The 45,118-nt window shown below is 73.4% G+C and carries 40 protein-coding genes (1 of these 40 cut by a window edge); 13 read left to right on the top strand and 27 right to left on the bottom strand.

All coding sequences use genetic code 11. The features are described from left to right. Positions 1–121 precede the first annotated feature (121 nt). The 4 genes from AC07AL_RS24510 to AC07AL_RS24495 form a co-directional block, all read right to left on the bottom strand. A complete protein-coding gene (locus AC07AL_RS24510) occupies positions 122–1,318 on the bottom strand; it encodes a DUF2510 domain-containing protein (RefSeq protein ID WP_363583824.1) in 1,197 nt (398 codons plus the stop codon). 128 nt (positions 1,319–1,446) lie between these two features. After that, positions 1,447–2,235: a 3-oxoacyl-ACP reductase gene (locus AC07AL_RS24505; RefSeq protein WP_363583826.1), complete on the bottom strand. Its 789-nt coding sequence runs from the start codon at positions 2,233–2,235 to the stop codon at positions 1,447–1,449. A gap of 6 nt (positions 2,236–2,241) precedes the next feature. After that, positions 2,242–3,609 carry an aldehyde dehydrogenase family protein gene (locus AC07AL_RS24500; RefSeq protein ID WP_363583828.1) on the bottom strand — a complete coding sequence of 456 codons (1,368 nt, stop codon included), beginning with the start codon at positions 3,607–3,609 and terminating at the stop codon, positions 2,242–2,244. A 5-nt stretch (positions 3,610–3,614) separates the two neighbouring features. Then, positions 3,615–5,000, bottom strand: coding sequence for a glutamine synthetase family protein (locus AC07AL_RS24495; RefSeq protein WP_363583830.1), 1,386 nt, complete (start codon positions 4,998–5,000; stop codon positions 3,615–3,617). Between the two features lie 152 nt (positions 5,001–5,152). Between AC07AL_RS24495 and AC07AL_RS24490 the strand changes: the two genes are divergently transcribed. From AC07AL_RS24490 to AC07AL_RS24475, 4 genes are all read left to right on the top strand, one after another. Beyond that, entirely contained in the window at positions 5,153–5,881 is a 729-nt protein-coding gene (locus tag AC07AL_RS24490) for a gamma-glutamyl-gamma-aminobutyrate hydrolase family protein (protein WP_363583832.1), read from the top strand. 154 nt (positions 5,882–6,035) lie between these two features. Then, positions 6,036–7,103 (top strand): cation diffusion facilitator family transporter, encoded by a 1,068-nt coding sequence (locus tag AC07AL_RS24485; RefSeq protein ID WP_363583834.1) that lies wholly within the window; start codon positions 6,036–6,038, stop codon positions 7,101–7,103. A gap of 58 nt (positions 7,104–7,161) precedes the next feature. After that, on the top strand, positions 7,162–8,064 hold the full coding sequence (locus tag AC07AL_RS24480; protein ID WP_400986446.1) for a 5'-3' exonuclease: 903 nt from the start codon (positions 7,162–7,164) through the stop codon (positions 8,062–8,064). A gap of 590 nt (positions 8,065–8,654) precedes the next feature. After that, positions 8,655–8,957 (top strand): NsdA family TPR-like regulatory protein, encoded by a 303-nt coding sequence (locus AC07AL_RS24475; RefSeq protein ID WP_363583836.1) that lies wholly within the window; start codon positions 8,655–8,657, stop codon positions 8,955–8,957. Positions 8,958–9,380: 423 nt separating this feature from the next. Here AC07AL_RS24475 and AC07AL_RS24470 read toward each other — a convergent pair whose 3' ends face one another. Continuing rightward, complete coding sequence (locus AC07AL_RS24470) at positions 9,381–12,233, bottom strand: DEAD/DEAH box helicase (RefSeq protein ID WP_350878048.1); 2,853 nt, start codon at positions 12,231–12,233, stop codon at positions 9,381–9,383. Between the two features lie 344 nt (positions 12,234–12,577). Here AC07AL_RS24470 and AC07AL_RS24465 point away from each other — a divergent pair, with 344 nt between their 5' ends. Next, positions 12,578–12,952, top strand: coding sequence for a hypothetical protein (locus tag AC07AL_RS24465; protein WP_350877952.1), 375 nt, complete (start codon positions 12,578–12,580; stop codon positions 12,950–12,952). Between the two features lie 29 nt (positions 12,953–12,981). Beyond that, positions 12,982–13,389 carry an ArsR/SmtB family transcription factor gene (locus tag AC07AL_RS24460; RefSeq protein WP_478318169.1) on the top strand — a complete coding sequence of 136 codons (408 nt, stop codon included), beginning with the start codon at positions 12,982–12,984 and terminating at the stop codon, positions 13,387–13,389. 56 nt (positions 13,390–13,445) lie between these two features. On the opposite strand, the gene AC07AL_RS24455 is transcribed toward AC07AL_RS24460, so the two are convergent. Beyond that, positions 13,446–14,618, bottom strand: coding sequence for an aminotransferase class V-fold PLP-dependent enzyme (locus AC07AL_RS24455; RefSeq protein ID WP_478318168.1), 1,173 nt, complete (start codon positions 14,616–14,618; stop codon positions 13,446–13,448). Positions 14,619–14,700: 82 nt separating this feature from the next. On the opposite strand from AC07AL_RS24455, the gene AC07AL_RS24450 reads away from it, so the two are divergent. The 3 genes from AC07AL_RS24450 to soxR all read left to right on the top strand — a co-directional run bounded on the left by AC07AL_RS24450 (position 14,701) and on the right by soxR (position 20,090). Beyond that, the gene (locus AC07AL_RS24450) at positions 14,701–16,791 is read left to right on the top strand and encodes a S9 family peptidase (RefSeq protein ID WP_478318167.1); all 2,091 of its coding nucleotides are present in this window, start codon (positions 14,701–14,703) and stop codon (positions 16,789–16,791) included. Between the two features lie 203 nt (positions 16,792–16,994). Continuing rightward, the gene (locus tag AC07AL_RS24445; RefSeq protein WP_478318166.1) at positions 16,995–19,367 is read left to right on the top strand and encodes an immune inhibitor A domain-containing protein; all 2,373 of its coding nucleotides are present in this window, start codon (positions 16,995–16,997) and stop codon (positions 19,365–19,367) included. A 240-nt stretch (positions 19,368–19,607) separates the two neighbouring features. Then, on the top strand, positions 19,608–20,090 hold the full coding sequence (gene soxR / locus AC07AL_RS24440) for a redox-sensitive transcriptional activator SoxR (RefSeq protein WP_478318164.1): 483 nt from the start codon (positions 19,608–19,610) through the stop codon (positions 20,088–20,090). A gap of 200 nt (positions 20,091–20,290) precedes the next feature. Here soxR and AC07AL_RS24435 read toward each other — a convergent pair whose 3' ends face one another. The 5 genes from AC07AL_RS24435 to AC07AL_RS24415 are packed head-to-tail and all read right to left on the bottom strand — an operon-like array spanning position 20,291 to position 25,970. Beyond that, positions 20,291–21,268, bottom strand: coding sequence for an ABC transporter ATP-binding protein (locus tag AC07AL_RS24435; protein WP_363583847.1), 978 nt, complete (start codon positions 21,266–21,268; stop codon positions 20,291–20,293). Further along, the gene (locus AC07AL_RS24430; protein WP_363583849.1) at positions 21,265–22,263 is read right to left on the bottom strand and encodes an ABC transporter ATP-binding protein; all 999 of its coding nucleotides are present in this window, start codon (positions 22,261–22,263) and stop codon (positions 21,265–21,267) included. The genes AC07AL_RS24435 and AC07AL_RS24430 overlap by 4 nt, the downstream gene beginning before the upstream one ends. After that, a complete protein-coding gene (locus AC07AL_RS24425) occupies positions 22,263–23,249 on the bottom strand; it encodes an ABC transporter permease (protein ID WP_363583851.1) in 987 nt (328 codons plus the stop codon). Before AC07AL_RS24425 ends, AC07AL_RS24430 begins: the two co-directional genes overlap by 1 nt. Beyond that, positions 23,246–24,205, bottom strand: a complete 960-nt coding sequence (locus AC07AL_RS24420; RefSeq protein WP_363627453.1) for an ABC transporter permease — start codon at positions 24,203–24,205, stop codon at positions 23,246–23,248. The genes AC07AL_RS24425 and AC07AL_RS24420 overlap by 4 nt, the downstream gene beginning before the upstream one ends. A gap of 13 nt (positions 24,206–24,218) precedes the next feature. Beyond that, the gene (locus AC07AL_RS24415) at positions 24,219–25,970 is read right to left on the bottom strand and encodes an ABC transporter substrate-binding protein (protein WP_363583855.1); all 1,752 of its coding nucleotides are present in this window, start codon (positions 25,968–25,970) and stop codon (positions 24,219–24,221) included. A gap of 213 nt (positions 25,971–26,183) precedes the next feature. Here AC07AL_RS24415 and AC07AL_RS24410 point away from each other — a divergent pair, with 213 nt between their 5' ends. After that, complete coding sequence (locus AC07AL_RS24410; RefSeq protein ID WP_478318162.1) at positions 26,184–27,653, top strand: aminopeptidase P family protein; 1,470 nt, start codon at positions 26,184–26,186, stop codon at positions 27,651–27,653. A 17-nt stretch (positions 27,654–27,670) separates the two neighbouring features. Here AC07AL_RS24410 and AC07AL_RS24405 read toward each other — a convergent pair whose 3' ends face one another. From AC07AL_RS24405 to AC07AL_RS24395, 3 genes are read right to left on the bottom strand one after another with little or no spacing between them, the layout of a single operon-like run. Beyond that, the gene (locus AC07AL_RS24405) at positions 27,671–28,696 is read right to left on the bottom strand and encodes a nitronate monooxygenase (RefSeq protein ID WP_478318160.1); all 1,026 of its coding nucleotides are present in this window, start codon (positions 28,694–28,696) and stop codon (positions 27,671–27,673) included. A gap of 48 nt (positions 28,697–28,744) precedes the next feature. Then, on the bottom strand, positions 28,745–29,410 hold the full coding sequence (locus tag AC07AL_RS24400) for a response regulator transcription factor (RefSeq protein ID WP_363618140.1): 666 nt from the start codon (positions 29,408–29,410) through the stop codon (positions 28,745–28,747). A gap of 56 nt (positions 29,411–29,466) precedes the next feature. Further along, complete coding sequence (locus AC07AL_RS24395; RefSeq protein ID WP_478318159.1) at positions 29,467–30,666, bottom strand: sensor histidine kinase; 1,200 nt, start codon at positions 30,664–30,666, stop codon at positions 29,467–29,469. Positions 30,667–30,830: 164 nt separating this feature from the next. Between AC07AL_RS24395 and AC07AL_RS24390 the strand changes: the two genes are divergently transcribed. Next, positions 30,831–31,907 carry an ABC transporter permease gene (locus AC07AL_RS24390; protein ID WP_478318157.1) on the top strand — a complete coding sequence of 359 codons (1,077 nt, stop codon included), beginning with the start codon at positions 30,831–30,833 and terminating at the stop codon, positions 31,905–31,907. Further along, positions 31,904–32,584 (top strand): ABC transporter ATP-binding protein, encoded by a 681-nt coding sequence (locus AC07AL_RS24385; protein WP_363627449.1) that lies wholly within the window; start codon positions 31,904–31,906, stop codon positions 32,582–32,584. Before AC07AL_RS24390 ends, AC07AL_RS24385 begins: the two co-directional genes overlap by 4 nt. Before the next feature lies 1 nt (position 32,585). On the opposite strand, the gene AC07AL_RS24380 is transcribed toward AC07AL_RS24385, so the two are convergent. Both AC07AL_RS24380 and AC07AL_RS24375 read right to left on the bottom strand, forming a co-directional pair. Then, the gene (locus AC07AL_RS24380) at positions 32,586–33,182 is read right to left on the bottom strand and encodes a Uma2 family endonuclease (RefSeq protein ID WP_363583869.1); all 597 of its coding nucleotides are present in this window, start codon (positions 33,180–33,182) and stop codon (positions 32,586–32,588) included. Positions 33,183–33,291: 109 nt separating this feature from the next. Further along, a complete protein-coding gene (locus AC07AL_RS24375; RefSeq protein ID WP_063346897.1) occupies positions 33,292–34,002 on the bottom strand; it encodes a GntR family transcriptional regulator in 711 nt (236 codons plus the stop codon). A gap of 263 nt (positions 34,003–34,265) precedes the next feature. On the opposite strand from AC07AL_RS24375, the gene AC07AL_RS24370 reads away from it, so the two are divergent. Then, positions 34,266–34,607, top strand: a complete 342-nt coding sequence (locus tag AC07AL_RS24370) for a hypothetical protein (protein WP_400329720.1) — start codon at positions 34,266–34,268, stop codon at positions 34,605–34,607. Positions 34,608–34,610: 3 nt separating this feature from the next. Here AC07AL_RS24370 and AC07AL_RS24365 read toward each other — a convergent pair whose 3' ends face one another. From AC07AL_RS24365 to AC07AL_RS24315, 11 genes are all read right to left on the bottom strand, one after another. Further along, complete coding sequence (locus tag AC07AL_RS24365; protein WP_478318153.1) at positions 34,611–35,540, bottom strand: ornithine cyclodeaminase family protein; 930 nt, start codon at positions 35,538–35,540, stop codon at positions 34,611–34,613. A gap of 68 nt (positions 35,541–35,608) precedes the next feature. Beyond that, positions 35,609–36,637 carry a proline racemase family protein gene (locus tag AC07AL_RS24360; protein WP_363583874.1) on the bottom strand — a complete coding sequence of 343 codons (1,029 nt, stop codon included), beginning with the start codon at positions 36,635–36,637 and terminating at the stop codon, positions 35,609–35,611. Next, on the bottom strand, positions 36,637–38,007 hold the full coding sequence (locus tag AC07AL_RS24355) for an aldehyde dehydrogenase family protein (protein ID WP_363583966.1): 1,371 nt from the start codon (positions 38,005–38,007) through the stop codon (positions 36,637–36,639). The genes AC07AL_RS24360 and AC07AL_RS24355 overlap by 1 nt, the downstream gene beginning before the upstream one ends. A 75-nt stretch (positions 38,008–38,082) precedes the next feature. Further along, positions 38,083–39,087, bottom strand: coding sequence for a proline racemase family protein (locus AC07AL_RS24350; RefSeq protein ID WP_363627445.1), 1,005 nt, complete (start codon positions 39,085–39,087; stop codon positions 38,083–38,085). A gap of 115 nt (positions 39,088–39,202) precedes the next feature. After that, the gene (locus AC07AL_RS24345) at positions 39,203–40,066 is read right to left on the bottom strand and encodes a dihydrodipicolinate synthase family protein (RefSeq protein ID WP_363627538.1); all 864 of its coding nucleotides are present in this window, start codon (positions 40,064–40,066) and stop codon (positions 39,203–39,205) included. Positions 40,067–40,195: 129 nt separating this feature from the next. Next, positions 40,196–41,650: an FAD/NAD(P)-dependent oxidoreductase gene (locus tag AC07AL_RS24340; RefSeq protein WP_478318151.1), complete on the bottom strand. Its 1,455-nt coding sequence runs from the start codon at positions 41,648–41,650 to the stop codon at positions 40,196–40,198. Further along, entirely contained in the window at positions 41,631–41,945 is a 315-nt protein-coding gene (locus AC07AL_RS24335; protein WP_363583882.1) for a (2Fe-2S)-binding protein, read from the bottom strand. Before AC07AL_RS24335 ends, AC07AL_RS24340 begins: the two co-directional genes overlap by 20 nt. 132 nt (positions 41,946–42,077) lie before the next feature. Continuing rightward, positions 42,078–43,247, bottom strand: coding sequence for an NAD(P)/FAD-dependent oxidoreductase (locus AC07AL_RS24330; protein ID WP_478318150.1), 1,170 nt, complete (start codon positions 43,245–43,247; stop codon positions 42,078–42,080). A 163-nt stretch (positions 43,248–43,410) separates the two neighbouring features. Next, positions 43,411–44,352, bottom strand: coding sequence for a twin-arginine translocase subunit TatC (gene tatC / locus AC07AL_RS24325; RefSeq protein WP_363618122.1), 942 nt, complete (start codon positions 44,350–44,352; stop codon positions 43,411–43,413). A gap of 76 nt (positions 44,353–44,428) precedes the next feature. Next, on the bottom strand, positions 44,429–44,746 hold the full coding sequence (tatA, locus tag AC07AL_RS24320) for a Sec-independent protein translocase subunit TatA (protein WP_363583888.1): 318 nt from the start codon (positions 44,744–44,746) through the stop codon (positions 44,429–44,431). Positions 44,747–45,031: 285 nt separating this feature from the next. Further along, positions 45,032–45,118 carry the final stretch of a hypothetical protein gene (locus AC07AL_RS24315; protein ID WP_360230298.1) on the bottom strand. The gene runs 90 nt beyond the window's last position, so the window shows 87 of its 177 coding nt (coding positions 91–177); the start codon falls outside the window, past its right edge — the gene reads right to left on this strand; its stop codon occupies positions 45,032–45,034.

Here is a 45,118-nt window from a genome sequence, read left to right as displayed (position 1 = left end):
CCTCCCCCCCCCCCCCCCCCCCCCACCACCGCCCCCCCCCACCCCCCCCCCCCCCCCCCCCCCCCCCCCCCCCCCCCCCCCCCGCCGTGTGAGGAGCGGGTGGCCCAGGTGCTGGTGCCGCTCAGGTGCTGGTGCCGCCGGTGCCACCGGTGGCGCCGCCGGGAAGCCCGCCGCCCGGGATGGACGGCAGCTTGCCCTTGAAGTCGGCGATGCCGTTGACGATGGTGTCCATCAGGCCGAGGTCCGGCGCCTTGTCGGCGATGTCGAAGCCGAAGTGCACGGAGATCAGCGTCTTGCCGTCGGTGGACGGGAAGACCACCGTCTGCACGTAGCCGTTGTTGCCCTTGGGAGCGTCGACCTTCCAGCGGACCAGGTAGCCGTCCTGGCCGTTGACCTTGACCGCCTCGGACTTCAGCTCCTGGTGCCCGGTGATGGCGCCGTACGAGTCCTTGGCCGCCTTCTCGATGTCGGCCTTGGCGGCGGCCTGGGCGTCGGTGCCGCCGCCGTCGATCCGGCCGGTGGTCACCCCGCCGAGGGTGCACGATTCGCTGCCGTCCGGGCAGGTGTAGGCGCCGACCGTGAGCGCGGCGTAGCCGTCGCTGGTGTAGCCGCCCTGCCAGCCGGAGGGGACGGGCAGGGTGAGCCCGTTCACCAGGTCGATCGCGTTCCCGCCGCCGGGCCTGGTCTTGCCGCTGCCGCCGTTCCCGCCGTTCCCACCAGGCCCGCCGTTGCCACCGGGCCCGCCGTTGCCACCGGTTCCGTTGCTGCCGTCGCCGCTGCCGCCGTTGTTGCCACCGTTCCCGTTGTTGCCGTTCCCGTTCCCGTTCCCGCCGTTCCCGTTGCCGCCGAGGCCCGGGAAGCCGTTCCAGGGGCCGTTCTCGCCGTTCGGCACGGCCTGCCGGGCACTGCGCTGCGGGCGGTTGTCGCTGTGGCCGTCCATCGCCAGGTAGGTGATCCCGGAGCCGGTGCCCAGGCCGAGCAGCGCCGCGACGGTGGCGGCGATCACCATCGGGGACGGCCGGCGCCGGGGCTTGCGCGGCGGCGGTGCCTCGGAGCCGTAGGCGGTGCCGAAGGGCGGCGGCTCCGGGTAGCGGACGGTCGGCCCGCTGTCCAGCACCTCGCCCTGCAGCACCGTGGGCTCGTCGGCCGGCCCCGGCCCCGGAGCCCCGGCCGCCGGGGGTACCGGCTCCGGGGCGTCCGAGGGTGCGGGCCGGGTGCTGGCCGTCCAACCCCTGCCGTCCCACCAGCGCTGCGGCCTCGGGTCGCCGCCGGTGTCCTTCGGGTCCGGGTACCACCCGGCGGGAATCTGCTCGCTCACAACAGAGAATCTAAAGGCACGCGGATAAACGCGAAATCAGCGCGGCCTCGAATTCCGGTGGTTTTCGATGAGATTACGGTGAGAAGGGGTGCGTCGGGCACGCTCAGGACCGTCGCGCCCGCCCGGGGCTACAGCGGGGTCACGTAGGCGCCCGAGATGCCGCCGTCCACCAGGAACTCGCTCGCCGTGATGAAGGACGAGTCGTCGCTCGCCAGGAAGGCCACCGCGGCGGCGATCTCCTCGGCCCGGGCGAACCGGCCCAGCGGGATGTGCACCAGCCGGCGGGCCGCCCGCTCCGGGTCCGTGGCGAACAGCTCCCGCAGCAGCGGGGTGTCCACCGGCCCCGGTGACAGCGCGTTCACCCGGATCCCCTCCCGGGCGAACTGCACGCCCAGTTCCCGGGACATCGCCAGCACCCCGCCCTTGGAGGCGGTGTACGAGATCTGCGAGGTGGCCGCGCCCATCCGGGCCACGAAGCTGGCCGTGTTGATGATCGAGCCCCGCCCGTGCCGCCGCATGTAGGGCAGCGCGGCCTTGCAGCACAGGAACACCGAGGTCAGGTTGACCTCCTGGACCTTGCGCCAGGCGTCCAGGCCGGTGGTCAGGATCGAGTCGTCCTCCGGCGGCGAGATGCCCGCGTTGTTGAACGCGACGTCCACGCTCCCGTACGTCTCGTACGCCTCGTCGAACAGCGCCTCGACCATGTACGGGTCGGTGACGTCGGTGTGCACGAACAGGCCGCCGACCTCCTTCGCGGCCGCCCGCCCGGACTGCTCGTCCACGTCCGCGCAGACCACCTTCGCGCCCTCCGAGGCGAGCCGGCGGGCCGCCGCCAGGCCGATCCCGCTGCCGGCGCCGGTGATCACGGCGGTGCGGCCGACCAGGCGGCGGCACACCGGTGCGTCGTTCTCCGTCATCGGCTGCTACTCCTCGCTGTGGATGAAGACGTTCTTGGTCTCGGTGAAGTGGCGCAGCGCGTCCGGCCCCAGCTCCCGGCCGACCCCGGACTCGCCGTAACCGCCGAACGGCGTCCAGTACCGCACCGAGGAGTGCGAGTTGACCGACAGGTTGCCCGCCGCGACGCCGCGGGCCAACCGCAGCGCCCGGCCGAGGTCCCTGGTCCAGATCGAGCCGGACAGGCCGTAGCGGGTGGCGTTGGCCAGCCGCAGCGCGTCCGCCTCGTCGGTGAACGGCAGCACGGCGGCGACCGGGCCGAAGATCTCCTCGGTGACCGCCGGCACCTCCGGGTCGGTCGGCGCGATCACCGTCGGCGGGTACCAGTAGCCGGGCCCGTCCGGCACCGCGCCGCGGGCCAGCACCGGCAGGTCCGGGGTGACGTAGGAGGCGACCCGGCGCACCTGGGCGGCCGAGATCAGCGGGCCCAGCCGGGTCTCCGGGTCCGCCGGGTCACCGGTGCGCAGCGCCTCGACGGCGGGCAGCAGCAGCGCCAGGAAGTCGTCGTACGCCTCCCGCTGGACCAGGATCCGGCTGCGGGCGCAGCAGTCCTGGCCGCTGTTGTCGGCGAAGGACATCGGGTCCGCGGCGCGGGCCAGGTCGGCGTCGGCGAAGACGATGCTGGGGCTCTTGCCGCCCAGCTCCAGGGTGACCCGCTTGGCCCGGGCCGCGCAGCGGGCGGCCACCTCCTTGCCGACCACGGTCGAGCCGGTGAAGACGATCTTGCGGACCGCCGGGTGGTCCACCAGGGCCCGGCCGGTCGTCCCGCCCGGGCCCGGCAGCACCTGGAACAGGCCCTCCGGCAGCCCTGCCGCCAGGGCGAGTTCGGCCAGCCGCAGTGCGGTGAGCGGGGTCGCCTCGGCGGGCTTGAGCAGGACGGCGTTGCCCGCCGCCAGGGCCGGCGCGAAGCCCCAGGCGGCGATCGGCATCGGGAAGTTCCACGGCGCGATCACCCCGACCACGCCGACCGGCTCGTGGAAGGTCACGTCCAGGCCGCCGGCCACCGGGATCTGGCGGCCGGTCAGGCGTTCCACTCCCCCGGCCGCGTACTCCAGCAGGTCCCGGACGTTGCCGGCCTCCCAGCGGGCGTTGCCCACGGTGTGGCCGGCCTCGCGCACCTCCAGTGCGGCCAGTTCCGGCACGTGCACCTCGACCTGGTCGGCGAACCGGCGCAGCAGCCGGGCCCGTTCGCCCGGTGCCAGCGCCGCCCAGGCCGGCTGGGCCTTGGACGCGCGCTGGACCGCCGCGTCCACCTGCCCTGCGGTGGTGTCCGGGACGGTGGCGAGCACCTCGCCGGTGGCGGGATTGCGGACGGTGCTGACGGTGGGGTCGGTCATCGGCCTCACATCCGTTCGAAGGATCGGTAGCGCTCCCAGTCGGTGACGGTGCCGTCGAAGGCGCACTGCTCCACCCGGGCCATGTTGAGGTAGTGCTCGACCACGTCGTCGCCGAAGGCCACCCGGGCCAGCTCGCTGTCGGCCCACAACTCCGCGGCCTCGCGCAGCGAACCGGGCACCCGGGCGTACTCCTCGACGGCGTAGGCGTTGCCCAGGCACGGCGCCGGCAGCTCCAGCTTCCGTTGCAGCCCGTGCAGGCCGGCCGCGATCATCCCGGCCACCGCCAGGTACGGGTTGACGTCCCCGCCCGGCACCCGGTTCTCCATCCGCAGGCCCGGGCCGTGGCCGACCACCCGGTAGGCGCAGGTCCGGTTGTCCCGGCCCCAGGCCACCGCCGTCGGGGCGAACGAGCCCTGGCGGTAACGCTTGTAGGAGTTGATGTTCGGCGCGTACAGCAGGCTGAACTCGCGCAGCGCCGTCAGCTGGCCGGCCAGGAAGTGCCGCATGGTGTCGGTCATCCGGCCGTCCCGGTCGGCGAAGGCCGGCGCGCCCACCGCGTCGCGCAGCGACAGGTGGATGTGGCAGCTGTTGCCCTCGCGCTCGTTGTACTTGGCCATGAAGGTCAGCGCGCACCCCTGCTGCGCGGCGATCTCCTTCGCGCCCGTCTTGTAGACGCTGTGCTGGTCGCAGGTGGTCAGCGCGTCCGCGTAGCGGAAGGCGATCTCGTGCTGGCCGAGGTTGCACTCGCCCTTGGCCGACTCCACCACGAGCCCGGCGCCCGCCATCTCGTTGCGGATCCGGGACAGCAGCGGCTCGACCCGGGCGGTGCCCAGCATCGAGTAGTCCACGTTGTACAGGTTCGCCGGCGTCAGGCCGCGGTAACCGCCCAGCCAGGCCTGCTCGTAGGTGTCCCGGAACACCAGGAACTCCAGCTCGGTCCCGATGTCGGCGGCCAGCCCGTACTCCGCCAGGCGCGCGATCTGGCGGCGCAGCAGCTGGCGGGGGGCCGCGTCCACCGGGTGGCCGCCGTGCCGGGCCAGGTCCGCGGTCACCTGCGCGGTGCCCGGCTGCCAGGGGGTCAGCCGCAGGGTGCCGAGGTCGGGGCGCATCGCGAAGTCGCCGTAGCCGGTGGCCCAGGAGGAGAAGGCGTAGCCGTCGACGGTGTTCAGGTCGACGTCCACGGCGAGCAGGTAGTCGCAGGCCTCGGCGCCGTGCTCGACCACCTCGTCCAGGAAGAAGCGGGCGGCGAAGCGCTTGCCCTGCAAGCGCCCCTGCATGTCCGTGAACGCCAGCGCCACGGTGTGGACCTCGCCGGTGTCCACCAGCATGCGCAGTTCGTCCAGGGTCAGCGGCGCCCGGGGCGGCACGCCCGCGGCGGCGTTCTCGGGCATGACGGAACCCTCCACGATCACTCTTCGAGTTCAAGCGGTCACAGCGAACCGTACGGCCTGCGGCGGACGGCGCGGAAGAGGGCGGGCAGGTGTGGCGCGCCGACATGCGTGGTTGACGGGGGATCAGGCGGTGCGGGTGGAGAATGCCCTCCATGGATCGCAGGCCTTTCATCGGCGTCAGCACCTACCTGGTCGACGCGAGTTGGAGCAACTGGCAGGGCCGCCGGGTGGCCCTGGTGCCCGAGCGGTACACCGCGTACGTCCAGGAGTCCGGCGGGATCGCGGTGCTGCTCCCGCCCGACTCCCCCGACCGCGCACCCGAGGTGCTCGCCCGGCTCGACGCCCTCGTCATCGCGGGCGGGCCCGACATCGACCCCGCCTACTACGGCCAGCCCGCCCACCCCCGCACCGAGGTCGACTCCCCCGAACGGGACCGGTGGGAGTCGGCCCTGCTGCGGGCGGCCCTGGCGGCCGGGATGCCGCTGCTGGGGATCTGCCGGGGCATGCAGGTGCTCAACGTCGTCTGCGGCGGGACCCTCGTCCAGCACCTGCCGGACGTCGTGCCGGTGGACGTCCACGGCGGCGCGGACGGCGGCTACGGAACGCACCTGGTGCGGCCGGTGCCGGGGACGCTGCTCGGCGGGCTGCTGCCGGAGAGCGAGGTGGAGGTGCCGACCTTCCACCACCAGGCCGTCGACCGGATCGGGGCGGGCCTGCGGGTCTCGGCCCACTCGCCGGACGGGACGGTCGAGGCGGTCGAGGGCCCGGGATTCACCCTGGGCGTGCAGTGGCACCCGGAACAGGGGGACGACCTGCGGGTGATGCGGGCCCTGGTGCGGGCGGCCACCGCGGCGCAGTTGGACACCGCGCTGATCGGGTAGCCGAGGCGCGCCCGCCCCCTCGGAACGACCGCTCAACGGCAACGACAACGGTCACCAGTACAGCCTTTGGATCTTTGTCCGTTCTGCGGTTCACTTCGGGTGCAGGGCGATCGCGCCCCTCCCCTCCCCACCCGTGCGTCCAGAGAGGACTTCGATGGCCGGGCACGAGCATTCCCACACTGATCATGCGCATGACCACAAGCACGCGCACGACCACGGCGGACACCGGCACGGCGGACACGGCGGGCACAGCGGCCACTCGCACGGTGTCGCCGCCGACGCCGACCGCCGCTGGCTGCTCGGCGCCCTCACGCTCATCGTCGTCTTCATGGCCGGCGAGGTCGTGGTCGGCTTCGCCGCGAAGTCCCTGGCCCTGATCTCCGACGCGGCGCACATGCTCACCGACGCCGCCTCGATCGTCCTCGCGCTGGTCGCGATGCGCCTCGCCGCCCGCCCGGCCCGCGGCGGCTACACGTACGGCCTCAAGCGCGCCGAGATCCTGTCCGCCCAGGCCAACGGCGTCACCCTGCTGGTGCTGTCCGCCTGGCTGGGCTACGAGGCCGTCACCCGGCTGTTCGAGCCGCCGGAGGTCGCCGGCTCGCTGGTGCTGGTCACCGCGCTGATCGGGATCGTGGTCAACCTGGCCGCCGCCTGGTGCATGTCGAAGGCCAACCGCAGCTCGCTGAACGTCGAGGGCGCCTTCCAGCACGTGCTCACCGACCTGTACGCGTTCATCGCCACCGCCGTCGCCGGCGCCGTCATGCTGACCACCGGCTTCGTCCGGGCCGACGCGATCGCCTCGCTGATCGTGGTCGCGCTGATGCTCAAGGCCGGCATCGGCCTGGTCCGCGACTCCGGGCGGATCTTCCTGGAGGCCGCCCCGGCCGGCATCGACCCGGACGCGGTGGCCGACCGGATGGTCGCCCAGCCGCTGGTCGAGGAGATCCACGACCTGCACATCTGGGAGATCACCTCCAACCAGCCGGCCCTGTCCGCGCACATCCTGGTCACCCCCGGCGGCGACTGCCACGCCGTCCGGCGCGAGCTCCAGCGCGGACTGGCCGACGAGTACGGCATCACCCACAGCACGCTCCAGGTCGACCACGTCGGCGAGGACGCGGCCGGCGCCCTGCTCCAGATCGCCGCCCCGGGCGAACAACCCGCCGAACACTGCGCCGACGCGCACGGCCCGGTCCACCGCGCCGGCCCGCACGAACACTGAAGCCGCCCTCCTGTCGTCGCGGTGCGGCATGATCTGACACGTGACCGCACCGCGACTGATGCTCCTCGACTCCGCCAGCCTGTACTTCCGGGCCTACTACGGCGTGCCGGACACCCTGCGCTCCCCGCAGGGCGAACCGGTCAACGCCGTCCGCGGCCTGCTGGACTTCATCGCCCGGCTGGTCCACGACCACCGCCCCGACCAGCTCGTCGCCTGCATGGACGCCGACTGGCGCCCGCAGTGGCGGGTGGACCTCCTCCCCTCGTACAAGACCCACCGCGTCGCCGAGGCCGCCGAGGACGGCGAGGAGGAGGTGCCGGACACGCTCGCCCCGCAGGTCCCGGTGATCGAACAGGTGCTGGACGCGCTCGGCATCGCCCGGGTCGGCTCCCCCGGCTACGAGGCCGACGACGTCATCGGCACCCTGACCGCCCACGCCAAGGGCCCGGTGCAGATCGTCACCGGCGACCGCGACCTGTTCCAACTGGTCGACGACGCCCGCGGGATCACCGTGCTCTACCCGGTCAAGGGCATGGGCAACCTCCAGGTCACCGACGACGCGCTGCTCCTGGAGAAGTACGGCGTGCGCGGCGCCCAGTACGCCGACATGGCCGCCCTGCGCGGGGACCCGAGCGACGGCCTGCCCGGCGTCAAGGGCATCGGCGAGAAGACCGCCGCCCAGCTCATCAACGAGTACGGCGACCTCACCACCATCCGCGCCGCCGCCCTCGACCTCTCCTCCAAGCTCACCCCCGCCCGCCGCCGCAACCTCGTCGAAGGCGCCGCCTACCTCGACGTCGCCCCCACCGTCGTCCGCGTCGCCCCCGACGCCCCGCTCCCCGCCTTCGACCCGGCCCTCCCCCACGAACCGCTCGACCCGATGACCCTGGAGGAACTCTCCACCCGCTGGGGCCTCGGCAGTTCCCTCGACCGCCTCCTGGAGTCCCTCGCCACCCGCTGAGCCCCCGGCAGAGGGGCCTCTTTCCGCCGCCCCAGGCGAAACAACGCCGTCGGCGAGGACACCCGGTACCTCTGTCGGGCCGACGCCGAACGCCTGGACCTTCCGCAGGAGGAGGCCGGACGCCCACCGCATCATCACGCGGTGCCGCAGGGCACTCGGTTCTGCCTGAGAATTCCCACGAACCCCAGCCGCCCGAGCCGGAATATTCGAAAATCACGATCCCGCCGGCGAATCTCGACCGCTTAACGTCCTGCCGATGGCTTCGTTAACGTCCTGCCGATGGCTTCGATCGGCAGGGGAGTTGAGTGATGATCACGAGCTCGCAGTGGTTGACGGATGGCGTCCCGCCGAGTGGTGTAGCAGGGATCTTGGTGTAACCCCTGGCCATAAGGGAGCCATCGCGCAACTCTCCGATTAGGCATGCTCGTTGAGTGAGAGGTGCGCGATGGCCGCGGCTGGGCCAGCTCATCCGGGAAACAGGCCGACCGAACGAAGCCCTCGCCCGGGCCTTGTGCGCCGTTGCGGCCAGTCACAACGATCCGGCACGACCGAGCCGGGCATCCGTCACTCAGTGGGTCCGCCAAGGCGTCATGCTCTCCGGGAACATCCCCCAGCACTACTACACCGTCGCCGTGAAGCTGGCGGCCGAGGCTGACGACCCCGCGATGGCCGGCCACGTCCTGCGCGCCATGGCCCACCAGGCGGTCGACCTCCGGAAGCCGCACCATGCTGTCAGGGTCGCCGAGGCGTCGATGGTCGGCGACCGATTCCGGCTCGCCAGCCCTCGCGAACGGTCTCTGCTCGGCGTCGTCCACGCACGCGCTCTCGCCGCTGCGGGGCGCGCCGCCGAGGCGAACGCCGCACTCCTTCGGGCACGCCGGTCATCGAAGTGAAGCCCTGGTGCGAGGAGTTCGGCGCGCGCGGAGAAGTGCGCCAACCCGCATGGACCACGGAGATGCTCCGCGACTACTTCGCCCCGGTGCTTCCCACACCCTGGCCATCGGAGCCCCCCCTCCCTTTTTTCCTCCCTCTCCCCCACGGAAGTTCACCCCAATCAACCCCCAACCAACCCCCCCGCACTCCCGGTGCCGCTTCGGCCCCGCCGAAGCGGCACCGGCTTGGAATCTCGCTTCTGTCATCAGAATGCCTCTGCCCCTGTCATCGGCGGGGGCAGAGGCATTTCCTCTGCGCAGGAAGCCCCAGCGGCGAGGCGAAGCCGAAGCCGCACGGGGGCGGGGGGTGGGGGATGGAAGCCGCCGGGCACGCCAGGGGCCCGCACGTTCGGGGTGAACGGGCGGGCCCCTTGCGTTCGGCGGTCAGCCCACCGAGGAGTAGGCGATGATGCCGCGGCGCAGGCCGTCGACGGCCTTGCGGGCCGTCCGGCGCAGTTCGGCGTCCTCGCCGGCCGCGTCCTGGATCTGGCCGAGGACGTCGATCAGTTGCTTGGTCCAGCGGACGAAGTCGCCGGCCGGCATGTCGGCGTCGCGCAGCACCTGGTCCAGGCTGTGGCCGAGGGCCCAGCGGTGGGCGGCCCAGGCGAAGCCGAGGTCGGGCTCGCGCTGGCCGACGCCCTCGGCGGTGTTGATCCGGTGCTGCTCCTCCAGGGCGTCCAGGTGGCCCCAGATCCGGACCATCTGGCCGAGCGCCTCCTTGGCCGCGCCCTCCGGCACCCGGGGGGCGGTGGCGTCGTCGGACTGGCGCGCCTCGTAGACCAACGCCGAGGCGCAGGCGGCGAGTTCGGCGGCGTCCAGGCCGCTCCAGACGCCTTCGCGGATGCACTCGGAGGCGAGCAGGTCGAGTTCGCCGTAGAGCCGGCCGAGGCGCTTGCCGTCGTCGGTGACGGTGTCGCCGCTCAGGTAGCCGAGGTCGGTGAGCAGCCCGCAGACCCGGTCGAAGGTGCGGGCGATGGTGTGGGTGCGGGAGCGCATCCGGCGTTCCAGCACCTCGGTGTCGCGGTGCAGGCGGTGGTAGCGCTCGGCCCAGCGGGCGTGGTCCTCGCGCTCGTCGCAGCCGTGGCAGGGGTGCTGGCGCAGTTCGGTGCGCAGCCGGGTGATCTCCTGGTCGTCGGCGGCGGCCGCGCGGCCCCGGCGGAACCGCTCGGGTTCGAGGTGACCGGCCTTGGTGCGCAGCGCGGAGGCGAGGTCCCGGCGGGACTGCGGGCTGCGCGGGTTGAAGGACTTGGGGATGCGCACCCGCTCGACGGCGGCGACCGGGTACGGGAAGTCGATCATGGCGAGCCGTTTGACCTGCCGCTCGGCGGTGAGCACCACCGGGCGGGGCCCGTCCTGGAAGTCGGGGTGGCGGCCGACCCGGCCGTTGCGGCTGACCGGCGGCAGGCCCGGGTCGAGGACGAGGGCGAGGCCGGCGAACTTGCCGGTGGGGACGTGGATGACGTCGCCCGGCTTGAGGTGCTCGATCGACTCGACGGCGGCCGCGCGGCGCTGGCTGCTGCCCTCGCGGGCGAGCTCGTTCTCCCGGTCCTTGAGCCGGCGACGCAGGTCCATGTACGCGTCGAAGTCGCCGAGGTGGCAGGTCATCGACTCGCGGTAGCCCTCCAGCCCCTCTTCGTTGCGCTGGACCTGGCGGGCGATGCCGACCACCGAGCGGTCGGCCTGGAACTGGGCGAAGGAGGTTTCCAGCAGTTCGCGCGAGCGGTGCCGGCCGAACTGGGAGACCAGGTTGACGGCCATGTTGTAGGACGGCCGGAACGAGGACTTGAGCGGGTAGGTGCGGGTGCCGGCCAGGCCGGCCAGCGCCTCCGGGTCGAGGCCGCGCTGCCAGAGCACCACGGCGTGGCCCTCGACGTCGATGCCTCGGCGCCCGGCCCGGCCGGTGAGCTGGGTGTACTCGCCGGGGGTGATGTCGGCGTGGGTCTCGCCGTTCCACTTGACCAGCTTCTCCATGACCACCGAGCGGGCGGGCATGTTGATGCCGAGCGCCAGGGTCTCGGTGGCGAAGACGGCCTTGACCAGGCCCTTCACGAACAGCTCCTCGACCACCTCCTTGAACCGCGGCAGCATCCCGGCGTGGTGGGCGGCGATGCCGCGCTCCAGCCCGTCCAGCCACTCGAAGTAGCCGAGGACGTGCAGGTCCTCGTCGGGGATGTCGGCGCAGCGCTCCTCGACGAAGGCCCGGACGAGGGCGCGGTCGGCGTCCTTGTTGAGCCGCAGGCCGGAGCTGAGGCACTGCTGGACGGCGGCCTCGCAGCCGGCCCGGCTGAAGATGAAGGTGATCGCGGGCAGCAGCCCCTCGGCGTCGAGCCGGTCGATGACGTCCACCCGGCCCGGCGTCCAGACCCGGCCGGGGCGCCCGTTGGGCATGCTGCGGCCCCGGCCGCGGCCGAACCGGTCGCGCGGGTTGCGGTCCAGCTCGGAGCGGGCGAGCCGGACCAGCTCGGGGTTGACGGCCTTGCCGGGGTTGCGCGGGCCGTCCTTGGGGCGGCCGTCCCGGTCGGGGTTGGCGAACAGGTCGTACATCCGGTTGCCGGCCATCACGTGCTGCCACAGCGGCACGGGCCTGGTCTCGGAGACGATCACCCGGGTGCCGCCGCGCACGGTGTCCAGCCAGTCGCCGAACTCCTCGGCGTTGGAGACGGTCGCGGAGAGCGAGACGAGGGTGACCGACTCGGGGAGGTGGATGATGACCTCCTCCCAGACGGCGCCGCGGAAGCGGTCGGCGAGGTAGTGCACCTCGTCCATGACGACGTAGCCGAGGCCGTCGAGGGTGCTGGAGCCCGCGTAGAGCATGTTGCGCAGCACCTCGGTGGTCATGACCACCACGGGGGCGTCGCCGTTGACGGTGTTGTCACCGGTGAGCAGGCCGACCTTGGCGGCGCCGTAGCGCTTGACCAGGTCGCCGTACTTCTGGTTGGACAGCGCCTTGATGGGCGTGGTGTAGAAGCACTTGCGGCCGCCCAGGAGGGCCAGGTGCACGGCGAACTCGCCGACGATGGTCTTGCCCGAGCCGGTGGGCGCGGCGACCAGGACGCCCGAGCCGGCCTCCAGCGCCTCGCAGGCCTCCAGCTGGAAGTCGTCCAGCGGGAAGTCGTACAGCTGCTGGAAGCCGTGGAGCGCGGTCGCCTGTTCCTTGGCCCGGCGGCGGCTGGCCGCGTACGCCTCGGCGGGGCTGAGCTCCTGGTCGTCGTGGGGCTGGGGCTCAGGGGTGTTCATCGCCGTCCGGGTGTGGTTGGTGTGATCTCGCATCTCAGCGAGAGGTTACCCGGCGGCACTGACATCGATAGCACCGTTTTTCCGTGCGACTTTCCGTGCGGCTTCCGTACGGCTTTCCCCGCGGCTTCCGTGCGGCTTCCGTAGGGCTTCCGCACGGCGGGATCGGCCGCGGGATCATTCCGGGATCGCTTCCCTCTCACATCCATAGTTGCAAACATCTTCAAGTGATCGGAGTCCGACCAGCTTCGGACGTCTCCGGTCATCCCCGGTGGACCGCCGCCGGTCTCCCTACCGTCGTTGCCACGGCGGAGCGACCGCCACCAACTCACGGGAGGACACCGACGATGGCGAACCTGGAGACGTCCCTCAAAGAGGCCATGGGGATCGACGGCGCGATCGGCGTCGCCCTGGTCGACTACGGCAGCGGCATGGCGCTCGGCAGCCTCGGCGACGGCGGCGAACTGGACCTCAACGTCGCCGCCGCCGGGAACACCGACGTGGTCCGCGCCAAGATGCGGGCGATGGAGATGCTCAACCTGCACGACAACGAGATCGAGGACATCCTGATCAGCCTCACCAACCAGTACCACATGGTCCGACCGATCACCACGCCCACCGGACGCGGCCTCTTCCTCTTCCTGGCGCTCAACCGCGGCCGCTCCAACCTCGCGATGGCCCGCCACCAGCTCAAGCGGATCGAACTCTCGCTGGAGATCTGAGCGGACCGACACCAGGGAAGGGGGGACTCGTGGCGGTAGCGCTCTACCAGGCCAAGGCCGAGTTCTTCCGGATGCTCGGCCATCCCGTCCGGATCCGGGTGCTGGAACTGCTCCAGGCCGGACCGACGCCCGTCCGCGGGCTGCTCGCCGAGCTGGAGGTCGAACCCTCCAGCCTCTCCCAGCAGCTCGCGGTGCTGCGCCGGTCCGGCATCGTCACCGCCACCCGGGAGGGCAGCACGGTGGTGTACGCGCTGGCCGGCGGCGACGTCGCCGACCTGCTGCGAGCGGCCCGGCGGATCCTCACCGGGCTGCTCGCCGACCAGAACCTGCTGCTCGCCGAGCTGCGGGCCAGCTCCGAGCGGGCCGGCTCCGAACGAACCAGCTCCGACCGGGCCGGCTCCGAACGAGGCAGCTCCGAGCGGGCCAGCCCGGACTAGCCGCGTGCGGACCGGCCCGGACCAGCCGCGCGCGGAGGCCGGCCCCCGCGAGCCGGTCAGCCCTTCAGCAGGTCGGCCAGCCCGTCCGCCAGCCGCTCGTACTCCCGCGGCCGGTTGTACAGCTGCGCGCTGACCCGCAGCACCCCGCCGCCGGCCCACGGGCGGATCGCGATCCGGGTGCCGAGCCGCTGCCACACCTCGTCCCGCAGCGGTCTCACGTCCTGCTCCGCCTCGACGCACCCGGCCGGCAGCCGGACCGAGCGCATCCCGACCCCGGGCGTCGCGGGCAGCGGCGACAGGCCGGCCCGCTCGGCGAGCACCCGCTGGCCGTACCCGGCGAGCGCGGCGTTGTGCGCGGCCACCGCCCCGGGGCCGAGCTCGCGCAGCAGCTCGAACCCGGCCGGGGCGGCCAGCCAGCCCGTGTAGTCGCAGGTGCCGCGCCACTCGACGTTCCACGGGAAGCCTCGGTCGTGCTCCCAGGAGAAGGTGAGCGGGCGCACCCGGTCCACCCACTCCGGGCGGACGGCGAGCACGCCGGTGCCGCGCGGGGCGAAGGCCCACTTGTGCAGGTTGCCGAACCAGAAGTCGGCGTTCGGGTCGACCGGGGCGGGCAGCATGCCGGGGGCGTGGGCGCCGTCCACGACGGTGGTCACACCGCGCTCGCGCAGGTCGGCGAGCAGGCCCGCTCCGGCGATCAGGCGGGCGGTGGGCGAGGTGATCTGGTCCAGCACCGCGACGGTGACGCGCTCGTCGACGGCGGCGAGCACCGCCTCCCGGACGGCCTGCTCGTCGGGGGTGTCCAGCGGCAGTTCGACCTCGACCACCTCGGCGCCGGTCTCGGCGGCCCGGCGGGCGGCGGCCCGGGTGACCACGCCGTAGCCGTGGTCGGTGACCAGGATCCGGTCGCCGGGCGCGAACGGGATGGTGTCCAGGGCTATCGCGACCGCCTCGGTGACGTTGGAGACCAGGGCGAGCCGGCCCGGGTCGACGGCCAGGTCGGCGGCGATCCTGGTCCGCGCCGCGCCGACCCGGGCCGGCAGGTCGGCGAAGAAGCCGTCCGGGTCCAGCTCGTGTTCGGCGCGCAGCCGCTGCTGCGCCCGCTGCACGGGGACGGGCACCGCGCCGAACGAACCGTGGTTCAGGTGCGCCGCGTCCGGTGAGACGCCGAACAGCCCGTCGGCCGCGGGCAGCGGGGCCGGGGGTTCGGCGGTCCACAGGTCCTCGATCACGGCATCCTCCGCATTGTGATGTGTGACATTTCACATGACAGGGTACTGGTCGGGTGGCGTGTCCCGAGACGACGATCGGGCCGTGACCATCACCGACCCCTTCCTGTCGCTCAGCGCCCGCACCGGCCGGTTCACCTTCGGTGCGCCGCGCGCGTTCACCCTCGCCGAGGACGGTACCCGGCTGCTGCTGCTCCGCTCGACCGGTTCCGAGGATCCGGTCGACCGCCTGCACCTGCTCGACACCGCCACCGGCGAGGAACGACTGGTCGCCGACCCGGCCGTCCTCGCCCCCGGGCGCGCCGGCCGCCGCGACGACCTGCCCGCCGTCGAACGACGGCTGCGCGAACGCACCCGCCTGGTCGCCGCCGGCATCGGCACGTACGCGGCCACCGCCGACCTCGCGACCGCCGTCCTCGTCCTCGACGGCCGGCTGTTCCGGATCGACACCGCCACCGGCACCGGCACCGAACTGCCCGTCGCCGGGCCCGCGTTCGACCCCCGGCCGGACGCCGCCGGCGAACGCGTCGCCTACGTCGCCGACGACGCCCTGTACGTCACCCCCGGCCTCGAACCGCTCTCCCCCGCCGACGGCGCCCGCTGGGGCGTCGCCGAGTTCGCCGCCGCCGAGGAGCTCGGCCGCTCCCGCGGCCACTGGTGGCGCCCCGACGGCGGCGCGCTGCTGGCCGCCCGGGTGGACGAATCCGCCCTCCCCCGGCGCTACTTCGCCGACCCCGCCCACCCCGGCGAGCCCGCCGAGGACTTCGCCTACCCGCAGGCCGGCGGCCCCAACGCGGACGTCCAACTCTGGGTGCTCGGCCTCGACCGCAGCCGGGTACGGCTCCGCTGGGACGCCGCCGCGTTCCCGTACCTCTGCGCCGCCACCTGGGCCTCCGACCAGGAGCTGCTGCTCACCGTCGCCGACCGGCTCCAGCAGCACGTCCTGCTGCTGACCGCCGACCCGACCACCGGCGAGACCCGCGAACTCTCCCGCACCACCGACGAGTTCTGGGTCGACGACCTGCCCGGCACCCCCGCCCGGCTGACCGACGGCCGGCTGCTCACCGCCCACGACACCCCGCAGGCCCGCGGCCTCGCCCTGGACGGCAAGCCGCTGGACACCACCGGGCTCCAGATCCGCCGGGTGGTCGGGCACCTGGACGGCCGGCTGCTCTGCGAGACCGGCCAGGGCGACCCGGCCGACCAGTACGTCCACCTGGTCGACCCGGACGGCGGCGCACCCGAACCCGTCACCACCGGCCCCGGCGTGCACTCCGCACTCGCCGCCGGCCGCACCCTGCTGCTGACCACCGCCGACGCCGACGGCATCCGGCGCCGGCTGCTGCGCGACGGCTCGCTCGACGCCTCGCTCGACGGCCCCGCACTGCCGCTCACCGACCTGAGCGCCACCCTGCCCTACCGGGTGCGGCCACGGCTCGCCCGGGTCACCGAACTCGGCCTGCCCACCGCCGTGGTGTACCCGCGCGACCACGTCCCCGGCCGCCGGCTGCCGGTGCTGCTGGACGTCTACGGCGGGCCCGGCTTCCAGGCCGTGGCGGCCGAGCCGCGCCGCTGGCAGCTGCGCCAGTGGTGGGCCGACCAGGGTTTCGCCGTCGTCACCACCGACAACCGCGGCACCCCGTTCGTCTCGCCGGAGTTCACCCGGGCGATCTTCCGCCGCTTCTCCCAGGTGGCGCTGGACGACCAGGTGAACGCCCTGCGGGCGCTCGCCGGGCAGCACCCCGACCTCGACCTCGGCCGGGTCGGCGTGCGCGGCTGGTCGTACGGCGGGTACTTCGCGGCGCTCGCCGTGCTGCGCCGCCCGGACGTCTTCCACGCCGCCTGCGCGGGCGCCCCGCCCACCGACTTCCGGCACTACGACACCGCGTACACCGAGCGCTACCTCGCGCTGCCGCAGGACAACCCGGAGGGCTACGCCGACGACTGCCTGGTCACCGACGCGCCCGGGCTGACCCGGCCGCTGCTGCTGATCCACGGGCTGGCCGACGACAACGTCCACCCCTCGCACACCCTGCTGCTCTCCGAGGCGCTCACCAAGGCCGGCCGGCCGCACAGCGTGCTGCCGCTGCCGGGCGTCACCCACATGACCCCGGGCGGAGTGAACGAGCAGGTCACCCAGGCCGAACTCGCCTTCCTGCGGGCGTCCTTGGGCTGAGCCTCCGGATTCACGGGCAAGGGCGTCGCACCGGTGGTGCGGCGCCCTTCGCCTTGCCCTCACCTCTTCCACGTGACCCGTGACATGTGAAATATTACCTGCGCTTCACCGAACGATTACTCCCACCCGGACCACCCGGGGCGCCCGGAAGCCCGGACCGCCCGGAAGCCCGGGACCCCCATCCCCCGGAAAGGACCGGTCAGTTGCGCAGACTGTCCGCCGCACTCGCGGCCGCGCTCACCACGAGCGCGATAGCCGCCACCCTGCTGGGCACCCCCGCCCAGGCCGCTCCCCTCACCGCCACGACCGCCCCCGCCACGATCGCCGCCGCCCCGGCGGAGCAGGGCGCCGAAGCCCCGCCCGCGCCGCTCGCCCCCCAGGAGCGCGAGCGCCAGGCGCTCCGCACCAAGGCCCTGGAGCAGCTCAACCAGGGCACCGTCGCCAAGACCGCCGGCAAGCGGGCCCCCGCCAAGGTGAAGGTCGGCAACGACTACGTCCAACTGGCGCACCAGCGCACCGACAAGGTCTTCGTGATCCTCGCCCAGTTCGGCGACGAGGTCGACAACACCACCCAGTACAACGGCCAGCCCCGCTACGGCGGCACCCCCGGCCCGCGCCACGACCAGATCCCCAAGCCGGGCAAGGGCGACAACCACACGCTGTGGGAGCCGGACTTCGACCGCGGCTACTACCAGAAGATGTTCTTCGACGACACGCCCGGCGCCGTGTCCATGCGCAACTACTACCGCACCCAGTCCTCCGGCCGCTACGACGTCCAGGGCACCGTCAGCGACTGGGTCACCGTCCCGTACAACGAGGCCCGCTACGGCAGCAACAAGGGCCCGCAGGGCTCCGGCGCCTGGACCCAGGGCCAGGAGTTCATCCGGGACGCCGTCAAGGCCTGGTACGACGGCGAGATCGCCAAGGGCCGCAGCGTGGCCGACATCAAGGCGCAGCTCGCCCAGTACGACGTCTACGACCGCTACGACCACACCAGGACCGGCGAGTTCAACCAGCCCGACGGCTACCTCGACAACGTCATCGTGGTGCACGCCGGCGTCGACGAGACCTGGGGCGGCGGCGCCCAGGGGGCCGACGCGCTGTGGGCGCACCGCAGTTGGACCTTCCCCGACGCGACCGGCCGCACCGGACCGGAGGGCAACAAGATCGGCGGCGCGCCGGTCGGCGACACCGGCCTCTACGTCTACGACTACGTCCAGGCCGGCGAGAACAGCGGCGTCGGCCTGTTCGCCCACGAGTACGGCCACAACCTCGGCCTGCCCGACCTGTACAGCACCAACGGCGGCGACAACAGCGTCAACTTCTGGTCGCTGATGTCCTCCGGCTCCTACCTCGGCAAGGGGCCGAACACCACCGGCGGCTACCCCGGCGACCTCGACGCCTGGAGCAAGCTCCAGTTCGGCTGGCTCGACTACGACGAGGCGCAGGCCGCCACCCGGTCCAGCCACGCCCTCGGGGTGAGCGGCTACAACACCGACCAGGCCCAGGCGCTGCTCGTCCACCTGCCGGACAGCACCACCAGCACCGACCTCGCCGACCCGTACGAGGGCGCCAGGCAGTGGTGGAGCGACACCGGCGACAACCTCGACAACTCGCTCAGCCGGGACGTCGACCTGCGCACCGCCACCGGCCCGGCCGCCCTGGACGCCGCCGCCTGGTACGACACCGAGCAGGACTACGACTTCCTCACCGTCGAGGCCTCCACCGACCAGGGCAAGCACTGGACGGCCCTGGGCGGCACCGTCGACGGCGCACCGATCGGCAACACCAACGCCAACACCCCCGGGCTCAGCGGCAGTTCGGGCACCTACCGGAAGCTGCACCTCCCGCTGGACAGCTACCTCGGCCAGCAGGTCCGGCTGCGCTTCCACGCCACCTCGGACGGCAACACCCACGGCCGGGGCGTGCTCGTCGACGCCGTGAGGATCACCGCCGGCGGCACCGAGCTCTTCGCCGACGGCGCCGAGAACGGCGCCAACGGCTGGACCGCCACCGGCTTCACCGTCATCACCGGCCGCACCGCCGTCAAGCAGCACCCGCGCGCCTACCTCGCCGAGAACCGCCGCTACACCGGCTACGGCGCGTTCCTGAAGACCGGCCCGTACAACTTCGGGTACACCGGCGTCGCGGGCAAGGCCGATGTCGTCGACACCTACCCGTACCAGGAGGGCGTCCTGCTCTGGCTGTGGGACACCGCGTACGGCGACAACAACACCAAGGACCACCCCGGCGGCGGGCTGATCCTGCCGATCGACGCCCACCCGGCGGCGGTCCGCTTCGCCGACGGCACCCTGGTCAACGGGCGGGCGCAGACCTACGACGCGCCGTTCTCGCTCAGGCCGACCACGGCGTTCACGCTGCACAAGGGCGGCGTCGCGGTGCGGATCCCGTCCGAGCCGGCCGTCCCGGTCTTCAACGACCACACCGGCACGTACACCGACCCGGCCCTCCCGCAGCTCGCGGTGAAGGTCCCGGACACCAACACCAGGATCGAGGTCGTCCGGGAGTCCCAGGGCGGGCGGATCACCACCGTCCGGGTCGGCCCGGCCTCGTAGGAACCCACAGCGAAGGCCCCGGGTCCCCCCGACGAAAAGGGGCCCGGGGCCGGCTCGCGGGTCTCGCCGCACCCGGAGAACGGTTCACGCCGACCTCCGACGAGGCCGTTCGGCGCCGACTCCAGGGGGTAACTGTCCTGCTCAGTACAGGCAGTAACGCTCTGCGCAGCGAGTGGTACGGCCACGTCCGGTACGCTAGATCTTCAACAGGACTTGAAGTCAAGGAGTCGAGGAGCAGGCATGGACACCGCACCGGTCGACCTGCTGAGCGTCGGCGAGGTGGCCCGGCGGGCCGGGATCGCCACCTCGGCGGTGCGCTTCTACGAGGACCAGGGGCTGATCTCCTCCGAGCGGTCGCCGGGCAACCAGCGCCGCTACCGGCGGCACGTGCTGCGCCGGATCTCGCTCATCCTGGTCGCCAAACGGCTCGGCATCCCGCTCTCCGAGGTGGCCGAGGTGTTCACCGGGCTCCCCGAGGACCGGATGCCGGGCAAGCACGACTGGGACCGCATCTCGCGGCGCTGGGCCGAACAACTGCGCGCCCGGCGGGCCGAGTTGGAGCGACTGGAGGAGGAGCTGACCGGCTGCATCGGCTGCGGCTGCGTGTCGCTGCGCCGCTGCCGGGTGCTCAACCCCGGGGACGAACTGGCCGCCGAGGGGCCCGGCCCGCGCCGGCTGCTGCCGGGCACGGCGGGCGAGGCCAGCGGGCCATCCGGAGCGTGAGAACGGCCGGACCATGAGAACGGCCGGACCATGAACCGGACCGTGAAAACGGTGGAACCCGGTCGGACGCGGCCCTCGTGAGGTTCCCCGCCGCGCCCGACCGGGCGTCTGCGGCGAGGGATCGCGTCCCTCGCCCGTTGGGTGCCGTACCGCCCGGCGTGGGGGCAACTGGGCGGTACGGCGGCTCTATGTGGTCGGCCTCAGGCCTCCGGGAAGTGGCAGGCCGCCTGCCGGCTACCCGCCCCGGCGATCTGCAGCAGCGGACGGTCCGTGCGGCAGATCTCCTGCGCCTTGGGGCAGCGCGGGTGGAAGGTGCAACCGGACGGCGGGTTCGCCGGGCTCGGCGGGTCGCCGAGCAGCACGATCCGCTCCCGCGCGCGCTCCGCCGCCGGGTCGGGCAGCGGGACGGCGGACAGCAGCGCCTTGGTGTACGGGTGCGCCGGGCTGCCGTACACCTCGGCCTTGTCGCCGATCTCGACGATCCGCCCGAGGTACATCACCGCCACCCGGTCGCAGACCCGCTTGACCACCGAGAGGTCGTGCGCGATGAACACGTACGCCAGGCCGAGCTCCTGCTGGAGCCGCTCCATCAGGTTGACCACCTGGGCCTGGATGGAGACGTCGAGCGCGGAGACCGGCTCGTCGGCGATGACCAGCTTCGGCGAGGTGGCGAGCGAGCGGGCGATGCCGATGCGCTGCGCCTGGCCGCCGGAGAACTCGTGCGGGTAGCGGTCGATCTGCTCGGGGATCAGCCCGACCAGTTCCATCAGCTCGCCCGCCCGCCGGCGCGCGTCGGCCGCGCTCGACCCCTGGAGCAGCAGCGGCTCGGAGATGATCCGGGCCACCGTCTGCCGGGGGTTGAGCGAGGAGTACGGGTCCTGGAAGACCATCTGCAGGTGCCGCCGGTGCGGCCGCAGCCGGGCCTGGGAGAGCCCGCCGATCTCGGTGCCGTCGAAGGTGACGGTGCCCGAGGTCGGGTCGAGCAGCCGGACGATCATCCGCCCGGTGGTGGACTTGCCGCAGCCGGACTCGCCGACCAGGCCGAGCGTCTCGCCCTTGCCGACGTCGAAGCTGACGCCGTCGACGGCGCGGACCGGGGCGCCGGGCCGGCCGGTGCGGCTCCGTCGGCCGGGGAAGGTCTTCACCAGGTCCCGTACGGACAGCAGGTTCTCGGTCATGGCCGGGCTCCTTCCGGTACCAGCGGCAGGTGGCAGGCGGCCTGGTGGCCGGGGCCGAGCGGGCCGAGCTCGGGTCGGTCGGCCAGGCAGCGGGCGTGTTCCTCGGCGGTGGCGGTGCTGGTGCGGGCGCAGCGCGGCGCGAAGGAGCAGCCGGGGGCGGGGGCGATCAGCGACGGCGGGCTGCCGGGGATGGCCCGCAGCGGGGCGTCGTCGGTGTCGTCCAGGCGCGGCAGCGAGTCCAGCAGGCCGCGGGTGTACGGGTGCCCGGGGGTGGCGAACAGCCGGTCCACCGGGGCCTGTTCGGCGGCCCGGCCGCCGTACATGACCAGCACCTCGTGGGCGACCCGGGCGACCACCCCGAGGTCGTGGGTGATCATGACGACGCCGAGGCCGCGCTCCTGCTGGATGCGGGCGATCAGGTCGAGGATCTGCGCCTGGACGGTGACGTCGAGGGCCGTGGTGGGCTCGTCGGCGATCAGCAGTTCGGGTTCGCAGGCGAGCGCCATGGCGATCATGACGCGCTGGCGCATGCCGCCGGAGAACTGGTGCGGGTACTCGTCGACCCGCCGGGCCGGCTCCGGGATGCCGACCTCGGCCAGCATCTCGACCGCCCGCGCGCGGCCCGCCCTGCGGTTGGCCTTGAAGTGCACCCGGTAGTGCTCGGCGATCTGCTCGCCGACGGTGTAGAAGGGGTGCAGGCTGGACAGCGGGTCCTGGAAGATCATCGCGATCCGGCGGCCCCGGACGGTGCCCAGCTCCCGTTCGCCGAGCCCGTTGAGCTCCATCCCGTCGAGCCGGATCGAGCCGGTGACGGCGGCGCCGCGGTGCAGGCCCATGACGGCGAGCGAGGTGACGGACTTGCCGCTGCCGGACTCGCCGACCAGGCCGAGGGTCCGCCCGGCGTCGACGGCGAAGGAGATGCCGTCCACCGCCCGGACGGTGCCGCGGGGCGTGTCGAAGGAGACCTTGAGGTCCTCGACCTCCAAGAGAGTCATCAGTACCTCACTCGTGGGTCGACGAACGCGTAGAGCAGGTCGACCAGCAGGTTCGCCGCGACGATGAAGAAGGCCGCGAGCAGGGTGACGCCGAGGATCACGGGCTGGTCGGAGCGGCCCAGACCGTCGTAGAACAGCCGGCCGACGCCGGGCAGGCCGAAGATGGACTCGGTGATGACCGCACCGGCCAGAAGGCCGCCGAGGTCCATGCCGAAGATGGTGAGGATCGGCGTCACCCCGGCGCGCAGCCCGTGCTTGACCGTGACCGTCCGCGACGGCAGGCCCTTGGCCCGGGCGGTGCGGATGTACGGCTCGGCCATCGCCTCGATCATCGAGTTGCGGCTCTGCCGGGCGTACATGGCCGCGTACAGCAGGGCCAGGGCGATCCACGGCAGCAGCAGGTTGGAGGCCCACTCGAAGGGGTTCTCGGTGAACTTGTGGTACGCCGGGTAGGGCAGCAGCCCGGCCGTACGGACGACACCCCAGATCAGCATGATCGAGGTGAAGTAGACCGGCAACGAGGCGGTGCCGACCGAGAGCACCATCAGCGTCTTGTCGGAGGCCTTGCCCTTGCGCAGCGCCGAGGTGACGCCCGCGCCGAGGCCGAGGACCAGCCAGAGCACCGCCGCGCCGACGGCGAGCGAGATGGACACCGGCAGCCGGTCGACGAGCAGGTCCCAGACCGGCAGCCCGTACTCGTACGAGTAGCCGAGGCAGGGGAAGCCGCAGTGCACGGCGCTCGGGCCGCTGCCGTAGTCGCGACCGGCGAAGATGCCGCCCAGGTAGGCGAGGAACTGTTCCCAGATCGGCTTGTTCAGGCCCATCGCCGCCTTGACGTCGGCGAGCCGCTCCGGGCTGCAGGTCTTGCCGCAGGCCGCCGCCGCCGGGTCGTTCGGCAGCAGGTAGAAGATGGTGAAGGTGATGGCGCAGATGGCGAGCAGGATGCCCGCCACGCCGAGCAGTCGGCGGCCGAGGTAGAGGATCACGACCGGCCTCCCCGGGGGTCGAGGATGTCGCGCAGCGCGTCCCCGAGCAGGGTGAACGCGAGCACGGCGACGAACAGGAAAGCCGTCGGGATCAGGAAGTACGTCGGGTCGGTCTCGTAGTGGACGATGCTCTCCGCGATCATCTGGCCCCAGGACGAGGTCGGCGGGCGGACGCCCACACCGAGGTAGCTGAGCGCGGCCTCGGTGGCGATCATGCCGGGGATGAGCAGGGTGGTGTAAGCGATGATCGGGCCGGAGACGTTCGGCAGGATCTCCCGGGTGAGGATGCGCCAGGAGCGCGCCCCGCCGACCTTGGCGGCCTCGACGTACTCGCGGTGCTTGAGCGAGAGGGTCTGGCCGCGCACGACGCGGGCGATGCCGGGCCAGGTGAACAGGCCGATCACCAGGGTGATCAGCAGGATCCGGTTGACGTCCTTGGCCACCGACATCATCGCGATCATGAAGATCAGCGAGGGGAAGGACATGGTGAGGTCCATCAGCCGGGACAGCAGCGTGTCCGTCCGGCCGCCGAAGTAGCCGGCCGCGATGCCGGCCAGGGTGCCGGTGATGACGACGACGGCGGTCGCGGTGAACGCGATCAGCAGCGAGACCTGCCCGCCGTGCAGGACCCGGGCGAACAGGTCGCGCCCGGTGATCGGCTCGACGCCCAGCCAGTGCCGGGCGCTGATGCCGCCGAAGTCGCCCCGAGGCATGCCGCCCAGGTACGGGTCGATGGCGCGCTTGTCGAACTCCTCGGGGGACCAGCCGCCGAGCGAGCTCAGCGGGCCGGCCAGGGCGGCCAGCAGCAGCAAGGCGCCGACCGTGATCAGGCCGAAGCGGGCCGATCCCTTGGCCCACAGCTGGTCCCAGACCAGCCGCCACGGGCCGCGCCCGGTGGCCTTCGCGGGGCCCGTCGCCGTGGAGTCCACGGCGACGGGCTCAGTGGTTGTACTCATCGCCGACGGCCCCTCAGCCCTTGCCCTTGGCGGGGTCCTTGAGGCCGACCACGGCCAGGTCGATCATGCCGGCGTAGCCGGAGTTCCCGAACGCGCCGGCCACGTTGGTGCCGGCCAGCAGCGGGCGGCGCTGCCACATCAACGGGACGGCCGGGGCCTTCTTCAGCAGGTCCTCGTCCAGTTGCTGCCAGGCCTTGTTGGCCTCGTTGACGTCCGTCATGGCCGCGATCTGGTCCATCCGGTCCATCGTGGCCTGGTCCTTGAACTGGCTGTAGTTACCCTGGTTGCCCTTCTCCTTGATGGTCCGTCCGTCGAAGATGAACGGGAGGAAGGTCGCGCCGGACGGGTAGTCCGGGCACCAGCCGTTGATGGTCAGCTCGGGGGCGTTCTTGGTGTCGCCGAGCGTGTCGGTGAAGGCGGACGGGTCGACGGTGTTCACGGTGACCTGAACACCGGCCTTGGCCAGCGACTGCTGGATCGTCTCGGCGCGGGTCTTGTCGCCCAGGGAGACGGTGATCGACACCTTGAGGTCGGTCTTGCCCGCGTCCTTGAGCATCGCCTTGGCCTTCTCCGGGTCGCCGGCGGCCGGGATCTTCAGCGGGTCCGCCTTGGCGCCGCCGGTCAGCGACGGCGGGAGGTAGGAGGTGGCCACGTCGGCCATCGCCGGGCCGCCGAAGGCCGTCACCTGCGCCTCGCGGTCGACCGCCCACATCATCGCCTCGCGCACCTTCGGGTCGTCGAAGGGCGCCTTGGCGGTGTTCAGGTACAGCATGTCCGTACAGCCGGTCTGCTCGGCCGCCATGCGGGCCTTGACGTCCGGCTTGGTCAGCACCTTGGAGACGGACTCGTGGGCCATCCACGGCATCTCGATCGCGTTGGCGTCGGCGCCGTCGCTGGCGATGATCCGGTCGTCGGCCTGGCCGCCCTTGATGCCCTGGGTGACCACGATCTTGTCCGGGTACGCCTTGCGGACGGTGTCGGTGGACTGGTCCCAGTTGGTGTTGCGGACCAGCGTCAGCTGCTTGCCCCGGTCGTACGTGTCGATCTTGTAGGGGCCGGAGGAGAACGGCCGCGAGTCGTACTGGGTGCCCTTCTCCTGGGACTGCGGCACCGGGGAGAAGGTCGGGAGGGTGACGGTGTCCGAGAACTCGGCGACCGGGCGCTTCAGGTGGAAGACGATGGTCCTGTCGTCCGGGGTCTCGATGCTCGCCAGGTGCTCGCCAGTGAGCGGGCCCTTGTAGTTCTCGCCGCCGGCCAGGTACTGGACGGCGTAGTCGGGGCCGCCGGTGAGGTCCGGGGAGAAGGACCGCTCGACGTTGTACTTGATGTCGGCGGACTTGATCGGCGTGCCGTCCTCGTACTTGAGGCCGTCCTTCAGGGTGAAGGTCCACACCTTGCCGCCCTCGCTGGACTTGCCGAGGTCGGTGGCGAGGTCCGGGACGATCTCGCTGCCCGCCGCACCCGGCTCGGACTTGAAGGTAGTCAGGGTGCGGTAGATCAGCCGGGTGCCGAAGTCCATGTGCGGCACGGTCCAGTTGCGGGCCGGATCGAGGTGGGCGAAGTCCTGGTTCGTCAGGACGTTGAGGGTGCCACCCTTGACCGGGGTGCCGCCGATGACCGAACCGGACGCGGCGCCCGGGCCCTGGCCGTTGGAAGGCGCGGCGTCACTTCCGCTGTCGCTCTTGTCGTTCTTGCAGGCCCCGAGGCCGAGGGTGAGGGTCGCCGCGAGGACCGCCGCGAGGGCGGCGTGGGTGCGCCTGGTCATGTGCAACTCCGCTGTGGGGGGCCTGCCGTGAAGCCCGTGTCCGCCCCGGGAGGTGATCCGGGGCCCGACCGGGAGGCGACCTTCGAGGTCTGGCCGCTCCGCGGTGTGACCCGTAACATAGTAATGTGAAATTGCACTGCACAAGAGGTGACGCCCCCCGTTACCGAGCTGTGTCCGGGCCACACCACCCCCTCCCCACCTAGGAGTTCACCGGTGCCCCTCCGACAGACCGGCCTCAACACCGGGAGCCACGACCTCCCCGTCTCCCCCGCCCTCGACGCCTTCATGGGCACCCGCTGGGCCGCCACCCCCCTCCCCGCCGACCAACGAGTCCCCGGCCACAACCGCCTCCCCGGCCGCCACGCCCGCCTCTCCGCCGCCTTCCCCGGCGAGCGGCTGATCGTCCCCGCCGGCCGGCTGAAGGTCCGCTGCAACGACCTCGACCACCGCTTCCGCCCGCACAGCGCCTACGCCTGGCTCACCGGCCTCACCGGCGAGGACCAGGCCGACCACGTCCTCGTCCTCGAACCGACCGGCCCCCACGGCCACGAGCCGGTCCTGTACCTGCGCCCCCGCTCCCCCCGCGGCCGGCAGCACGCCAACGGCACCGAGTTCTACCGCGACCGCCGCTACGGCGAGTTCTGGGTCGGCCGCCGCCCCGACCTCGCCGAAGCCGCCGCGCTCACCGGACTGCGCACCGAACACCTCGACGACCTCGACAAACTCCTCGCCGGCCCCCAGCCGCCCACCCGCGTCCTCGCCGGCACCGACCCCCTCGTCGACGAATGCACCGGACGCCCCGGCGCCCACACCACGCGGGACGGCGAACTCGGCGCCGTCCTCGCCGAGTTGCGCCTGGTCAAGGACACCTGGGAGATCGGCCAGCTCCAACTCGCCGTCGACCACACCGTCACCGGCTTCCAGGACGTCGTCCGCGCCCTGCCCACCGCCCTGCGCCACCCCCGCGGCGAACGCTGGATCGAGGGCGTCTTCGACCTGCGCGCCCGCGCCGAAGGCAACGGCACCAGCTACACCACCATCGCCGCCTCCGGCGCCCACGCCTGCGTCCTGCACTGGATCCGCAACGACGGCGCCCTCGACCCGAACTCCCTGCTCCTGCTGGACGCCGGCGTCGAAACCGACACCCTCTACGCCGCCGACATCACCCGCACCCTCCCGCTCAGCGGCACCTTCACCCCCGTCCAACGGCAGGCCTACGACCTCGTCCTCGCCGCCCAGAGCGCCGGCATCGCCGCGCTGCGCCCCGGCGCCCGCTTCCGCGACTTCCACCACGCCGCCATGCGGGTCATCGCCGAAGGCCTCGCCGACTGGGGCGTCCTACGCATCCCCGCCGAACAGTCCCTCGCCGAGGACAACGGCCTCCACCGCCGCTACACCCTCTGCGGCAGCGGCCACATGCTCGGCCTCGACTACCACGACTGCGCCAGGGCCCGCGCCGACCGCTACCTCGACGGCACCCTGGAAGCCGGCATGGTCCTCACCGTCGAACCCGGCCTCTACCTCCAGCCCGACGACGAAACCCTCCCCCTCGAACTCCGCGGCCTCGGCATCCGCATCGAGGACGACCTCGTCATCACCCCCGACGGCGCCCACCTCATGTCCCACGCCCTCCCCCGCACCGCCCCCGCCATCGAATCCTGGATGGCCGACCTCCTCGGCTGAGCCCGGGGAGCGGCCGCTCACACCGCCCGTGCCGCCGCCCACAGCTCCGCGATCAGGTCCGCCGCCGGGCCCGTGCGGGCCAGGTGGTGGGCGGTGCCGGCCCAGAGGTGCATGGACTGGAGGTCGGCGCGGCGGGTCGCGGCGGCGCGCAGCGGCTGGGTGAGGTGGTGCACCTCGGGGTAGGCGGGCGGGGCGTACGGGCCGTGGCGGTCGATGAAGGCGTTGCGCAGACCGCGGGCCGGGCGGCCGGTGAAGGCCCGGGTGACGGCCGTCTCCGGGAGTTCGGTGAGCGCCGCCCGGTGCGCGGCCGAGGTGCCCGCCTCGTCGGCGCGCAGCAGGGCCGTCCCCAGCTGCACCGCCGCCGCCCCGGCCCGCAGCGCCGCCGCCACCGCCGGGCCGTCGCCCAGCCCGCCGGCCGCGATCAGCGGCAGCGCCGTCACCGCCCGGACGGCGGGCAGCAGCTCCAGCAGCGGGACGTCACCGGGCTCGTCCCCGATCCGGTGGGTGGCGCGGTGCCCGCCGGCCTCCGGGCCCTGCACGCACAGCGCGTCCATCCCGACCGCCTCCGCCGCCCGCGCCTCCGCGGGCGTGGTGACGGTGCCGACCTGGAACGACCCGGCCGCGCGGACCGCCGCCGCCTCCTGCGGCGTCGGCAGGCCGAAGGTGTACGAGACCACCGGGACCGGGTCCGCCAGCAGCACGGCGAGCTTGGCCTCCCAGTCGTCCCGGTCCGGCCCGATCTCCTCGGGCAGCGCCACGTCCCACCGCTCGGCCTCGGGCCGCAGCCGCTCCCGGTAGGCGGCGACGGCCGCCGGATCGCCGGGCGGGGCCGGGACGAACAGGTTCACGCCGAACGGCCCACCGGTCAACTCCCTGACCAGCGCGACCTGTTCGGCCATCGCGGCGGCGCTCCGGTACCCGGCGGCGAGGAACCCCAGCCCGCCGGCCCGGTTCACCGCCGCCACCAGCTCCGGGGTGGACGCCCCGCCCGCCATCGGCGCGCCGATCACCGGCACGGAAAGTTCATCGAGACGCACGGCCATCGGGGTCCTCCACTCCGGGCAACGGTTCGGACCCGGCCCACCCTACGCTCAGCGGATCAGCCCCCGCCCGCGCGCCGCCCGCACCGCCGCCGTCCGCGAGTCCACCGCCAACTTGGTGTAGACGTGCACCAGATGGGACTTCACCGTGGCCTGGCTCAGGTGCAGCCGCTGGCTGATCTGCTGGTTGGTCAGCCCGTCCGCGACCAGCCCCAGCACCTCGGTCTCCCGCGCGCTGAGCGCCGCCGCCGGCGTCCGCATCCGTTCCAGCAGCCGGTCGGCGACGCTCGGTGCCAGCGCCGAGCGGCCCGCGGCGGCGGCCCGGACGGCCTGGGCCAGTTCCTCCGGCGGGGCGTCCTTGAGCAGGTAGCCGGTGGCGCCGGCCTCCAGCGCGGGCAGGGTGTCGGCGTCGGTTTCGTAGGTGGTGACGACGAGGACCCGGGGCGCGCCCGGCCGGGCGGTGATCGCGGCGGTCGCCTGGGCGCCGTTCATGGCCGAGCCGGGCCCGAACTGGAGGTCCATCAGCACCACGTCGACCCCGCCCGCCGCGGCCAGTTCGACGGCCCGTTCGGCGGTCGCGGCCTCGGCGGCGATGGTGAAGTCCGGCTCGCCCTCCAGGACGGCCCGCAGCCCGGCCCGCACCACCGGGTGGTCGTCCGCCAGCAGCAGCCGGATCACCGCGCCGCTCCCGCGCCCGCCGTCACTGCGCTCGTTCACGCCCTGACCTCCGTCACTCCGTCCGTTCACGCCCCGTACGCCGTCAATCCGCCCGTTCACGCCCCGCCCTCCGTCACCGGCAGCTGCACCGCGAGCGCCGTGCCCCCGCCGAGCGCCGACTCCACCGTGAAGGTGCCGCCGAGCGCCCGCGCCCGGGCCCGCATCGACGGCAGCCCGAACCCGCCGTCCCCTCCGCTGCGCCCGGCGACCGCCGCCGGATCGAATCCGGCCCCGTCGTCGAACACGTCCAACGCCACCTCGCCCTCCATGTAGCTGAGCGTCACCTCGGCGTGCGAGGCGTGCGCGTGCCGGACGGTGTTGCCGAGCGCGGACTGCGCGATCCGCAGCAGCGCGACCTCCTGCGGCACCGGCAGCCGTACCGGGTCCCCGGAGACGTGCAGTTTCACCGGCAGGCCGCTGTGCGCCGCCGTGGTGGCGCACAGCCGTTCCAGCGCGACCGGCAGTGGGTCTCCGTCGAGCGCGGGCGGGGTGAGCGCGCGGACGAACCGCCGGGCCTCGTCCAGGTTGTCCTGGGCGGCCTGCCGGGCCTGCTCGACGTACCCGGAGGCCGCCTCGGTGCGTTCCGGCAGGGCCCGCTGGGCGGCCCGCAGCAGCAGCTGGATGGAGCTGAGGCTCTGCGCGAGGGTGTCGTGGATCTCCCGGGCGAGGCGCTCGCGTTCGGCGAGCACCCCGGCGGTGTGGTGGGCGGCCGCGGCGTCGGCGCGGGCGGCGGTGAGTTCGTCGATCAGCCGGCGGCGCTCCTCGCTCTCCCGGTACAGCGCCTGGTAGCCGAGCACGGTGGCGGTGGCGACGGCCGCGCCGAGCGCGGGTCCGATCGCGGCGGGCAGGCTGAAGGTGTGCTGGTGCCAGGACCAGGCCGCGATGGCGGTGGCGGCGGTCAGCCCGACGGCGGTGAGGCCGCCGCGCCGCCCGAGCAGGTGCAGTTCCAGGAAGTACAGCGGGAACGCCAGCCACACCCCGTCCTGGGTGGCGATCAGCACGCCCACCCAGGTGACGCCGAGCAGCGCCAGCCAGAGCGCGGCGGCCCGGCGCGAGCGGCGGACGGCGGCCAGCCGGGGGCCGACGGCGTACACGGCGGCCATCGCGGTGGCCGCGGCGGCGACGGGCACCGGGTCGCCGTCCCGGCCGACGGCGACACGGGCGACGGCCAGGGCGAGCAGGCCCGCCACGAGCAGGTGCAGGCAGACCTGGAGGACGCGGGCGACGGGGGTGGTGCGGGATCGTTCGGTCGCCATCCGTCCAGCCTAGGTTCCGAACCGGGCCCCGGCATCAATCAAAAGGTTGAACTCCGCTTCTGCCCTTTGATGCCGAGGATGCAATCCGCGGTGCGATGCCCGCGGGGCCCCTTCTCCGGCACGGTGGAAGCGTCGGAAACACTCGTTCAGCAGGAAGGCCCACCGTGTTCGTCGCCTGGAGGGATCTGGGGTTCGCCAAGGGGCGGTTCGCCCTGATGGGGACCGTCATCGTGCTGATCACCGTACTGGTCGGCCTGCTGTCCGGACTGACCGCCGGACTCGGCCGGCAGAACATCTCCGCGATCACCGGCCTGCCCGCCGACCACCTGGTGTTCGGCGAGCCCGCCGACGGGCAGAAGCTCTCCTTCACCGACTCCCAGGTCACCCCCGAGCAGTGGCAGGCCTGGGCGGCCGAGCCGGGCGTCACCTCCGCCCAGCCCCTGGGCATCACCACCACCAAGGCCGCCGCCGGGACCCGCACCACGGCGCTGTCCGCCTTCGGCGTCCCGGACGGCTCCGCGCTGGCCCCGCAGGGCGCCCGGATCGCCCCCGGTCAGGCCGTCCTGTCGAAGACCGCCGCCAAGAACCTGGGCGGCCTCGCCCCCGGCGCCGACCTCACCCTGGCCGGGCACCGCCTCCGGGTCGCGGCCGTCGACGGCGACGCCGCGTACAGCCACACCCCGGTGATCTGGACCAGCCTCACCGACTGGCAGCAGGCCGTCCCCGGCGGCGCCGGCCACGCGACCGTCATCGCGCTCACCACCGCCAAGGGCGCCGACCTGCACGGCACCGACGCCCGCCACGGCACCGAGACCCGCACCCGCGACGACGCCCTCGCCGCGATCGGCTCCTACACCTCCGAGAACGGCTCGCTCCAGCTGATGCGCGGCTTCCTGTTCGCCATCTCGGCCCTGGTGATCGGCGCCTTCTTCACCGTCTGGACGATCCAGCGCAGCGGCGACATCGCGGTGCTGAAGGCGCTCGGCGCCTCCACCCGCTACCTGCTGCGCGACGCCCTCGGCCAGGCCGTCCTGCTGCTGGTGCTCGGCACCGCCGTCGGCACCGCGCTCGCGGCGGGCGTCGGGGCCCTGGTCGGCTCCACCGTGCCCTTCGTCCTGGACGCCCCGACCGTCCTGTTCCCCGCCGCCGTCATGATCGCGCTCGGCGCGGTCGGCGCGGGCCTGTCCATCCGCCGGATCACCTCCGTCGACCCGCTGACCGCCCTGGGGAGCGCCCGATGAGCCTCGTCCTCGACCGCATCACCCTCACCTACCCGGACGGCGACGGCCGGCTCACGGCGCTGGACGACGTGTCGCTGACCGTCCCCAAGGGCTCGATCACGGCCGTCGTCGGCCCGTCCGGCTCCGGCAAGTCCAGCCTGCTGGCGGTCGCCGCCACCCTGATCACCCCGGACTCCGGCCGGGTGGTGCTGGACGGCACCGACACCACCGGCCTCGGCCGCGCCGAACTGACCGCGCTGCGCCGCACCCGGATCGGCATCGTCTTCCAGCAGGCCAACCTGCTGCCCTCGCTCACCGCCGTCGAACAGCTCCAGGTGATGGCCCACCTGGACGGCCGCTCCCCGCGCACCGCCCTCCCCCGGGCCCTGGACCTGCTGGCCGCCGTCGGCCTGCGGGACCAGGCCGCCCGCCGCCCGCACCAGCTCTCCGGCGGTCAGCGCCAGCGCGTCAACATCGCCCGCGCGCTGATGAACGACCCCACCGTGCTGCTGATCGACGAACCCACCAGCGCCCTCGACCACGAACGCGGCGCCGCCGTCCTCGACCTCATCACCGACCTCACCCACCGCCGCGCCACCGCCACCGTCCTGGTCACCCACGACCGCACCCACCTGACGGCCGTCGACCAGATCGCCGAAGTCCACGACGGCCGCCTGACAGTGCCCGCGGCGGCCTGAGCTACTTCTTCGCCGCCAGCACGTCGTCCACCGACAGCGTCACCGCCGCCCCGATCGACTCCGGCAGGGTGAACGACTGCCCCGGGTGGTGGACGGCGTGCACGCGGTACTCGCCGTCCTGCGGGTCAGTGAGCACCATGACCCGCTGGTTCGTCCGGTCCACGATCACGTAGACGGGTACTCCAGCGGCGGCATAGACGAAGGGCTTCCGCTTCAGGTCGTCGCTGAGGTTGGACGACGTGACCTCCAACACGAGCCGGAAGACCGCCGGGTCGTAACAGTTGTACTCGATCAAGTGGTCATCGATGTCGGCATCGACGATCGCCAGGTCGGGAACGGCGTAGTCCGACGGCCCGTCCGGCAGCCAGATGCCAACGCCCTGAATGACGTCGACCTCATCCCCGTCGAGGCCGGCGGCGAACAGCACACGCATGAGGCGGCTCAGCGACTTGCCGTGCGAAGCATTCGGCGGCGGCGTCACGGTGATCTGGCTCCCGACGATCTCGACCCGGTGCCCGGCGAACTGGTTGGAGATCAGCTCGGCGACTTCGAGCAGCGTCGGCTGCTCGATGGGCTCTTCCACTGCTGCGGCGGACATGGATTTCCTCCTGGCTGCCGATGTCGAGAACATCATCGTAGGGCGCGAACGCATTCCGACGCCCGATCCCCAGTCTTCACCCGAACGGGCGGTTTAGCCCCGGTTAGCCCTACCGTGCCCGCAGCTTCAGCGCCGGGCGGGCCTCCTCGGCCGCCTCGTCCTGCCCCGCCCACAGCGAACGGACGTGGCTGAGGTGGCGGGTCATACAGGCCTCGGCCGCCTCGGCGTCGCCGGCCAGCATGAGGTCGAGCAGTTCCAGGTGCTCCTCCGCCGAGGAGGTCAGCTCGCCGCGCTCGTCGAGCCGGTTGAGGCCGTACAGCCGCGAGCGCTTCCGCAGGTCGCTGACGACGTCGACCAGCCGGGCGTTGCCGGCCAGCCCCAGCAGGTCCAGGTGGAACTGCCGGTCGGCCTCCAGGTACCCGATGAGGTCGTGCTTGCGCGCGGCCGCGACGATCTCCTCGGCCTGCGGGCGCAGCCGCTCCAGCTGCTCCTTGGTCGCCGTGCGCGTCACCCGGCCGACGGTGGGGACCTCGATCAGGGCGCGGATCTCGGTGTAGTCGTCAAGGTCACGCTCGGTGAGCTCGGTGACCCGGAAGCCCTTGTTGCGGACGGCCTCGACGAGGCCTTCGCGGGCGAGGTCGAGCATGGCCTCGCGGACGGGGGTGGCGGAGACGCCGAAGTCGGCGGCGAGCGCGGGTGCGGAGTAGACGACGCCGGGGCGCAGTTCGCCGGAGATCAGGGCTGCCCGGAGCGCGTGGGCGACCTGGTCGCGAAGCCGCTCCTGTACGGAGATCAGGGTGCGGGGTTTGAGGTCGGCCATGGTGTTCCTCCGGGTGGGTGCAGAACACCAGCGTACAATGTCACGTTACGTTGAGTGCGCAACATTCCACGATTCGAACGGCCCCTCAGCACCCGAGGCCCCGGCCGAAACCCATGGTGGCAGCGGCCGCCGGCCGTGACAACGGCCGGCGGCGCACGACCTGTCGCCCGCCCTGCTCATACGGAGCCGGCCCGGCAGGGGATCCCTTCCCGCCGGGCCGACTCCCGCTTCATAGCCCCCGACACCCGCCAGGAGCAACGGACTTGGGAATCGAGATCGCCCTGTACGACGACCACCCCAACAAGGGCGGCCGGTCCGTCCCGACCCTGCTGCACCTCTCGGTCGACCACGGCCCGGCCCTCGCCGCCGCCCTGGCCGCGCACGCCGGGCCGGCCGACCACCGGCCCGGACGGCTCGGCCGGATCGACCCGTACGGCGACACCCGGTTCAACGAGCAGGACGCCGGCGCCGCCTTCGAGGAGGCCACCGTCCTGCTCGCCCGCTGCACCACCGAGGAAGAGCGGGCGGCCGTCCGCGACCTGCGCAACCTGCTCGCCCACTGCGCCGCCACCCCGGGCAGCTGGCTCCACTTCCTCGGGGACTGAAGGTCAGCCAGCCCCGGTGCTCCGGTACACCTCCGCCGCGACCGCCAGGTCCTCCCACGCCATGCCGACGCTCTTGAAGAACCGCGGCCGCCCCGCCGGCACCAGCGCGTCGCCGCGCACCAGCTCGGCCAGGTTCCACACCTGTCGGCCGGCCACGCCCGCCATGATCAGGTCGCCGGCCTCGCGGGCCGCCACCGTCCGCGCCTCCACGTACAGTTCGGCCCGCCCGACCAGCACCTCGTCCACCTCCCGCGCGTCCGGCTCGTGCGAGCCGACCGCCGCGACGGCGGCGTGCGCGGGCACCAGGGCGCCGTCGAACAGCGGCGTGCGCGCGGTGGTGCAGCAGACCACCAGGTCGGCCCCGGCGACCGCCCCCGGCTCGCCGACCCCGGCTGCCAGCCCGAGCCCCCGCCCGTACGCGGCCAGGGCCTCGGCCCGTCCGGCGTTCCGTGCCACCACGGTGAGCCGGGTCAGCGGCTGAACGGCCAGCAGCGCGTCCAGGTGCCCGTACGCCTGCGGCCCGGAGCCGAACAGCACCAGGTGTTCGGCGTCCGGCGCGGCCAGCCGGCGCAGTGCGACGGCGGTGACGGCGGGTGTGCGCAGCGCGGTGAGCGCGGCGCCGTCGAACAGGGCGAGCGGCTGCAGGGTGGGCCCGTCGAGCAGCAGGTAGCTGCCGGTGATCCGGGGCAGTCCCCGCCCCGGGTTGGCGGGCGCGACCCCGGCGATCTTCACCCCGGCGTACGGGCCGGCGGCGGCCGGCATCATCAGCAGTTCGCCGGCCGGGACGGGGACGGCCGAGCGGGCCGGTGCCGACTCCGGGTCGAACCCGTCGAGCAGCACCCGCTCGATCGCCGCCACCGCAGCCGCGGGCCCGACCCCGCCGACGCCCGGCACGGCGTACTGGAGCGGCTCAGCCGCCGTACCGGGCGGCACAAGAGGCGACGCAGGAGGCGGCGCAGCAGGGTCCACAGGAGGGTTCGCGGGAGGGTTCGCGGGAGCGGTCACAGGAGGAACCCCGCGCCCAGGTCGTCGTCCGGTTCCAGGACGAACGCGTGCTCGCCGGTGCGGTGCGCGCTGCCGGTGACCTCGGTGACGACGCCGCCGTCCAGCGGGTCGCCGCCGGGCAGGACGCGGCCGGTGAAGACCGTCCCGATGACGGACTCGTGCCGCAGCTCCTCCCCCGGCGCGAGCCGGCCCTCGGCGGCGAGGACGGCGAGCCGGGCGGAGGTCCCGGAGCCGCAGGGTGAGCGGTCGATCTGCCCGTCCGCGAAGACGGTGACGTTCCGTTGGTTCAACACGCCGTCCTCCGAGACGAGTTCGTCGAACAGGATGACCCCGTACACCCCCGACAGCAGCGGGTCGCTCGGGTGCGCCACCGCCGCCGCGCCGGCCAGCAGCTCCCTGATCTCCCGCCCGGCGGCGGTGAGTTCGGGCAGTTGCGCGGGCTCGACCGCGAGGCCGAGGGCGGCCGCCGGCACCGAGGCGTAGCAGGCGCCCGCGTGCGCCACCGCGACCTCCACGGTGCCCCGTGAAGTGGCCAGCGGCAACTTCAGAGCGGCGACCCGGGTGGGCACGTTGCGGAAGGTGACGCCGGTGGTCCGCCCGCCGGCCCGGTGCACCAGCGCGGTGACCCGGCCGGACGGCACGTCGATCCGCACCCGGGCCACGCCGTCGGCGGGGGCCGCGACCCGCCCGGAGTCCACCGCCCAGGCGCCGAGCGCGATGGTGCCGTGCCCGCAGGCCGTCGAGTAGCCGTCCTTGTGCCAGAACAGCACCCCGAAGTGCGCCTCGTCGTCGTCCGGCGGTACCAGGAACCCGCCGTACATCCCGGCGTGTCCGCGCGGTTCGCGGCTGAGCAGCTGCCGGGCGTCGTCCAGCGCGCTCGGCCGGGGCGCGGTCGCGCTGCCGCCGGCGCCGAGGGCGATGGCCCGCCGTTCGGCGACGCTGTCGCCGGGGATCGCGGGCACGCCGTCCAGCACGATCCGGAACGGCTCGCCGGCCGCGTGGTAGTCGACGGTGCGGACGGGCATCACGCGCCACCGCCCGGCAGGACGCTGACGGTGCGGCTGACGGTGTAGAAGTCCAGCGCCGCCTGGCCCTGCTCGCGCTCGCCGTGGCTCGCGCCCTTGGCACCGCCGAACGGCAGGTGGAAGTCGACGCCGCTGGACGGCGCGTTGACCCGGATCATGCCCGCGTCCAGCCGGTCGGCAGCGGCGAGCGCCACGTCCAGGCTGCGGGTGTGCACCGAGGTGGCGAGGCTGTGCGGGGTGTCGTTGGCGAGCGCGATCGCCTCGTCGAGGTCGGCCGCGGCGTGCAGCAGCGCGATCGGGCCGAAGAACTCCTCGCGGGCCAGCGGGTGTTCGGCCGGCACGTCGGTGAGCAGGGCCGGTTCGACGTACCAGCCGTCCCGCTCGGGTGCCCGGCCGCCGGTGAGCAGGGTGGCCCCGGCGGCGACGGCCGAGTCGACGGCGGCCGTCAGCCGGTCCCGGGCGGCGGCGTTGATGACCGGCCCGCAGGCCGCGTCGTCGACCAGTTCCAACGCCTTGACCAGGGCGTCGCGCAGCGGCTCGTACGCGGCGCCGACCGCGATCACCCGGCTGGTGGCGGTGCACTTCTGCCCCGCGTACCCGGCGATGGCGGCGGCGAGGTGGGCGGCGGCCTGCGCGAGGTCGGCGTCCGGCAGCACCAGCGCGGCGTTCAGCCCGCCGAGTTCGGCCTGCACCGGCACGCCGCGCTCGGTGGCGGCCCGCACCACGGCCCGACCGACGCCGGTCGAGCCGGTGAAGGAGACCACGTCGGCCGTGTCGACCAGCGCCGCGCCCTCCTCGGCGCCGCCCGGCAGCACGGTGAACACGTCCTCGGGCAGCCCGGCCCCGGCGGCCAGTTCGGCCAGCCGCAGCGCGCAGGCGGTCGCCTCGGGCGCCGGCTTGAGCACCGCGGTGTTGCCGACCGCCAACGCCGGCGCGGCCTTCCAGGTGGGGATCGCCAGCGGGAAGTTCCACGGCGCGATCAGCCCGGCGACGCCGTACGGGCGGCGCCGGGTGAGCAGCAGCCCGGGCCCGGCGGCGGTCTCGTGCACCGCCCCGGACGGCGCGAACGGCGCCTGCGCGTAGTAGCGCCAGATCGCCGCGGTGCGGGCGACCTCGCCGCGCGCCTCGGCGAGCGGCTTGCCGACCTCGCGCACGATCAGCCCGGCCAGCTCGTCCGCGTGCGCCTCGACCGCTTCGGCGATCCGGCCGAGCGCCGCGGACCGGGCGCCCGCGCCGGCCGCGAGCCAGCCGGGCTGGGCTGCCCGGGCCCGGGCGACGGCGGCCCGGACGGCTTCGGCGCCGGGTTCCTCCACGGCGACGACGAGGTCCGCGGGGTCGGCGGGGTTGTACGAGGTGATGGTCACGACCAGCAGCCCTTCGAAGGTGGTTCAGCGGACGTCGGAGCGGGCCCCTCCCCCAGAGGCCGGCTCCTCTTTCAAACAGCTCTACAACAGGAACCCGGCCGGGAACGGGTCGCGCGGGTCGAGGAAGTACTGGGCGGTGCCGGTGACCCAGGCCCGCCCGGTGACGGTGGGCACCACGGCGGCCAGACCGGCCACCTCGGTCTCCTCGACCAGGCGCCCGATGAAGGTCGTCCCGATGAAGGAGTCGTTGCGGAAGTCGCGCCCCAGCGGCAGTTCGCCGCGCGCGTGCAGCTGCGCCATCCGGGCCGAGGTGCCGGTGCCGCAGGGCGAGCGGTCGAACCACCCGGGGTGGATGGCCATCGCGTGCCGGGAGTGCTCGGCGGTGGAGCCGGGGGCGAGCAGCTGGACGTGGTGGCAGCCGTGGATGGACGGGTCCTCCGGGTGCACCGGGCGGTCGGGGCTCGCGTTGATGGCGGCCATCAGGGCCAGTCCGGCCTCCAGGATGTCCTGCTTGCGCTCGCGCTCGAAGGGCAGCCCGAACTCGGCGAGCGGCAGGACGGCGTAGAAGTTGCCGCCGTACGCCAGGTCGTAGCCGATCGTGCCGTACCCGGGCACCTCGATCTTGGCGTCCAGCGCGGCCGAGTAGGACGGCACGTTGCGGATGGTCACCGCGGTGGCGGCGCCGTCCTCGACCCGCACCTCGGCGATCACCAGCCCGGCGGGCGTGTCCAGCCGCACCGTGGTGACCGGCTCGACCACCGGCACCATGCCGGTCTCGACCAGCACGGTGGCGACGCCGATGGTGCCGTGCCCGCACATCGGCAGCAGGCCGGAGACCTCGATGTAGAGCACGCCGAAGTCGGCGTCCGGCCGGGTCGGCGGCTGGAGGATGGCGCCGCTCATCGCGGCGTGGCCGCGCGGCTCGTACATCAGCAGGGTGCGGAAGTGGTCCAGGTGCTGCTGGAAGTGCACCCGGCGCTCGGCCATGGTGGCGCCGGGAATGACGCCGAAGCCGCCGGTGATGACCCGGGTCGGCATGCCCTCGGTGTGCGAGTCGACGGCGTGGAACACGTGACGGCTGCGCATGGCTCTGACGACTCCCGTCGGAGTGGGCGTACGGAGGAGCTGACCGTACGCGGGATCGGGTGGGTGGGGCCGGGCCGGCTGCCCCCTCAGCCGGCCTGGTGACGAAGTCTCCCGGTTACGCCAGGCCCTCGGCCAGCGCCTTCTCGGTGGCCGCTCGGACGGCCGCCTCGATGTCCGGGGTCAGCGGCTGGCGCGGCGGGCGGACCGGGCCGCCGGCGCGCCCGGCGATGTCCATGGACAGCTTGATGGCCTGGACGAACTCGGTCTTGGAGTCCCAGCGCAGCAGCGAGTGCAGCGACTTGTACAGCGGCAGCGCGGTGTCCAGCTCCTGCGCCACGGCGGCCCGGTACAGCGCGACGCTGGCCTCCGGCAGGGCGTTCGGGTAGCCGGCGATCCAGCCGACCGCGCCGGCCAGCGCCAGTTCCAGCAGCACGTCGTCGGCGCCGATCAGCAGGTCCAGCCCGGGGGCCAGTTCGGCGATCTCGTAGGCCCGGCGGACGTCGCCGCTGAACTCCTTGACCGCGACGATCGAGCCCTCGCCGTGCAGTTGGGCGAGCAGCGCGGGGACGAGGTCGACCTTGGTGTCGATCGGGTTGTTGTACGCGACGACGGGCAGTCCGGCCTTGGCCACGTCGGCGTAGTGCGCCCGGACGGACGCGTGGTCGGCCCGGAAGGCGTTCGGCGGCAGCAGGAGCACGGAGCCGGCGCCGGCCTCGGCGGCCTGCTCGGCCCAGCGGCGGGACTCGGCGCTGCCGTAGGCGGCCACGCCGGGCATCACCCGGGAGCCGTCGCCGGCCGCCTCGACGGCCACCTCGACGACGCGGGCGCGCTCCTCGGCGGTGAGCGTCTGGTACTCGCCCAGCGAGCCGTTGGGGACGACGCCGTCACAGCCGGACTCGATCAGCCAGCGGACGTGCTCGGCGTACGCGTCGTAGTCGACGGAGAGGTCCGGGCGCAGCGGGATCGTGGTGGCGACCATGATGCCGCGCCAGGGCCGGGCGGTGTCGTGTGGGGTGTTGGGCACGATGAGCTCCTTGGTGAGGTGTGACATTTTATTAGAAGAGATGGGCCGGAGACAAGAGTCCCCGGCCCGCATGTTCGACGGACCTCAGGCCGTATCGGCGTCCTCACCGGACGACCCGGACGACCCGGACGGCCCGGCCGCCAGCTGCGACAACGGCACCGGGCAGGCCAGCGGCCGCCGGTCCGGCACCGGCTCACCCGAGCCGGCCAGGCAGGCCACGGCCGGACCGCACATCCGGCCCTGGCACCAGCCCATCCCGGCCCGGGTGAGCAGCTTGACGGTGCGCGGATCGCCCGCGCCCAGCTCGTCCACGGCCTCCCGGATCGCCGAGACCGGCACCTCCTCGCACCGGCAGACGTCGGTGTCCGGGCGCAGCCAGCCGGTCCAGCCGGGGCCGGGCCGGTGGGCCGCGGCCATCAGGTCGGCGAAGTTCCGCAGCCGGGCCCGGCTGCGCAACAGTGCGGGCTTCGGCACCCGGTCGGCCACGGCGTGCGCGGCCAGTTCGCCCTCCACGATCGCGAGGTCCGCGCCGCCGACGCCGTTGGTCTCCCCCGCCGACCAGAGGCCGGGCACGGTGGTGCGCAGCCGGGCGTCGACCCGGAGCCCGACGGCGCCGTCCGGGGCGGTCCTGGTGGCCGCGCCCAGTTCGGTGGCCAGGTCGATCTGCGGGAGTAGCCCGTGGCCCACGGCGACGGCGTCGCAGGCGATCCGGCGTTCGGTGCCGGGCACCGGCCGCCAGTCGGCGTCCAGCCGGGCCACCGTGACGGCGGTGACCCGCTCGGTCCCGTGCGCCTCGACGACGGCACTGCGCGGGCGCAGCCGTACGCCGTGCCGCAGCAGCGTGCTCCCGTGCCCGGCGCCCTCGACGAGCTTGGCGGGGACGGCCGCCAGGGCGCCGGGGCGCCGGGCGTAGCCGAGGTAGTCGGTGGCCTCGACGACCGCGGGCACCTCGGCCCCGGCGGTGACCAGCGAGGACGCCGCCGCGAGCAGCAGCGGCCCGCTGCCGGCCACCACGATCCGCCTCCCGGGCAGCACCAGCCCGGCCTTGAGCATCGCCTGCGCGCCGCCCGCGGTGACCACCCCGGGCAGGGTCCAGCCGGGGAACGGCAGCTGGCGCTCGTACGCACCGGTGGCGAGCAACACGGACGCGGCCGGGACGGTGGCCCGGTCGGTGGCCTCCGGGCCGCGCGTGACGTGTACGGCGAAGCCGTCGCCGGTCCGCTCCAGCGCCCACACCTGGTGGCCGCCGAGGAAGCGGACCCGCCCGGCCCGCTCGTGCGCGGCGAGCCGGTCGGCCAGTCCGGTGTAGACGGACCAGCCGTGGTGGAGCCGGTCCGGGCGGGCGGCGCCGAGGCCGGGGGCGGGGTGCCGGTAGTACTGCCCGCCGGTGCTGTGGCCGGCGTCCAGCAGGACGCAGCGCAGCCCGAGGTCGGCGGCGGTCACGGCGGCCGCGAGCCCGGCCGGGCCGGCGCCGATCACCGCGAGGTCGGGGCGTCGGGCCGCTTCGGCGGCGGCCCGGTCAGACGGCGAGGTCGGCACGGCCGTGGCCCTCCTGGGTGGTGACGGTGGTGCCGGGTTCGGCGGGGAGCAGGCAGGTGCGCTGGTTGGGGCGGCCGTCGACGGTGGCCAGGCAGTCGAAGCAGGCGCCGATGCCGCAGAACACCCCCCGCGGCCGGCCGCCGACCCGGGTGGTGCGCCAGGCGAGCACGCCGTCGGCCCAGAGCGCGGCGGCGATCGACTGTCCGGGCAGGGCCGGGACGGGTCGGCCGTCGAACTCGATGTGGTGGGCGGGGCCGGGTTCGGCCCGGACCAGGTCGGCGGGGGTGCGGCGCATCGGCGGCTTCTCCGTTCCGGGGTTGGTCGACGGACGAGGGCGGTCTACACGACAGGGGCGGTCGACACGGCGGGGGCGGTCGACGAACGAGCATGGTCGGCAGGCGGACAGCGGTGGTCGAGGAGCCTGGGCTCAGTCCCCGGCGTCCGACGGGAAGCGGTCCGGGAGGAACGGCGCGAGGTCCAGTTCCGGCTGCTTGCCGGTCAGTTGCTCGCTGATCAGCAGGCCGGTCGCCGGAGCCAACCCGATGCCGGCGCCCTCGTGCCCGCAGGCATGGTAGAGCCCGGGCACCCTGGGGTCCTCGCCGATGGCGGGCAGGTGGTCCGGCAGGTACGGACGGAAGCCCCGGTAGGTGCGCATCACGGTGACGTCCGCGAGCACCGGGAAGAGCGCCGCGGCCTGGGCGGCGAGCCGCCGCAGCACCTCCTGGGAGAGGGTGCGGTCGAAGCTGACCCGTTCGCGGCTGGCGCCGATGAGCACCGGCCCGCCGGGGGTGCCCTCGACCACGGCGGAGGTCTGGAGCCCGGCCGAGCCGCTGGCGACGTCGGCGACGTAGTCGGCGGCATAGACCTTGTGCCGGACGATCCGCGGCAGCGGCTCGGTGACCAGGACGAAGCCGCGGCGGGGCATCACCGGCAGGTGCACCCCGGCCAACCCGGCCAGTTCGCCGCCCCAGGTGCCGGTCGCGTTGACGACGGCGGGGGCGTCGAGTCTGCGGCGGTCGGTCCGCACGCCGCGCACGGCGCCGTCCGGCCCCCGGTGCACGGCGGTCACGGTCTCGCCGGTGATCAGCTCGGCGCCCATCCGGCGGGCCTCGCGCAGCAGGTGGGCGGCGGCGAGGGCGGGCTGGACCTGGGCGTCCTGCGGGTAGTGGAAGCCGCCGGCGAGGCCGGGGGCGAGGTGCGGCTCCAGCTCGTGCAGCCGCTCGGCGGGGATCTCCTCGGCGGTGACGCCGGCGGCGGCCTGGCCGACGGCGAAGGCCCGCAGGGCGTCCTGCCCGGCCGGGGTGGAGGCGATCACCACGCCGCCCTTGGGCTCGTACTCCACGGCCGCGCCGAGGTGTTCGGCGAGGTCGTGCCAGAGCCGGGTGCTGAGCAGGGCGAGGTCGAGTTCGGGCCCGGGCTCCTTGTCGGAGACCAGCAGGTTGCCCTCGCCGGCGCCGGTGGTGCCGCCGGCCACCGGCCCGCGGTCGACGACGGCGACGGTGAGCCCGGCGCGGGCCGCGTAGTAGGCGCAGGCGGCGCCGACCACGCCGGCGCCGACCACGACGACATCCAGGGGAGGTCTCTGGGTCTTGAGCACGTCAGTAATATGTCACATGCCATCCACCCTGCCAAGACCACCCGCCGAATCCCGCACCGGGCCGGAGCAGCACAAAAGCCCGGGCTCACCGGGCCGGAGCAGCGCAAAGGCCCCGGCCCACCGCGTCGGGCGGCGGGCCGGGGCCTCAGGGTGCGCTACCGGCTCAGGTGATGTCGTCGATCTGCTCGTGACGGGCCGCCGGCACCGGGGCGCCCGCCGTCGGCGCGGCCGAGGCCTGGACCATCTCCGTACCGGCCACCGGCTGCACCGAGAGGTCCAGCTCCGAGGCCTCCTCGTCGCTCAGTCCGGCATCGGGGTCGCGGCGCTCCTTGCGCCTGTCGTTGAAGATCGCGATGCCCACCGCGAGGAAGTACAGCGCCCAGATCGGCGCGGCCAGCGTGAGCATGCTCACCGGATCGGCGCTCGGGGTGGCGAAGGCGGCGAAGACCGTGATGCCCATGACCATGCCGCGCCACCAGCCGAGCAGCCGCTTGCCGGTGACCATGCCGACCATGTTCATCATCACCAGCAGCAGCGGGAACTCGAAGGCCAGGCCGAAGACCAGCACCATCCGGGTGGCGATGTCGAGGTAGTCCTCGGGCGGCAGGATCGGCGTGGTCTTGTCCGGGGTGAACGAGATCAGCACGTCGACGGTGGTCGGCAGCACCAGGATGGCGCAGCCCACGCCGGCCAGGAAGAGCGGCGCCCCGCACAGCATGAAGATGACGGCGTACTTCTTCTCGTGCCGGTGCAGACCGGGTGCCACGAAGGCCCAGACCTGGTAGAGCCAGACCGGCACGGTCGCGACCACACCGGCCGTCAGTGACACCTTGAGCATCCAGGTGAAACCGGCGGTCAGACCGATGTTGGAGACCTGGGCGCACTTGCCCTTGAAGTGGTCGGCAGTCTCCACGGTGCAGCGCGGCAGCGGCTCCAGCAGGAAGTTCTCGATCTGCCTGTGGTAGATCGCCGCCACGATGGTGATCAGCACGATCGCCAGGACCGACTTGACCACGCGGTTGCGCAGTTCCCGCAGGTGGTCGGTGAGGGCCATCCGCCCCTCAGGATCCTTGGACGCCTTCGACGCCTTGGAGAGCTTGCTCAACCCCGGTCCTCAACTCGTGCGTCGAGGCCCGCCGGTCGACGGGCCTCCGTGGTCGCGTTCGTCACGTGCGCCGCACTCAGTGCGGGCGGTCGCCGTCGGCCGCGGACGGCCCGGCGGCGGGCTCGGCCACCGGGCGGGCGGTGCCCGAGGCGCCCGGAGCGGCCTGGATGGTCCTGGCCGCGGTCGTCGCCGAACCGCCGTCGACCCGGGGCGCCGGAGGCGGCGTCGCGGCGGCGTCCTCCTCGGCGCCGTCCGAGCGCATGGCCTTGGCCTCGCTCTTCAGGATCCGCATCGACTGCCCGAGCGAGCGAGCCAGGTCGGGCAGCCGCTTGGCGCCGAACAGCAGGACGGCGAAAATCACGACCACCACGATCGCGGTCATCGAGATGCGCATTGCGCGACCACCTTCACTCATGGCGACCCGTCGGGCCCCCCGCCGCGGATGGTAACCGCTGCGGATGACGCCACGACGACGGCCGCCCGAACAGGACAGCGGCCCCGGTTCGCAGTTCAGGAGCCATCTGCAGGAGCCATCTGAGAGCGTAACCCGCCCCCGCCTCCCCGCAGCAGCCCCCGTACCACCGACGGCCCTCCTGTGCTACCGAACAGGCGCTACCGGACAGGCACTACCGGACGGCCTACCCGGCGGGGCGCCACCGGAAGGGCGCCACGGACGGCCCTACCGAGCCGGTACGGCCTCCGCCAGCTCCCCCGCCGCCTCGGCCAGCGCCCGCGAGGCCGCGTCCACGCCCTTGGCCAGCGCCCG

This window comes from Kitasatospora sp. NPDC043949, assembly GCF_056435365.1.
The sequence above is the reverse complement of the archived record's forward strand: the minus strand, read 5'-3'. Positions and strand labels throughout refer to the sequence as shown.

Coding starts and splice junctions, on each gene's coding strand:
- AC07AL_RS24505 (WP_363583826.1), bottom strand. CDS start 2,235: ATGACGGAGAACGACGCACCGGTGTGCCGCCGCCTGGTCGGCCGCACC.
- AC07AL_RS24500 (WP_363583828.1), bottom strand. CDS start 3,609: ATGACCGACCCCACCGTCAGCACCGTCCGCAATCCCGCCACCGGCGAG.
- AC07AL_RS24495 (WP_363583830.1), bottom strand. CDS start 5,000: ATGCCCGAGAACGCCGCCGCGGGCGTGCCGCCCCGGGCGCCGCTGACC.
- AC07AL_RS24490 (WP_363583832.1), top strand. CDS start 5,153: ATGGATCGCAGGCCTTTCATCGGCGTCAGCACCTACCTGGTCGACGCG.
- AC07AL_RS24485 (WP_363583834.1), top strand. CDS start 6,036: ATGGCCGGGCACGAGCATTCCCACACTGATCATGCGCATGACCACAAG.
- AC07AL_RS24480 (WP_400986446.1), top strand. CDS start 7,162: ATGCTCCTCGACTCCGCCAGCCTGTACTTCCGGGCCTACTACGGCGTG.
- AC07AL_RS24475 (WP_363583836.1), top strand. CDS start 8,655: ATGCTCTCCGGGAACATCCCCCAGCACTACTACACCGTCGCCGTGAAG.
- AC07AL_RS24470 (WP_350878048.1), bottom strand. CDS start 12,233: ATGAACACCCCTGAGCCCCAGCCCCACGACGACCAGGAGCTCAGCCCC.
- AC07AL_RS24465 (WP_350877952.1), top strand. CDS start 12,578: ATGGCGAACCTGGAGACGTCCCTCAAAGAGGCCATGGGGATCGACGGC.
- soxR (WP_478318164.1), top strand. CDS start 19,608: ATGGACACCGCACCGGTCGACCTGCTGAGCGTCGGCGAGGTGGCCCGG.
- AC07AL_RS24435 (WP_363583847.1), bottom strand. CDS start 21,268: ATGACCGAGAACCTGCTGTCCGTACGGGACCTGGTGAAGACCTTCCCC.
- AC07AL_RS24430 (WP_363583849.1), bottom strand. CDS start 22,263: ATGACTCTCTTGGAGGTCGAGGACCTCAAGGTCTCCTTCGACACGCCC.
- AC07AL_RS24420 (WP_363627453.1), bottom strand. CDS start 24,205: ATGAGTACAACCACTGAGCCCGTCGCCGTGGACTCCACGGCGACGGGC.
- AC07AL_RS24415 (WP_363583855.1), bottom strand. CDS start 25,970: ATGACCAGGCGCACCCACGCCGCCCTCGCGGCGGTCCTCGCGGCGACC.
- AC07AL_RS24405 (WP_478318160.1), bottom strand. CDS start 28,696: ATGGCCGTGCGTCTCGATGAACTTTCCGTGCCGGTGATCGGCGCGCCG.
- AC07AL_RS24395 (WP_478318159.1), bottom strand. CDS start 30,666: ATGGCGACCGAACGATCCCGCACCACCCCCGTCGCCCGCGTCCTCCAG.
- AC07AL_RS24385 (WP_363627449.1), top strand. CDS start 31,904: ATGAGCCTCGTCCTCGACCGCATCACCCTCACCTACCCGGACGGCGAC.
- AC07AL_RS24380 (WP_363583869.1), bottom strand. CDS start 33,182: ATGTCCGCCGCAGCAGTGGAAGAGCCCATCGAGCAGCCGACGCTGCTC.
- AC07AL_RS24375 (WP_063346897.1), bottom strand. CDS start 34,002: ATGGCCGACCTCAAACCCCGCACCCTGATCTCCGTACAGGAGCGGCTT.
- AC07AL_RS24360 (WP_363583874.1), bottom strand. CDS start 36,637: ATGCCCGTCCGCACCGTCGACTACCACGCGGCCGGCGAGCCGTTCCGG.
- AC07AL_RS24350 (WP_363627445.1), bottom strand. CDS start 39,087: ATGCGCAGCCGTCACGTGTTCCACGCCGTCGACTCGCACACCGAGGGC.
- AC07AL_RS24345 (WP_363627538.1), bottom strand. CDS start 40,066: ATGGTCGCCACCACGATCCCGCTGCGCCCGGACCTCTCCGTCGACTAC.
- AC07AL_RS24335 (WP_363583882.1), bottom strand. CDS start 41,945: ATGCGCCGCACCCCCGCCGACCTGGTCCGGGCCGAACCCGGCCCCGCC.
- tatA (WP_363583888.1), bottom strand. CDS start 44,746: ATGCGCATCTCGATGACCGCGATCGTGGTGGTCGTGATTTTCGCCGTC.